The sequence below is a fragment of the Desulforhopalus glucosivorans genome (genome assembly GCF_054397165.1).
Window position 1 is genome coordinate 4927672 of the sequence record NZ_AP044854.1, and the last position, 57671, is coordinate 4985342.

Genomic DNA, 57671 nt, shown 5'->3' on the forward strand with positions numbered 1-57671 from the left:
ACTCATTTTCTTGACGCAGTTTGTCTATTTCGGCTAACGCATTCTGATACTTCTTTCTCAGGTTTTCTATGTCATCAGTCATTCAAGCACACCCTATCAATTGCGGAATTGTGCTATTACTCGGGGGGGAAGCTTTGACGGTTATGATTGTGAAATAAAGTTAATTTCAAGTTTATAACCGACAGCCCGTGCATACTCCTCAATAGTAGAGAGTTTCGGAGAAATTTTAGAGTTTACATTCTCAAGCCTTGAGATGTTGCTCTTTTTCGTATTCAAGAGATCAGCAAGTTCTTCCTGGGTGAACCCGGCATCTTTACGGATTTTAATAAGCTGTTTTCTGAGTTCGTAAGCTGAAGACAAACGGTCATATTCACTTTTGACTTCTGGGCTCTGTAATGCTTTCTTTTTGAAATCTTTTAATGATGTTCTCATGATTTCACCTCTTTTAGCCGTTTCCTGGCTTTTGCTAATTCTTTTTTTGGTGTTTTTTGAGATTTTTTGATGAATGAGTGGAGGATAATTATCTCCTTGCCCTTGACTGTGCAGAAGAAAGATCTGCCAATCCCTTCTTTTCCTTTAGCCCTGATCTCAAACAGTCCTTCACCCATTGCTTTAGTATAAGGTAAGCCAAGTGCTGGACCGAACTCTTCTATCATCTCTGCGATGTGAAGGAAGTTTGCCAAAATCCCAGGAGGGAATGATAGAGTCGCTTGCTCGACCTTATCGCTGTAAAAAGTTATGTTCCAGTTCATGATTAAATGTTATCATAAATGATAACAAAGTCAATGGTTATCATACTGAGATTTGGGGAAGGTATTAGACGATTATTAGACGTTCTCGGAGTCCACGCTTACCTAACGAAATAGATCCATATTAGACAAAATAAGTGGGGGTAAAACGAAATCACTGTTAATGGTAGTTCGTTAATTTCCTTTAATAACGGGAGGTTGCTGGGTGGGCTAAAAACAGGGTCAGACGCCTTGGGAGCAGGAGGCCGTAGGTCCTAATCCTACCTCCCCGACCGCATAACGATAGGGGTTCAGCTTTTTAGCTGGAACCCTTTTTTCGTTTTGTTGGCGGGTAATGGTGGCGGTTTTCCTTTTTTAAGCTATTCTAAGACGGTTCTTACATTATTCTAGTATTCCATTCGAAAGCATTATCGCGCATCCCTACACCATAGAAATTGAGCAACATTTCAGCCGAGATTTACCTTAAGATGACAATGCGCTGGTTCCAAGGTACAGGAAAAAGGTCAACTTGAAGATTTTATCAAGTTGTTGAACTTGTTAATGGATATAACAAAATTGTATAAAGGATTATGGCTTTTTTGGTGTTGTGCGAAATGAAAATCATATAAATTCAATGAATTGTTAGAAAAAAACAACTGTTTAAAAAAGGAAAGAATGAAATTTAGTTTCAATTTGGAAGATGCAAGTCAGGTATTTGTAGGAGCATTTGCGCTCGCAGTGCCAATTTCCTTTTCTGAAGAAGCATGGCGATTAGGGGAAACATTGCCCTTTCCTAATTTGATTATGTTGTTTACCCTCTCTGTGTTATTGCGCTTAACCCCAATATTAGGACCACCCTCTTAGGTGGAATTTGCATTCCAAAATTGGTAATAAAAGAGGATGCAAATGAAAGGAAAAAGAAGAGCACATTCGGACAAGTTTAAAGCCAAGATCGCAATTGAAGCTTTAAAAGGAATCAAGACACTGGCTGAGTTAGCGACAGAACATAAAGTTCATCCCAACCAGATAACCACCTGGAAAAAGCAGCTGCTGATGAACGCAGAAGAACTCTTTTCACGTGGTAAGACAAGTAAGTCCAAGACAGAAGATGAAATCACAGCTCCACTTTATGAAGAGATTGGACGACTCAAGATGGATATTGAATGGCTTGAAAAAAAGCTATGAGCCTGCCACTATCAACCCGTAGAAATTGGGTGGAGGTGAGTCCTGAATATTCCATCAGACGACAATGTAGATTGGCAGGCGTATCAAGATCTTCTGTTTACTACAATCCTGCTGCTGAAACAGATGAAAATCTTAAGCTCATGCGGCTGATCGACGAACAGTATTTGCGGCATCCGGAGTTTGGTTATCCGCGAATGACTGATTGGTTGCGAGATAAGGGGTATCAGGTTAATCATAAACGGGTGGCTCGCTTAATGCGCCTTATGGGGCTTCAGGCCATAACGCCAGGGCCTCATACCAGCAAACCTGCACCAGGACATAAAATTTATCCATACCTTTTGCGTAATATGGATATTGAAGCGGTGGACCAGGTGTGGAGTATGGATATCACGTATATCCCAATGCGATACGGGTTCATGTACCTCGCGGCGGTGATTGATTGGTATAGTCGCTACGTTCTTGCTTGGGAGCTTTCCAATACCATGGAAAGCCTTTTCTGTGTAGCTGCCTTAGAGCAAGCATTGACCCAAGGTAAACCAACAATATTTAACACCGATCAGGGTTCACAGTTCACTTCTGAAGCTTTTACAGGGGTGTTGCTTGATAAAAACATTGCCATCAGTATGGATGGTCGCGGCCGTGCTCTAGACAATGTTTTTATTGAACGTTTATGGTGGACGATAAAATACGAAGACATTTACCCCAAAGCTTATTCGGATGGACATGCATTGCATCGAGGACTGAGTCGGTATTTCGATTATTACAACAAGGAAAGAGAACATTCCTCGTTGAACAAACAGACACCATTTGAGGTATTCTCAAAGCCGACTACGCATTGAAGAGAGGGGGGGGGACGGCCCCAAGGTGACAAACCCTTCCTGCTCGCTCCGCTTGCAGGAAGTAGGTTTAACGCATTAAGGACTCAAGAATGGAAAGGTACAAAGAAGAAAGGCTGAGTATGTTTCCATACACAGCCTCCCATTCTCAAGTCACTCACTACGGCGCTCGGGTCGCTCCTCAGCGTTGCCCTATCCTCCGAGTGAGCAGAACAACAGTAACACGGCTCTGTATTTGTATAAAGAAAATGGCATAAAAAAATGGCGAACTGACTTAACAGTCGCTGCAAGAAGGAACTGTGGATTCCACCTTAAATATATCTACCTGTGGTTTAAGAATAGGGGTAGCCGCATTATTTCTCGCCCTCTATACCTATCAAAGTGTGTTTCAGCAAAATGTTAAGTCCCGTTTAGTTGTATTTATTTTTCGTATAGTGGTAGCTTATTTAATGACAGCGCTAGTTGTTGGTTTGGTTTTACTGTGCTTAGATAAACTTCCCATGCTGGAGGATCCTATAACGTCCTTAAAGCGCATTATAGTTATCACTATGCCAGCATCTATGGGTGCAATAGTTGTGGATAGTTTTGATAAAGAGTGAGCCAAAACCATTTAACAAGCGATTACAAGCTGATTGCCCAAACGACCAGCGATAAAGAACACCTCCCCCCCCCAAAAAAAAAAAAAGCGGTGCAGTATTTTTGCTATCATAACAAGTAGATATTTCTTGTTTGTTTTTTTTGAAAAACTGGCACATTACAATTTGTTGCAGCAAAGCATTTTTCATACAAGGAGTTATGGTCCAGAACTCGTCATCCTGTCATAAAGCAACTCAAAAAATACGAAGGGCAGATAAGAGAAAGAAAACATGAGAAAATAGCTGAGTATGGTGAGTATGTGAAATGTGTAAACTCAATTTTTAACCAATCTCTACCTGTTCCAAATGAGATTGAGGAGAAAGTCACCTTGTTAATCTTTGGGTTCGATAACGATCAAAAAGAAGGCAGGTTAAAAAGACTAATCAACCAAAATAATTGGTACAAAGGCGTAATAACATACCAAAAAGGAGATGTGGGCAACGTAAAAACTCATGCACTCTGGAAAGGAAGAACGATTTAATCTCTACTCAAAACAGCCTTTTGAGCACTATATTCCTTTTCGTTTATCTCACCAGCAGCAAATCGATTTCTCAATATATCAAGTGCGCTATCACTTTGGTTTGAACGAGTGCTGGAAAATAGACTTTTGATAATACTAAATGTCAGATAGGCAATCAGAGCCCAGAAAAGGAGAGGAAATAACCACCCCATAAACCAGGGACCATGACCAAGAGATGGACCCCAGCCGCAAAAAGAGTTACCCCATTCAGATACGTTAGCTCCCCACATGATTGCTCCTTGTAAGAGTGTATTGATCTACAATAAAGTGCATACGTAATTAATTGATCACTGTAGCAAGTATACCACGATGTGTTGTGTTTGCATCTGTTTTTGGGGTCGCATACCTTGTGAGCAGGGCGGTTGCTAGAAAGTATCGTGCATACGGAAATCGCAAAGTACAGTAAGATATCAAAATGTTGGGCTCATGGGGACGGAAAACCAAACTAACGAGAACAAATTTACAGGTACTGATGGAATTGGTTATAGGGTGAAGTGGTTCTTATCTCAGAACCACTTCTGATCTCCTTCATGCTTTACTCTCACTTTTTCATATTCCTTAAGACAGTAACAAGTTTTAAATCGCTATCCTCCATTCCTTGATCATCTGTCACTGTCAGTTGAAAAACTAATTCTGGTGACTGCTTGCCTTTGAATGAAGGTGCAATAAATGAGACAACAGCAGGATCAGTTTCAGGGGTAAGGGTTACTGGAATCCCTGAGACCTGCTCCCACAAGTAACTTGTTATCATGCCATCGGGGTCATTAGATCTATTACCATCAAGAGTGACAACCGTTTTTTGTACTGCAAATTCATCTGGGCCTGCATTGGCGGAAGGGGGGGCATTGGATGTTACATGTTGGAGAACAACTAAGCCATTATTGTAGTCAGATATAACTACATCTGGCTCTAGGTCTCCATTGATATCTCCAGCAGTCAATGCATGAGGGTTATAATGACTTGCATACGGAATAGGGTAAAGATCTTCGGGGGCAAGGGAACCATCAGAGGTCTGTAAATAAACCCCCATTTTACTCCACCCACCATGCAAAACAACTAAATCATCTAAACCATCACTGTTGATATCTACCGATTGGATTGGTTCAGGGATATCAAGTGAAGGGTAGGAAACAGCAGGATTTAATTCTCCTACTTCATTTTGATAGAAAATTCCTATAAATGAGTTAGGTTTATTTCCTCCGTAGGTAACAGCTACATCATTTCGATCATCACCATTAAAATCTCCAACTGTAACTCCACCAGTAAGTTCATTACCTCCCAGATCGTAAAAAGAGACAGGATTAAAATCACCATTTTTATTCTGGATAAGAATTGCGAGGTTATCGTCAAACCCTTGTCCACTCATTACGATAATATCAAGTAGTCCGTCACTATTAACATCACCAAGTTCTAAATCATCATACCCACCATGAGGGGCGTAGTGAAATAATTCGGGATTTAATTCTCCTTGTTCATCTTGCAAGATGACCGCAGTATCGACTCCGCCCCATTCGATTCCGGCGATATCTTGCAATTGGTCGTTATTTAGGTCTCCCACTCTGATTTTCAGAGCGTGAGAAGTAGGATAAACCGTTGGATAATCTAGTTCACCATCAGGGGTCTGCAAAAATAATTGCAGGTTTTCGTAATTGCCGACTACAACGTCATGTAGCCCATCATTATTAATATCTCCAATATCTACAGAAACAGGTCTGTTACTGACGCCATTCAGCGAATGAATATAGGGCTCACTGAGGTTTCCATCCGCTCCCTGGTAAAACACAAACAGCTTGTTTGCATGTATATCCGAAGAATCACTACTGAACCAAGTTGTAACTACGACGTCATTTCTGCTATCATTGTTAACATCACCAATAGCTACCGCTTCAGCTCTTGCATTAAAATCAAATGGGACATATGGCTCAAGAAACAGGTTTTCCGCAGACACTGTCATGGGGACAAGTATAAGTCCAAATATAAGACTGGTCCTGATCACATTTATCATATCTCACTCTCCCTTCGTACTCTATCCAAATTGGATTTATCAAGAAATTCGTAATTTAGAGTAAACCTAACAAATTTAACGTAAGAGTAAATCCGTATAAATACCTATTTATTCATAATGTTTTTCAGGACTCAAGTAACCCCTTCAGACAGCGTCAGGTTTAAAGAAAAGCTACGGCTAGAGGCATCCCCCGCATATTCGCTGTTCATTCACCTTTCTCAGTTTCGTCGACATGGTGGGTTCACCACATCGATCGCAATTAATGGATGGCTCTATCCGTGCTTTATCCGGCAGGGCGACGGTCAGTTCGGTTACGGTGAAGATCTCTTCGGGCTTTTTCGCAAGAATTCGTTTGGACACGGCGTCATGCAGTGTGCGAAAACGTTTTCGTTCTTCTTTCGTTGCCGTGGCTTCACGAATTTTATCCATAAGTTGCATATGTTCGGGATCGAGCGCGGCGTCCGGGTCGGGCCTGCGGGCAATACGCACTCCTTTTCCGGTTTCACGGCTAAAAAAACTGAAGGCTGTTTTGCCATAGTCCCGGTAGATAAAATTGCCTTTTCCGAAGGTACAGCCGGTGATAACCTGAATGGCATCTACCCCGCAGGCATCGTTTTCCACAATGGCTACCACCTCTTCATCTTCAGCCCGCCTGGCTTCAAGCCATGACATCCCAGCCATTGAAGCCTGGTAGCCTAAAGAGAGGCCGGGACAGAGATGTCCGTGAAAATCGAGGCATTTCTGAAATAGATCACTCTGTAAAATCGTATCTGCAGACATAGTTAACACTCCTTTTATATAATGGTGTTTGATGGAAGTATACGAATAAACGGTCAATTTTTTAGCGACTGCAACAATTCGTTCGGAACATGAAGAGGTGTGTTATCCAACACTTCAAATGCGGCCCCTTTGTCTACAATTACACCATGATCCATAACATAAACACGATCAGCAATCTTTCTGGCGAGATGGATATTATGGGTGATAAACAGCATGGCAAAACCGTTCTGATGCTGGCGTCCTTTCAGCTCGCGGAGTATGACCGCCTGGGTCGATGGATCAAGCATTGCGGTAATCTCATCGGCCACCAGCAGCAGCGGCTCTGTTGTCAGAGACCGTGCAATGGCGACACGCTGTCGCTGGCCACCGCTCAGTGAATGACAGGGGCGGCTCAAAAAATCCTGAGAAGTGGGCAGATGCATTGCCGCAAGTGACTGGACAGCTTTTTCGTGGCGAGCGGCAGGGTCCCCCCAGGCAAGTATATCCAGCGGCTCGCGTACCGCATCCAGCACCGACAGCCGATGGCTCACCGCCTCGCCAGGATCCTGAAAAACGAGTTGAATTCCACCTGTAGTGGCGGTTGTCTCGCACTTTTGTACCGGGTTTCCACGAAATCGAATTTTACCGCCATCCGCTTGCAAAACACCTCCAAGAATATGGGCAAGTGTTGATTTGCCCGACCCCGACTTACCCACCAGGGCTACAACTTCGCCTCTTCTGACCATGAGGTCGACCCCGCGCAGTGCCTTTATTGTTTTCTCTCCAAGAGAGTAATTCTTTTGTATCGCTGTCGCTGTCAGTATAGTTTCAATACCGCCTTTATGGCAGGCGACACGGCGGGCGTTTTCAAGATCCTGAAGAGGTGGATTGCAGCTCTTGCACAGCTGTGCAGACTGACAGCAGCGGGGGGAAAAACTGCAGCCCCTTGTTTCACCGGGTTTTGGCGGAGTGCCATTAATGCCCCAGAGATCCTTGTACGGGAAAAAATCCGGGGCGGAATTGATCAGACCGCGGCTATAGGGATGCAGGGGATTGCAAAGGATGTCTTGGGTAGCGCCTTCTTCGATAATGCGGCCGCTGTACATGGTCAGCAGCCGGGAAGTGAGTTGGTGAATTGCCGACAGATTATGGGAGATGAGAATCATTGTAAACCCCAGCTGCTGCTGCAGCTCCTGCAGCAGATTAAGGACCGCATTACGGCTATCGGGGTCAAGGGAGGTTGTCGGCTCATCAACAATGAGAACATCCGGTGCGCAGCAGAGGGCCATGGCAATTAGGGCGCGCTGGCGCATCCCGCCGGAAAGCTGGTGCGGATATGCTTTCTGCCAGTCGGGGTCAAGGCCGGTCATTGTGAGCATGGCGCTCACCTTTTCTGCGGCCTCCTTTATAGAAAGACCAAGATGGGTGGTCAAAGGCTCTGCCAGCTGTTCACCAAGAGTTGTCACCGGATTGAGTATTTCAAGGCTGTTCTGGAAAACCATGGCGATGTTGCGCCATCTATAGCTACGGCGCTGTCCCTCATTCATGGCTGTAAGGTCCTGCCCGCGAAATCGTACCTTCCCCGAAACTGAACCCCCGCGTATTAGGCCCATGATACCAAGGGCAAGAGAGGTTTTTCCACAGCCCGACTCTCCAATAATACCAAGACATTCACCCGCGGCGGCAGAAAAATTAATATCCATGGCCGCAGGAATGACATGCTTGTCCCGGGTGTAAGCTACAGAGAGGTTTTCTACGCTCAGCATCATCATTGTCTTAATCTCGGGTCGGCTAATATTTCAAGGTCTTTTCCCAGAAGTGCAAGGGATGTGACCACCAGGGTCAAGGCAAGCCAGGGATAAAGCAGCCACCACTTCCAGAAATCTGTATAATATATTCCTGGGAAATTGAGTCCATTATGGATAATCAAGCCCCAGGAACGGGAGGTAGGATCACCAAGGCCGAGAAACGAGAGCCCCGCTTCAGCAACAATTGCCCGACCGGCCAGACGAATCATACCGACGGCGATTAGAGGAAAGAGCTCTGGCAGGAAATGGCGGTACATGAGATAGATGACACCACCGCCATAACTTTCCGCGGCTTTAATATATCGGCGCTCTTTGAGGCTGAGCATCCGGCTGCGGATAATGCGGGCGGACATCACCCAGGAAAAGGCTGAGAGAACCACGATGATGGTGACAACACTCGGACCGAAAAAAGCGGCCAGGACAATCATCACCGGCAGGTCAGGCAGGACCAGCAGCACATCGATTGTGCGCATGAGAAGAAGATCTGTAAGACCTCCTCTATAGCCTGCGGCGATTCCCGCGATAGCACCGCCTCCCCCCGCAATAAGTGCGGTGCCAAGGCCGACCACAAGACTTATTCTTGCTCCAAAGGCGACCTGGGCCCAGATGTCCACCCCCAGCTCATCAGTCCCCATCCAGTGGATGCTGTCAGGGGGGGCAAGTGCTGTCCCCGAAGGCAGCCTGGGGGAATGTTTGCAGATAAGCGGGGCGGCAATGGCGATAAAAACGACCATGAGCAGTATCAGTAGTCCAAGTCTGCCACCGCCTGAGAGACGACCTAAAAAGCCGATACTGTACCCGCTTGTTTGCAATGGGATCCGGGCGCTGTTCATGGCTGCCCCCCAACCCTTTGCATGATTCTTGGATCAAGACGCCCATAAATAGAATCGGCGAGGAAATTTGCAGACAAAACAGTGATGGTGACCAGAAGAAAAATCCCCTGGATCATAGGATAATCGTGAACCATGACCGACTCGCGCATGAGAAGACCAAGACCGGGATAGGCAAAGACGTTTTCCACCAGGATGGCACCCCCCACAAGGGTCCCGAGGCTTAGAAAAATGCGGGTAACAATAGGCAGCATGGCGTTACGTAAACAGTGGCGGAGGAGAATACGATAAGGTTTCAAACCCTTGGCCCTTGCGGTACGTATATAGTCTTTGGGTAGCACGGTTGCCATACTGTTTCGCGCTAGAAGATACATGGAGCCGCAACGAACGATGGTGAGCGTCATAATCGGCAGCACGGCGTGCAGACAGATATCACCCATCCTTTGCCACAGGGATTCATAGGTGGCAAAATGAGTCATACCACCCGACAGCGGGAAGAGTTGCAGCCCTGCGGCAAGGGTGAACAGCAGTACCAGCCCAAGCAGGAAGGCGGGAATCTCAGAGATCGCGATCATAAGCGGATAGAGCCAGCGATCAAGGCTCGAGCCGCGAAAGACCGCGCTGAGGCTGCCGAGTAAGCAGCCGATAGCGGTACTGCAGATGATGGCCGCGATGACGAGTACCAGAGTCCAGGGGAGCCGGTGCAGGAGAATAGTAGTGACCCCGTCATTATAGTAAATGGAGTAGCCGAGATCCCCCCGCAGAAGGGCCGTCAAATAACGTACATATTGTTTCACCAGAGGCTGATCCAGGCCGTACTGCTTACGGTAATATTCTTCCTGGCTCTCAGAAAATGAGGCGATCTCATCGCCTTCATCCGCCGACAGATAGAGAAAGGGGTCTCCGGGCATCACCCGTGGCAGAGCAAAATTCAGGCTGATTACGATAAAAACGGTGAGCATATACTCAAAAATTCGCCTGGGATACTGTACCATAATCTCTTCCTCAGGCTACAGCCGTTTGGCCGCAATCGCGTCTCGCCTGAGATACGACAGTTTGCCGTGTTGCAGGCTGTGGTGGTCGTACATATACATCCAGCCGTCGTACTTTGCAGGCTGGTACATACTGTAACCGGCGGTATAAAAAAGAGGGATCTCCGCTACGAGGTCAGCAGCCATCTTTTGTACTTTTGTAACCAGCGACTTTCGTTTTACAGGATCAATTTCAAGCGCCTGACGCTGCAAAAGAGCAACCAGTTCCGGAGCATCAAGCCCCGGTAAGCCAGAATGGGAGGGCGAACTGTTCTGGGAAAAAATATCGCCAAACAGGTGGGCCGCAATATAGTTGGGGTCGCTGCCCCAGCCGCCGTGACCAATGATGGCCAGTTGGTAATCACTCCGGCGCACTCTTGCATCCCGAGTCTTGCCGTCGACTGTGCGAATCTTCAGCGTGATGCCTATTTCGTCAAAATGCTGACGGATCAGCTCTGCCATGCGTACTTCCCGCCCGCTGCAGAGAAGCTCCAGCGTAAAAGGGGCGTCATCCGGCAAGAGTCGCACACCCTTTTGATTCATGCGCTCGTAGCCGGCCTTGTCCAACAGGGTGGAGGCCAACTCAAGATCAAACGGATATTGTCTGACTGCGTCTGCCGCCATCACATGATTGGGCGGAAGAATCCCAAGGCTCCCTGAAATGGCGGCGCCTCTTGCAATCTTATCGACCAGTTCCTGCCGGTCTATGGCAGAGGCGATTGCTCTACGCACCGACACGTCACGCAGGCAGGGGGCCTTGTCCATCCCCATCAGTAGACGATATCCCCAGAAAGCCGGGTTCTGGATAATGGCATTGGCCGAATCCTTTTTAAACCTCGGCATCACATCAGGGGTAACTCCGGTGAGGTCAAGCTCGCCCTTTTGATATGCCAGGAGCGGTTCACTCACCGGCACATACTCAATCGTCCGGACCCGCTGTTTTGGTCCCCAGAAACCGTTAAAGGCTTCAAAACGATAGGTGCCATGCTCTTTACTGTAGCTAGTGAGCCGGTAGGGGCCGGAGCCTATAAGTGCCTCGGGAGCAAGAAACTCTTTTGGCCGCTCCACCTTTTCCCAGATATGCCTGGGGATAATACGGGTTCGGCCGATTCCGTCGAGCATCGCCGCATTAGGCTGTTTGAGGCGGATGACCACGCTCCGGTTTGGACCTGCTTTAACCGAATCGACCGCACCAAAAACATATGACCAGATGGCCGGATGGCGCTGGAAATAACGAAATGAAAACAGTACATCCTCTACGGTGAGGGGGGTGCCATCCTGCCAGAAAACTCCCTCACGGATGGTGAAACGATAGGTAAGCCCGTCACTTTCCACCGTATAATCTTCAGCCAGCCAGGGGATAAGGCCCTTCTCATCACGCTCCAGCAGGCTGTCAAAGATGAGAGCCATTTTAAACCCTCCAGGCCCCCTGGGGTAGTGGGCAAAGGGCGATGGATAGCCCCAGTCCCCCCCCGCCAGGCGGATAACATCAACCGCATCGGATGATGATGAGGCTGTACCGCTTTTGTTGTCAGCCCCAGGCGTAACATTCCGCTGATCGCTGTCGCAGCCGGAAAACAGCAGGATGAATGTTGCCAGCAGTAGAGTCGCACACGAACATGCTTTAATTTTCATGATGAGAGGTGCAGTTGTTTGTTAATATCCCACACCATCATCCCCCTGCAGCCTTTACGCACCTGGGAGAAGATGTTGTTTTGGCAATGGCTGTCAACATAGTCTGCAACCGTCACCTTTATTTCCTCTGTCAGCTCTGTGTATTGCGCAAGATGAGTGCAAAAATCATCAATACCCTTCTGCCGGGGCCAGTTGGTTTCGCGCTCCCAGAATTCAAACTTCATCTCAGGTCGATACCCCATGGCGTAGAGCAGATTAAAGGGATTAATGATATCGTTGCCGTGGGCGTCCAGATTTTCGTTGAAAACGATCTTCCATAAATCCCCATACCAGTGTTGCCAGTGGCGGCCGGAGAAAGCGCTCAGGTAGCAAAACCCCTTGGAGGCCGCCATCAGCTTGGCTAGACTCTTCGGCCCGTCAATTCCAGGCGTCATGGAAGCAAATACCAGATCAAATGTTCCCATCCACCCCTCTGCTGCCAGATTAATCTCCTGCCATGTACGCCGGTCAATAACGACATTATCAACCCCTTCATCTTCCATGCGGCCTTGCAGGATGTCGGCCATCCCATCGGCCGGTTCCAGCGCAGTCACATGGCTGCCGGCCTTTGCCAAAAGAAGGGACCAGTTGCCTGGACCCGCCCCGATATCGAGCACTCTGGATTCACCGGTTAATGCTCCAAGCTCCTGAAGCCAGGCGAGGATCGTGAGCCGTTTATCCCGGTTTTCCTTGTCAGAGGTTCTTTGGGCAAAGTCGGCGGCCATCTTGTTCCACCGCTGGATGGAGTTGCCCTTCTTTTTACGGCGGTGCATCACAGAGCTGTCTATTGCCGCCTGCCAGCGCTCTTCCCAGACTCTCTGGTTTTCAGTTACACAGTTCATAATTTTTTCCTTAAAAACAGACACTCAGGGTTGCGCCAAAGGTGCGATCGGTTGCCGGAAAACCGACACTATCGTAATATTCTTCATCAAACAGGTTTTTTACATAGACACTTGCGACCGCGTTTCGTAAAAACCCTTTGGATTCGAACAATGTCTGAGAAATTGAGACATCGACGGTATGGTAGGCGTCATTTTCAACCTCACGAAAATCCCATACGTCTTCAGCGATTTCTTCCGATATTTCAATTGTCTCCTTGCTTTGGTAGCTGTAATCGAGCATCAGCGCGGTATAGGTAAAAAGATCGTAGCTCAGTCCTGCGCTTATGCGGTGGGCCGCTCTCTGATCCAGCTCAGTCTCCCCTGCCGGTTCGTCACCCTGATTTTCAAAATCCTGCCAGGAGTAAGAGAGGTAGAAAGAAAGCAAATCAAGCAGGTGGCCGCCGAACTCAACATCAATACCGTGACGGTACACCTCTTCCAGATTGATCCTGTAGTCGCTGTAGCGAAGTGCACCGGCGCTTTTGTCTGAATATTTAGCATAGGATTTGTTGTAGGCGATATAGTCTTCGATATCATAAAAGGAGTAGTTGAATTTGAGGCTGATATCCTTTATGAGCCGCCGGTTAAGCACCAGGTCGTAGCCCATGCCGTGTTCCGGCTCCAGCCAGGCACCGGCAGGTTTTCCCTGGGGGTTGTAGTCGCCGTGATAGTCAGGTGCACGCCAGATTTTACTGATTCCCGTGGAAAGCGATGTATCACGCAGCCAGCCCGCAAGGGAGTCGAGCTTCCAGGTGAAAAATGATTTGGGTATAAACTGGTCGTAATCCCGCTTGATTATAGCTTCCCTTCCAGCAATCATTGAGCCGTTTTCCACCCAGGTAATTACATCCTCGTAGCGTAATCCCAATCGGGCTGAAAAAGATGGAAGAATATCCCAGTCATGTTGTACGTAAGCACCTTTTTTCCGGATTCGTTCGCTCTTTTCGTCGTCAATTCCATTATCATAGAGGCGGGCGAGATCCGCGCCCAAAGTTGTTGTATGCTTGTCAGACCAGGAGTATTCATCCTGCAGCTTTGCTCCTTCCTGCCACCAGTAGGTATCCATCACTGCACGGGCCGTGGTGTCCGGCGTTTCATAATACGCGCGTTTGCGATTACTTTTTCCTATGTAACCGTCAAAATCGATGGTTCCAATGGGAGAAGGCTGTTCGACATTGACACGGTAGTTGTACGATTTCCCGTCCCAGGTTGGTTCCATATACGGGTCAAACGCACCGCCTTCAGCGTAGGGATAATCACCGTCATAGTCACCATTTGCGCCCGGATTATTCACCGGAGCATCCCGCTCGTTCTCGGTCAGAGATGCACTCAAGCTGACAAAACCATCGGCCGGCAGGATATAACCAAGGCGACCGTAGAAGGTATCTGTGGCTGTTTCGCTGTTGCGCAGATATCCGTCCGTTCCATAGTAGCGATAGGCAAAATCGTAGGTAAATTTTTGCACTGCACCCTGGATTGTGGTGGTGCTGTTTACGGTGTTATATGAACTGTATCCTGCAGTTGCGGTAATATCCGGTTTGAGACTTTCTTTTAGCGTCGGCTTTTCCATAATCATATTGATGACACCACCAATACTCTTGCTGTCATAGAGCGCGGAATGAGGTCCTGGCAGGATTTCAATCTCTTTTATCAGAAAGGAGGGTAGTTGTGAGTAGTCAACAATATTGGAAGACTTCCTTCCACCGGTCTTCAGTATGGTAAGACCGTCAATTGCGGTAACAAATCGTTTCGATTCAAAGCCGCGGAGAAAGATGGAATCAACTCCGGGATCAAAATCGTTACTGCCGCGAAAATCAACAACAGCCTGGGTTTTCAGGACATCCACGATACTTGTCTGGGGCCCGATGGTTGTAAAATCGGCGATGTCGATCACAGTCCCAGTCGGGGTTTTCTTCAGTCCCGGGGCCCCCGTGTCCTCTTTAACCTCCATTTCCTCAAGCTGCTGGATCTGACCCGCCTCTGGAGCCTCCTCCTGTACGTCACTTTCGGTTGCGGCATGGCAATATCCATCTGTTATCGCCATTGCTGCAACCGTCATTAAAACAATTTCCCTGCACCTCATCCTCTCTATCTCCTCACCATTATCCATTTTGAGTTAGTGCTCGCCATGGGACTGATATTTTCCGGCGGGCATCAAGGTATTGACACCAGAGATATTTCGGAGGTAAAATAACAACCGAAGCTCTCGTAACCGGGACTTCAACCTAACCCGAATTTCTCATGAACATTTTGTTGGAAATTCAAAATATTCACCAAAGGTCAGCCCTTTCGGCATCATCTTTTTCAGTGTTTTGGTTGTACATATAGACAACTATGATGTACTACCAAAAACTGTAAATCTGATGCCGCTTGAACTGAGGAAAAATACGGGTTAAAGGCAGCCGCGACATCCTGGCCGGGATGCGGCTGCCTTTTTTTTTTGCTTTTCTTGTTTTTCAAGATCAAAAATTAAAATGTAACCTCATGTTTTGCTCTATTGTTGTTATCCATATAGCTCGCTTGCAGCATGGCATATTCAGCCATCTGCAGGGCGCGGTCTTTCTGCCTGCCTTCCTTTTTCGCTGTTCGGGTATAGAGTTCAGCCGCTTGTTGATATTTGCCAAGCTCATACAGCAGGTCCGCCTTCTGCATCAGCAGTGACGGTGTCATAGTAGTGGCAGCAAATTTGTCCAGTACAGCCAGGGCCCGCTCTGTCTCACCTAGTTGACGAAGGGCCAGAACCAGCCTTTCAACCAGTCGGGGGCTGTTGTTCGCGTGCAGGATATCCTGGTATCGGGCTGCTGCCTTTCCGGGGATGCCCAGCTGTAGATAGAGGTCTGCGACCAGCTTGGACTCCTCTGCGGATAATGGTTCAAGATAACTGTCGATGACCAGCGCGGTCAGAGCCGGCTTATAGTTTTCCTTTTGTAGATAGAGAGATGCCAGCGCCTTCCACCATTTGGGCTGGGTAGGCGCCTGTTCAGTAAGCGTGTGCGCATAGGCGAGGGCCTCTTTGCCCATATCAAGCAGCACATATTGCTGCAGCAAAATCTCCTGCCAGCGTATTTTCTTTTCACCCTCGTACCCTGCGATCAACAATTTGATATGGACCAGGGCCAGGCGCGCCCTGTCAGCACTAAGCAGGGCGTGCACCAGATTTTCCCGCCAGTAAGGCTCCATTTTATTCGGATGATTTGCGATAATCTTTTCAAAGACGGCAATACTTTGTTTGTGCTGCTCTGCTAGAAGATGGGCGACAGCACCATAGTAGAGCAGTTCCGGATTTTTCTTAGGGTCGAGAGTATAGGCTTTTGTGAAACATTCTGCTGCTCTCGGATAATCGTGAAGCTCATAGCACGCCTTTGCCAGGTTCAACCAACCGGACAGATGTTGTGCATCCCGTTCTACCGTGTGCTCAAGGGCCCGTCTTGCCTCTTCGTATCTGTTTTGCATCAGGTAGCAAAACCCAAGATAGTACGACACCTGCGGATGGTGAGAAACCTCCTCATCTCGACAGTTTGCCGGGGCTTTTTCCTGAAAGGTGGTAAGCAGGCTGATTGCTTTATCAAAATCCTTGTTCTCCACCATCTTGCCCGCCTTGGCCAGAACAAGCCTGACAGTCGTTGGGAGAGTGGAACTGTTCTCTTTGGCAAGAATCTGACAGGGGGTACAGAGAAAACCGTAACAAAACCAGATAATACAACTCAGGACGAGCAGCCTTTTCGGTGTCCTGTTCATGGTGCACTCCTCTTTTTAATTTAATTACATTTCTTTTGTTTCAATCAGTCCAAAGTGAAGCGTACCGTTGTCTCGGCCCAGGTTTTCACAGCAATACCATCCACAGTTCCCGCCTTGAAACGCCAATTGGAAACAGAGCGGATAACAGATACATCAAACACATCTTTTGGTTCACTTTCCTGCACTGTGATATTTTCTACATTGCCCTCTTCATTGACAATAAAGCGAACCTTCACCCTTCCTTCTATCCCCTTTTGTTTGGCGCGCAGGGGATAGACGGCGGGAATACGAAGTAAAACCGTCAGGGGCGAATCGAGTTCCCCCATTGAAAAAATATCACTCAGCTCGGAGATATCTATTGGGCTCACAGGCAGATCCGGCACTGCAAGGGTGCCGGGTCCCGTGGGAATATTGGGATTGATGGAAAAGGGCAGTGTCAATTTTGTGGGTGTGGGCCTGGTAGAAGGTGGCCTGGGCGGTCTTTTTTCTTTAGGCGGCTCGGGTGGTTTTTCTGTTATCTTTTTGATCGGGGGTTCTGGCTTTTTAAGCCGAATCACATTGATCTGCGACACAGCCCGTTCCATGGACGGCTCACTATCTGAACCATGAAGCAGGTAGGGCATAAGGTTAAACAGACCAAGATTAATGCAAAATGCGACCACCAGAGTGAGCAGTCCGGCAAGCCATTTTTGGTACAGGGATGTGTTAACCCGATAAGTCGGAAACTTAGTTAGTATCACTGGATACGTACCTTGGAAATAGTTTAATATGAGCTGGTTTTCCCACATTCAATTTTTTGTTTTTTGTGACTGCTTTTCCTGGCTAAGGTACAAAAATGCGGCGATACGATAGGCGACCTGTTCACGATGGCCTCTAGTTGCTCTGCGGCCGATTCGCCGCAAGTGAAACGTTGGAGGCTCCCGCCATGCGGCAACCATCCATGACCTGAATGGCGGTTCCGGTGCTGCTGGCCTTGTCGGCTACGATAACCACAGTTCCTTCAGGATTTTCGGCGAGACTCCGCTCAACATTGGCGCGCACCGCCCGAACGTCCACCTCACGATGATCGATAAAGATGTGATTTTCTGGGTCGATGCCGATAAGAATCGTTGCCTTTTCCTTGGATACTGCGGTGGAGGCTGTGGGACGGTTGACATCAATACCGGTCTCCTTGACAAAGCTGGTGGTAACCAGGAAAAATATGAGCAGGATAAAGACCATATCGATCAGTGGGGCCATATTCAATTCAACTGTGGAACGACTATTGCGCCGGGCTGCGGTGATACTCTGCTGCATGATTTTCCTCTTTTTTTTCTATTTGAACGTTTTCACTACATCCAAATTGGGAGGCAGTTGGAATCTTCAATGTCTATTCGGGCTGAGCCAATTTGGTCCAGCCGTGCCGGTTTATAGTTGCTGACGAAAATAGAGTCCGGCGACTGCGATTTTTTTACCGAGCTTACCCGCCTTTCGATCCAGAAAACCTTTCATAAAGAGACCTGGGATAGCAATGAGTAAACCGGTCTGGGTGGTAATGAGCGCCTCCGAGATGCCCCCCGCCATAGCCTTTGCGTTGCCCGTTCCAAATATTGCCAGCACGTCAAAGGTGGTTATCATGCCGATGACGGTGCCAAGTAGTCCAAGAAGCGGGGCGATGGCCGCCAGCACGCCGATAAGTGTCAGACGATCAGTGAAGCTGCGTTGGAGACGTATGACAGTTTGATCGAGGATGTATTTGTCCACTTGGCGACTGCCGCTCTGAGCCGTAATAAACAGTGCTACCAATTCCGGGATTGCACCCCTGTATTCTTTTGGATCCGGCAATCTGCCTTCCTGGATATGTTGCCAACCATTTGTACAATCCATGCCTTTTCGATTCAGCCGCCAGACAAACAACAGTCGATCCACAATCAATATCCACATAACCAGACTTAAGAGAAGCAGCGGCCACATAACGATACCGCCGGTCTGCATATGTTCGTGAAACTGAAACCAGTTGTTTAACAGCAGTTCAATCAATTGCATGGTTATGTTTGTCCACAATGCTCAGTACCGCCGCGGCCTTTTCTTCCATTTGAGCGATCCGGTTATCCACCGTCCGGCTGATCAGGGTGTGGGCCAACATGATGGGGATTGCCACACCAAGACCAAGCATAGTGGTCACCAGGGCCACCGAAATGCCGCCCGACATCATTCGAGCGTCACCTGTGCCGTGCCGGGTTATAACCTGAAATGTATCAATCATTCCGGTAACCGTTCCCAATAGACCAAGCAGTGGGGCAATTGTTGCCAGCATTCCAAGGGTCGAGAGAAAACGTTCCATAGGCGGGACCTCCCGCAAAATCGCCTCCTGCAGAGCATTCTCCGTAACTTCTCGCTGTTGCTGATAGGCAGCAAGACCTGCGGCAGCCACCCTTGCAAGTGGTTTACCGACACGATTGCGGCACTCCTCTTTACACGCCTGCCAGTTTTGTTCGGCTGCCAGTGTTTCCAGACGCCTGGTTAAATCATCACCATCAATACGGGCCGACAGGAGAAATAGTATGCGCTCAACAACGATTATAAATCCAAGCGCAAGAATCATGAGAATGGGCCAGACCAGCGGTCCCCCCTTTTCTATCTGTTGCCAGAGGCTTACACTGTGGCTGAGTTGGCTGAGCGCACCACCACGGGAGACATCAATGGGGACCGCGTCACTCTGCCCCTGCATATACTCCCGCAGATGTTTTTGCAGGTAACCTGACGGGAGACGGGACAATGCAAAGAGCTTGTTGCCGGCAGATGAGTAGTTCAAAAAACCAACCTCTTCTTCCAGGCGATAGGCGGCGGTAAAATTACCGAGCGCCAGGATGTCGGCCTCAATCGTATTTCCATTGCGGTCAATAATTGGGCCCCGGGTCATACGCACGCTGCTGCCATCATGAAGATGCTGCCATAGCGCTGCATTCATAGTGTTAATATCATCTATCCCCGGAAACTTTTCCTGCTCACCTATGGCTTGTAAAAAATCGATATTGCGCTTGGTTAAGGCGGACTGCAGGTTGCCTGCGATATAGGTTTTAATATCTTTTGCATTAATTCGAATGACTCCAACCAGTTCACGTATCATACTGTCTGTTTCGGCAAGCTTTGCGGTAAGTTGTTTCTCATCTTCCTGGAGCTGTTTCTCTTTGGATTGAAGATTTTGCACCGATTTGTCAAGTTGTCCCACTTCTGTTTCAAGTGTCTTGAGCGCCTGAAGAAGGGTCGTACGATCTTTACTTATTCGCTTCCTGCTGAGTGCACTGTCCTCGCGGGCCATCTTTTCTTCGGTTGCGGCTTTTTCCTGCAGATCGTGGAGAGCATCCCGCGCCTTAATCTGCAGCGCCCTCATATCTTCTGCTCCTACGGCGGGTGTCGCCAGTAGAAGCAGTGGGACCAATATCTGTAGAAATCGTAAGTAAATACTTTTTTTTATTCGAAAATTGGACACAGCTTTGAACACACTATTGCTGCAGTAGGGGTTTTCATAACAGCGCAGCGGTATCGATGGTTGTGGCAGAGCCTGTCGGGGCCTGCCGTGCTGGTTTATCATAACTGCATCCTTCCAAGGGGCAAGGTTAACAATTCCACAGGTCGTTGTTTGGCACCTATTTCCATGGCGCTTCGGATCGTAGGCTTGTAAGAGCTTGGCAGTTCCTGCCAGGAGGATGTGGCCACATTGTAAAAACCGCATTGTTTCTGACCCAGGCTTTGAAAAAACAGACCAACCCGACCGAGACGAAAGATATCTACCAGCGCCTCACGCCCCCCGGTTGAAATGGTCTGCTGATACACTTCAATACTGTTGCCGTACTCCGCCTCGACAAGTAAGGCCTCCATCACCTTGCGAAATTTTTCACTCACGGAGACCTCAGGATCATCCCGAAATTCTGCAATACGCTGCAAGCGTGCTTTGCGTTCCTCAGTCAAAAAGGGGAGATCGTTTGCGACAAAGAGTTCAAGTCTTTGATTGAGTGTATCAATCAAGGGAGAGATATCGGTGCGAATCTGTTCGATGTCTGCGAGTTGTTCCTGTTTGCCTGCGATGCGTTTTTGGGTAGTATCCAACTGCTCGACAAGAGAATTCTCCCGTTCAGTTAATCGCTTTTTTTCATCCTCAAGCCGGTCATAACGGGCCAGAAGTTTCTGTTGCTCTTCCCTCCAGTTCATCTCATGTTCCTGGGTGGACTGACGGATGCGTATGGACTCTGCAACCGGTTTTATGATCTGTTTGCTTTGATCACTTTCGTGCCCCTGACATGGATTCGTCACTATCAGACAGAGGAGGAACAAAAAACAAATTCTTCTTTGCAGATACACTTGATGCGCTCCTTACTTAAACTGCGAAACAACGTTGTAAAGTCGGAAATAACCAAAGTGGATAACACGTATTTAAAATTTGTGTTATTGTTCCCGCTTAATGTGCAAATGTCAAGAAAAAATGTTATGCATGTTTTGTATTTATGTTTGCAATTACAAACAGTAAAGATTGCACACATCGCGCACGTATGAATTAATAAAAAATAATCAAAGAAAGGAGCAACAAAATGAAGGGAGAGCACGAACACGAACATGAACATGAGCACGAACATCAGCACGACCATTCCCATGAGCACAGTCATGGCGACACCACTCATGAGCATGACCATACTCACAAACATGCCCATGGCCACAAGCATGAGCACAAACACGAACATGACCATAGCGGATCTCAGCATGAACATGACCACGATCATACGGGTGAACACGGAGCTCATGACCATGTTCATCCCGACCATGAGAAAGAAGAACATTCTCACTCTCATTGAAAAGTGAGGAGGAACCTTCGTCACAAGGAAAATGCTGTTGATCCAAGCTTCAGATGTTTTCTGAAGCTTGGTCCGAACAGAGTTTATGCGATACCCGTTTTTGCCTTGATCGACCTTGACGCTGTTTTTGGAATCTCGTTAATTCTCATTTAATAACAAGTAATTACGGGATATGCGGGGAAGAGAGTTGCACGTCTTTGGAGCAGGAGGTCTGTCGAAAAAAACAGAATAAATAAGCTTTTACGGGTCAGTGGATTTTATTCTTTCTGGTGTAGAGGCTTGTTCGTATTAATTTTGCCAAATGTGATCGAGGTACCGGCTTATAGGCAAAACCATCTATACCTCTGGCTCTTGCAACATCTTCATCCACTGTTTCACTGAAACCTGTGTAGAGGATGATGGGAATATCTGGACGAATCTCGAGTAATTGATCAGCGAGTTCAAGGCCAGTGAGTTTTGGCATGTAATAATCTGTAAGAACGAGATCATATTCCTCAGCGGTATGCCTGAATAATTCAACGGCGTCGACACTACTGTTTTGAGATGTTACCGAGTAACCTAGTTGTTCGAGTGTTAATCGGGTAATTTTTGACAACATAACATCGTCATCCACAAGCAGGATATGTTCTTGGCCTCTTTCAATAGTGTCGTTTTTTTCATGCTCAACAACATCTGTATCCTTGCATAAAGGTAAATAGACGTGGACGTTGGTTCCCACTCCGACGCTGCTTTCCACAGAAACAGCTCCACCCATATCCTGAATAATTCCGTACACCACAGCTAACCCCATTCCTGTTCCTTTATTCTGCTCTTTTGTTGTAAAGAACGGGTCAAATATTTTAGCAAGGAGTTTCGGGGACATTCCATGTCCTGTATCTTGGACTGAAAGCACAAGGTATTTGCCCGATGGACTGGGTATCTCTTTTTCTACAGATTTAGGAAGCGATTCGATGCATTGAAGAGAGAGGGTTAGCACACCTCCCGTTTTCTCCATTGCATGATAGGCGTTTGTTGAGAGATTCATTAAAACTTGATGAATCTGAGAAGGGTCTGCCTCAACGATACCGGATTTATCATCTATGTTGAGACGTATCTCGATTGTCACCGGTATTGACGAACGCAATAGTTGTGAAACCTCCTTGAGTATTGGTACAATTTTGATTTTGTGGATTTCCTGTTGTGACTGTCGGCTAAAAGCAAGAATCTGTTTTACAAGGTCCCGTGCTCTGTACCCCGCTTTTTGAATTTGTTGCAGATGTTTTTTGGTGTCGTTATCTTCCTGATTATTGATAATTAATAGATCTGTATAACCGAGTATTGCACCAAGTATATTGTTGAAGTCATGCGCTATACCTCCTGCAAGAGTGCCAATTGCCTCCATTTTCTGGGATTGCTGGCGTAACTGTTCACTTTCTCTGAGCGCTTTTTCAGAACGAATCAATGCGTCGAAACGCGAACGTAATTGAGATAGCATACTTTCCAGGGCATATTGCACATTTTGTATTTCAATGGAAAATTCGCTACTGTCGACCGGGATCTCTGCCATCTCATTCTTTCCTATCTCACTGGCATACTGCTCGACTTGTTTTAATGGCAGGATGACTCGTTTGCGAAGTACGATGAACATGGCAAAGGAGAGCGTGATGGTAAGTAAAAACAAGGTCGCAATATTGGAAATTATCGCTCTGGTCAGAGTCTGTTGTATAAATTTATCAGTATACACCATATCCAACAAGCCAACTTCATGTTGCTGAAAAATGATAGAGTATGTGTCTGCAAATATAGAGGAACTCAAGCTTTTGCTCGTTGTGCGCATGATAGGTTCCCAGTTATCACCTCTTTCTGCAGCAACTAGAATTGTATGAGGGGGGTAAATGTCCCGAACAATAATTTTCTCGATGACTTTATTGTTCATAAATCCATCAATAACTTGGCGGATTTGGAAGGTATCGAGATTATACATTGGGATCGACAGACTGTTTTGAGCCTGTGCCCCCAAAGTTTTTCGAGCATTATCCAGTGACTCGTAATAGGAATTTCTAAGGGTCAGGTAGTTATGCAGAAAAAAAGGGATCAGACACACAACAGTCGTGCAAATAAGTGCAATGGTAATCTGCCTCGTTAGGGACCGCTGTTTCATTGAACGTGGTAGTTATTAAGAGTTTTTAATCATTAAAGAAGATTGAATACTATGCTACAATACTGACATTAGAGTGAGTCGTCAAACATGTCAAACCATATTTGGAAGAGGTGGAAAATGAGAGCTTGTATCTTGGCGCTGTTAATGTTGTCGTTTACTCTTGTATATAACGTACCACAGGCGAAAGAGAGTGAGCTGCCCGTCATAGAGTGGAAGGTTTTCTATATACAGGCCATATATAATAAGCCGGGGACGGGGGAAGGATTTGCTGATGAACTCTTTCGGTTCTATCGGCAACATTTGCCGGAATATACTCATCAAGCCGAAGGTATGCCAATAAAGCGGATTTTCCACGATATGGCAAACACTCATGCTGGAATTTACTGTTGTCCGGGAAAAACCCCAGTTTCTCCTGAGTTGAAGGGAAAAGTCATTCCTTCAAACAGTTCGCTGGAGCTTGCGCCCCCTGGCATTGTTGTCCGAAAAGGCGATGTTGCTACTCTGTTCTCAGGGGGAAAGAACATTTCTGTGGCTGATCTGGTAGAAAACAAAGGTTTGCGGACAAGCTGGGTTCGTGGAGCTACGTATCACCCGGAAATTCGAAAGGTCATAGAGCGTAACGAAGAGCGTCAAAATGTGACCATGCAAGCAACTGTTATCGGCGAATTTCAGGAGATGCTGTTGCGTGGGAATATAGATTTTTATGTTTCTCATGCACTTGATTTCACTTGGCATTCGAATAATAATCCCAAAGTTCAACAAGAACTGACTTTTTTACAGGTGGCCGAAGCAACTGGTACCGTAAGCACATTGGCATTTTGCAATAATACGCCGGAGGGGCATGAGGTAATCTCAAAAATTAATGCTATGCTTCTTACTGACGAGTACAAGATATTCAGGAATGACCTGATCAAACGCTATTATCCTGCAAGCCTCATTGATCATTATCTTGAGCTACATACAGAACCCTTACCAGAGTATAAATGGCCTGAATCACAATAAAATTGAAACTACCCTTTTTAGGGAAAACAATACTTCCCAGACTGCCTGCTCGTCATTATTGCAATTTCAGATATTGACATGTGGTTTTTTGAAATCACACAATACCTTGTCTGGGATAGGTTGAAAAACGTTGGCATCATAGTTCAACAGCCTGTTGAAAGAGTGTCCTACGCTTATTAAGATATTTTTGGTAACGTTATTATTTTTTGCATCTCTGCAACAACTTAACAGTACTAATCCTCATTCGGTCTATGGCTTTTGCAAGGGTACCGATTTCATCGTTTGAACTGTGGGTAACATTTTGGTCCAAGTTTTTACCAAGACTAATCTCAGTGGTGCGGGTTTCAAGCATAGTTATTGGCTTAATCAAATAACTGTTGAAGAAGAACCAAATTATTGCCATGAGCACTGTAATTCCTCCTAACCCAAACAGAAAAAGTGTGATTGCTGACTTCTTGGCATCTTCCAAAGCGTTTTGAATAGGGACGTAAGTAATAAAAGAGGCTACGGTGGCATTTTCTTGCCAATGATAGCCGTTCTCTTTTCCATAAAGTTCGATCTGGTCTCGAGGGGCATCATCGGGGTTGCCATGACAGCGTAAACATTTTTTTCCCACCTTTATAGGTTTAGCAAAATAAAAAAACCGTTCACCGTCCTTCTCAAGTATCCCTTCTTTGCTTTTTAGGTTTTTATTGGCCTCGAACTCTGCAATAATCTTCAGCTCATCTGAACTTGCTTTGTTTGGAGGATAAAGTGGATCAATGGTAGCTTGCCTGAATTGATAGTCAGGCAACTCTTTCATGAACTCATCCCAAATTCCTCGAGTAAAGGCGAAACCGGACATCAGATTTGGATAAAAGCGGTCTTCTTCAACAATATCCATAACCAGTGGACGCTGTTCATTCTTGAAGAAATTTCGGGAAGCATCTATAAAAGTGAAAACAATATTACCCTTTCTTTTAGCTTCCACAAATGCACTGTTGACAGTAAATCGATAACTTAAAAACGCTAACAAAATAGAGGCTATAAGGCTGATTATGCCAATGATTACGACAAATCGGATTCTAATGCTCATAATGCCTTCCCTATGCTAAATTTTGTAATAAACTTTTGGTAACGCATTCGTCAAAATAGTTACCAGTCGACAATAGCAACCTGTTGAAATGTCATTAAATATGCTAAGTTAGTTGTTAGGTTGTGACTGCAATGTAACGAAGGATCGATGCTAGAGAGGATAGCATCGTGGAATAACTTTTCGTGAAAGTATCAATCATAGAAGATTTTGAATATGTCTTTTAAACTCTTCAAGAAGGACCTCATCGTCAAGTTCTTCATATAACAATTCTGCCAGCGCTTCTAACCTCGACCTTTCTGCAGGCCCCTCCTTCTGCCAGGCAGTTAGATGATCTTCCATTACCATACTCGCCACTGGGCCTATGGCCTCTGCTAATGCTTCTTCTATTTGGTCCAAACGTTCCTGTAAGTGGGAGTCGATCTGCTCGATCTGTTCCACTGTGGGAGTGGCGGGTTCTGACTCAGTACCATTGGCCTCTTCTTCTATTTTCTTCTTAATTTCGACATTGATATCAGCTGCCAGCATTGAAGCTGTAGCAGCAACCAATGAACAATTTGCCTGTAAGTCACAAAACGTGATGAGTGCAGAGTCTGACCCAAGGGATGTACTGACAACATTACAGTTATTGAAGCGATAATGGCATCCGGTTATCTCAATACCATTCATTTTTCCCATTTCATGCATACGCATCAGAGATGAACCAATTTTTATTAATCTTTCTTGATCAATGGTCGTATCAGTGCTACGACAAAGGCCCTTCTGGCTTTGGTTGAAAACACATGAACCGGTAACACCGGGAATAACTGATATTTCATCAAGGAGTTTTTTTATGGTCATGGTGTACTCATTAACCTGAGACTACTTTTTCTTAGAGGTCAAAATCTCACGTAGGTAAGTAAAAACTTCTCCAAGAGAGGTCCCCTGGTTTAAAATGAGACTAATAGTGTAATTTTTACGTGGAATAATGAGCAAAAGATTGTCATCAGGTAATCCTATTCTGATATTATGAAGTTCTTTCCCCTCAACAGCCTCCTGCACCTGTGCTCCACTTAATAAGCAATACGCGATAAAATTGCCAAAGTTCTGATTTTTGGTTGATTGTGCTATGATTCTTCCTTGGCTACTCAGTATAAAATAGTGTTTAACACCCGGAATTTCGATGAGCTTTGCAATGAGGCGTTCAACCAGAGAACTTGCTGTTGATTTTTTTTTCTTTTGAAAGGTGTGCTTTTTTTCTAAGGCCTTGTGCTCATCTCTTTGAGCAGAAACTGTTAATAAAACATGAGTTAATGATTTAGAAATCCTTACAATCCTTTCTTCTTCTTGATACAGTCGAAATTTGGATTTTTCCCATGACAATATGTTATAGGCAGCTTCTAGCCCAAATAAATCATAATATTCAGCATCAATCATAGCTCCATCTTTGAAATACAAGCGACCAGTTTTCTTATCTTGATGAACTACAACACTACAACTCTTCCGTTCCTGCTCAAGTAATTGTAGAAAGGAAGACAAGGAAATACCGTGGAGCACCTGATCACTTCCTTGAGCCTTTTCCTCAGTCATTAACATTCAGTCCTTTAAGAATATTATCAAATCTATGAAGAGATACTATCAGCCAAATATAACTCCTTTATTTTTTATATCTCTTTCAGACTACTAATGTCAAATGGGATATCTAACAGCTGAGCAGTGCAGCAGGATTTCATGAAGATGTAATATGTTTATTTTTCATACAGCAATTTTAAATTGTATCAGAAATGTGGAATAGGCTTGTCCCCTCAGTTGTGGCACGCATATAGCTATTGTACCCCGGATGGGTTGGTTCTCATGTACTTCTGCAATTCCTGCTGGGTGCCAGTCAGTTTTCACTATTGCGAATCCTCATTTCAGGTGTAGTCTAGGGCAAGCTTAAAGGCTAGAAAAGCTATTACAGAGACATTTGAAACGTGGAAAAATTGGATAAATAAGAGGAGAAAGATGGAGAGCTCAGAGAAAATGCCGTATCTGACAGAGAGTGGAGAACTTATAATCTCAAGTGACGCACCCTCAAAATACAAGTGGTGGGATGGTGGGCAGTCTGTGAAGGAAACCCTGGAAGAGTTACAAGCTTCAGAGGAAGTGGTGGAAAAATATGTCAGTCAGATGAAAGGGCTTAGAGCCTGAAATCCGCCATGCCTGTCAAGCCACCCCAGTGTTTTGAACCTTTTACCGAATAACAGTTATTTACATTACCTAACTTAGGGGTCGTTGGGGTTTTATAGCTACATTACTTCTATTTTCCATTGACGATGGGCCAAATTTCTGGGAAAACTGGTTTGGTCTATTTTCTAGACAGGATTCACAGAATGGAATTATTACTCCAACTAAAAAAATATACAATGAGAGGTTAAAATGTCTCAAATACGTAACCTGATGACAATGAAAAGCCTGCTGCTTCCAATTGTAGGTGCCATGCTTTTTTTATCAGGCTGTGCTGCGCCGACAAAATTCGGTGCAGCTAAAATTAACAGCAATCCCCAAGGTGCTGAAGTAATAAATCTAAGAGATAACAGTCTCTTGGGAACAACGCCAGTCAATGTAACCTTTGCAGGTGAAGCAGATTCTTCTGAGCTTGTGACGGTACAACTACGAAAAGTCGGATATCTTGACAAAATTACTTCTTTTTGGGTTAACAAAAGACATAAGACGGCCGTCGAAGGTGACGATAATGCGATTGATATAAGTGTTTCTTTGGAGAAAAGAGCAAACAATTAAATTTGGAGAGATGGTTTATGAAAACAGGCATTATTTCAAGATTTGGCTTGATGGCAGCAGTACTGGGGATGCTGAGTTTAGTGGGGTGTGCGTCTAACCAACAAATCAATCTCAACGTTCACACTGAACCCGAAGGTGCACATATAATATATCGTGTGGATAATAACCGTTGGGTGTATCTTGGCGTGACACCTCTCGATATTGTTGAAACCATTCATGAAGATGAACTTAAAGACAACCATACCTTTAGTATGAAAGCAATGCGTTGTGGTTATTTGGACCAGGGTAAGGAATGGAAGGGCGATGACCTGCTGGAAGAAAATGATGCAAAAGGTATGATCTTCTGGACTCCTCGACTCATTAAAAATACTGAATAACAGTGGAACAATAAATGACACAAGAAGCTTTTATAAAAATAGCCATCTGTTGTGTGTTAACGACGTTTCTTCTCTCTGGTTGTGGTAAAAAATCAGGCAATCCAGGTGAGGTTTCACAGAGCAGAAAGCCGGAAGGATATCAAATAGGAGATAGCAAGAGTCAATCGTTTGATGAAGAAGATGGAGACTTTTCTGAGGGTGCGCTGGAATCTCTTGATAGTAGCGAGGCCACACTTAGCTCAGATAGTATGAGCCAAGAGTACAAGCAGAAGTATGGGAGATCAACTGCCCCACTACTGCCGATCTATTTCGCTTTTGACAGCGCGTCAATTAACACTACCCAGTTAGATAATCTTAACAGTAGCGGGCGATATCTTTTGGATGAAAACTCTCCGAGCCTGATAATTGAGGGTAATTGTGATGAACGCGGAACTGCGGACTATAACCTCGCACTTGGCGAACTTCGAGCGATTAGTGTTAAAAAATATCTTGTAAATCTTGGTGTTGATCCAGGCCAGATGACGACAACAAGTTATGGCTCACAAAGGCCACTATTTCTTGGAAGTGATGAAGACTCAATGGGAGGTAATCGTAGAGTTGATTTGGTACTGCCGTAAGGTTTTAGGATATTTACCTTTATAAGCGTTTCCACATTGTTGCTGTGTGGAAACGCCAGTTGCTCTAGGGGGACTATTCTGCAGTAGTTGGGTCAATCGTAGTCAGAACTTCTGACACACTATTTGCTGGGAAACCACCCTGTTTTGCATGCTCAACCACCATTTCTTCATTTGGTGCAATATACACACAGTAGATTTTATCCTTGGTCACATAACTTTCAACCCATTGGATTGTTGGACCAAGTTCACGCAATACCCCACAAGATTTTGCTGATATTCCTTGCAAGTCGCTTGCTGTTAATTTCCCCGCCTCAGGAATCTCACGTTCAATTATATACTTTGGCATGATGTAAATTATCTCCTTGTATTTGTTGTGATTAATTTAACAGTGATCGTTGCGTTTCTTCAAATTACAATACCTTGTTATATGTTGCAATGCCAGCGGGTAAGATATCTGAAGTACGTGGCATTCTGAGTTTGGTTAACGTAACTGCTCATTTAATTGCTTACACAGTCTCTGAGGATGATGTCTCAGGTGTTCTGAAAATTAATAACAATTGAACATCATGGTCAATTCTAGGCGAACAACCAGAACTCAAGTATATGATTAGAATGGGTATGATCATGGTATCTGTGCAATCGAATTTGGCGATGATCCTGATTTGCTTCCCGATCAAGTTCAAGCCAGATTTCCAAAATCTGAGATTTAAAAGGCTGTTCGGGCGGTAGCTACTGCCTGTACATCAGATAAAATTGCAGTCATTATTACATGTCATAGAGTTATAGTAACGGATGGTAAAGTGAGTGGTTACCGATGGGGAACTGAGCGGAAAAAGATGTTGCTCGAAGCAGAAAAAGAAAAGAAGTAGTGCGATAGCTGAAAAACGAGGCAAATTAATTGAAATCATGTTCATTAGTCAAGGATATGAGAAACCGCATTGGCTGCGCTGTTAGTGTGAGTATTGGAATCAACAGAGGGATAAATGGTACAGATAGGCAAAATTAACAGGCTTGAAATAAAAAAAATAGAGGCGGGCGATGTACAACTCGATGGTGGTGATTTAGGAGATATCCACCTAAAAGGCAGATTTACCGCCCGAAAGTTGCAAGTGGGTGAGGAAATTGATGTCTTTGTTTATGTGGACGGAGCGCAGCGCCTGCTTGCTACTATCCAAAAGCCTTATGCCCTCGTTGGAGAATTTGCCAAATTAACGGTGGTGGCAACGACCCAGGCGGGGGCATTTTTAGGTTGGGGCCTTGAAGATGATCTGTTCGTACCTAAAAGTGAGCAGCAGGACAATATGCGGGAGGGTAAGGCATATGTTGTATTTGTTTTTCTGAGTAAAAAAAATAATCGTATTACAGCCTCGTCCAAACTGGATAAGTATCTCACGAAGAAACCTCCTGAATATTTAGTAGGCGAAGAGGTTGATCTTCTTATCTATGCTAAGTCAGATCTTGGATATAGTGCCGTTATCAACAGTTCCCACGTGGGTATGATTTACGACAACGAAGTTTTTCAAAAACTAAGTATTGGTCAGCAACAGAAGGGCTATATAAAGAAGATCCGTGAGGATTTTAAAATCGACTTACGGCTTCGGCGCACAGGCCATAACGGAGTTGATGATGTTTCCGAGACTATTTTAACTACTATCAAAGATTGTGGAGGTATGGTCGCCGTAACGGACAAGAGTCGGCCTGAAGATATCTACGAACTGTTTGGAGTAAGTAAGAAGGTCTTTAAGAAAGCGATTGGGGGGCTCTATAAGCAAAAGCTTATCACCCTGGCGATTGATGGGATCAGGCTTAACGAAAAGCAAAATAGATGACAGATGCATGTGGCAATAACATTCCCCTGATAAACCAAACCTTTTCACGCATCAGTGTTCGGTTGCCGACAGTCGCGGAGGTCAGGAAACATATTTATACGGACAGAAAATGGGCTGAGGCGGGGGAATACGATCGGCAAAAACAGTTGACCACAATAAGGGTGCGGGAGAACTACGTAGGACAATCCTTTGTCTTGCTAACGCATGAATTCTTAGGGGCGCTGCAAGGTCTTTGTCGTGATTTTACAAGTATTGTTGAACTTGGAGCAGGAATCGGTTGGCTTGGGTATTGGCTCAGCAAATACGGCATAAAACTTCAGGCCTCTGTCGATAATAAATCCTGGCCTGATTTTGCTCTGGACCATTATCTGACTACTGTTGAGAAGATGGATTCGCTGGAGTATGTACTGCTTCATCCTGAGGTTGAACTGTTTATTCTTGCATGGCCCCAGGAGGATGATTTGGCAGCCCGTATCTGGGACGCCTTGCAGCTAGGACAGCGTCTTTTATATATTGGTGAAGAGAGAGATGGCTGTACCGCGGATAATCAATTTTTTGATCTGATCCATGGACACGAAGTTAACACTAATGCAACCCTTGCAATGAAACAATCATTCCTCTCTTTTGATGATTTTCACGATCAGCCCTATTTGTATCAAAAGCTCTAGGGAGATTCTACTCCCCAATCTGTTAACAGAATTGTGATTAAAGTACCGGTATTGGAAGGGTTGTTTTGTATTTAACCTGTTTTAAGGCAATGCTTGAACTAATGTTGGGGACCGTCTCTCTATACCGGATTAATCAGTCGGTTTTGGCATTAACTATTCTGTTCCTACCTTGTGCCTTTGCCTGGTATAGACAGTCATCAATTCTTGACAAGAGAAGAGTTGAGGTTTCACTGCTGTCGTATTGACCTATTCCGAAGCTTGCCGTAACAACCCTCTGTACACCGAAATCATACCGTTCTATTCTTTTCTTAAGATTTTGAATCAGCTTTCCGGCATCACCCGCGGTTGTATTGGGTAAGATGATAAGAAATTCCTCTCCTCCCCATCGACCGAAATGGTCACTCTTTCGTATTGAGCTTTTTACAAGAAAGGCCATTTGTTGAAGCACTGAGTCCCCTGTGAGGTGGCCGAACGCGTCATTTACTGACTTGAAATGATCGATGTCAAAAATTACGACTGAGAGTGGATCGTTTGTGATTTTTGTCCTCTCTATCTCTGTTGCCAGATGCTTTTCAATCGATTTTCTGTTGCTGATTTTTGTGAGGTGGTCAACGGTTGAGGAATAGTGGAGCTTTTTGTTGAGTGTTTTAAGCTTTTGAGTGTACTTACTGAGGGTGAATTGGCGCCACAGCAGTAGCGCAAGTATACAGGAAAATCCTAAGGCAAGATTTATGATGAAAGAACGGTTGAAAAACTGATTAGCCACCTCAATATCGAACCACTTTTTGTATAAACCGATTTTTTCTTTTTCAGAAAGAGAGTTAAGGCCTTTGTTAAAGATGGTTAAAAGTAAGGTGTTACCCTTTCTTACTCCCAGTTTCATCTTGTTTTCTTGTGGGACTGAACCAACAATTTTGACATTTTCCAGTGCAAGCGCTTCGATTGTATTCACGATGGTGGGTAGACCATCTATGGTTGCAAAAACTTTTTGTTCGCTGACAAGCTTTAGGGCTTCTCTGGTGTTCTCAACTTCCACAATTTGGATTTGTGGATGATGTTCTCGGACATATTCGGTGATGAAAAAGTAAGATTGCAGGGCAACTTTTTTACCATATAATTGGGAGTAGTCTCCAATAAAAGAGGCCTCATTTCTGGTGGCTATGACAGTGGCAAATTTAAAATATGGCTGGGTGAAGTCGATGTAAGAACGTGACTCCTCGGTCTCGTTCATCAGGGGAATAATGTCACACTGTCCTGCTTTGATGAATTCTAAACTTTGCTCCCATGTTTTGGTCGGTATTAGATTAAGGGAAGTGCCGAGACGCCTTGAAATTGTATTGATCAAGTCAGATGATAATCCGCTGTGCTCACCCTGGTCATTAATGAAGTCCAGAGGCGGCCAGGAAGGATCAACACAGATGTCGATTGTTTTATTTTTAAAGAGATATTCTTTTTCCGGAACGGTAAGATTTACCATGCTCTGTTCATAGATCTCATGAACCTGTAAAAGCCATTTCTTTCTGATTTTGTTGAGTTCATCACCGGATATTGCGTTGAGTCCCTTTTGGATGATCGTATGTAAAATGTCATTGTCCTGACTCGTTGCAATAGTGAGATTGCTAATGAACGCTTCCTCGTTGACCTGGAACGCAAGTCGTACATCGGAAACCATCTGCTGGGATATTATGTAATCAACGACACCAATTTCCTCCATGAATGCATCGGCCTTACCAGAATGTACGGCTGCAATACATTCAAGAATATCTCGAACGGCCAGCACCTTGACTTCCGGGTGGTATTTAGGGAGGTTGATTTCAAGGTCAAAACCTGCAGGTACTGCAATGGTTTTGTTTCTCAGGTCGTTGAAGTCGAAGTAGTTTCTGCTATCTTGACTATTGGTGAAGACTCCCGTCAGACTTTTTGCATATGGAGTTGTGAATTGTAATTTTTCACGTCGTTCAGGCAGATCAATGATATTGAGCATGACATCAAGTTGGTCAGAACCCATCAATTGCATGAATGTATCCCAACTCGGGCCGGTGATGTATTCTATTTGAAGCCCTGTGATATCGGCAATCCGGTTCATAACATCGATGCTAATTCCCTGTGCCTGTCCTGCACTATTGAAATTAAAGGGGGGCCAGTCGGTTTCGTTGTGGACTTTGATTGTGTTGTGCTGGTCTATATAGGCCTGTTCTGCACTGGTTAACTCAATTGCATTAGCGTGTGAGATGGTGAAAAGGAGTATGAGAATAGTTTGAATACAGAGTGAAAAAAACGATTGAAGACTGGTGTAGTATTGCATGTATTATTACAGGGCCTTGAGCATTGTTTGAGTGTCAGGAGTTTTTATTCTGTATTGGAGGGTATTGTTTTCTGAAGCGTAAATCAAATTATAAAGGCGATTTGCATTAAAATGGTAGAGATTAGTTGTTGTGGATTTTACCTCCCATGCTGAGGCAGTTTGGATGGAGAATATCTTTTGAGTAGATCCCATATCTCTGAACGGCTTTCTTGCAATCTTCTGGTGAAACAGGACAACTGAACTCAGGGTTAAAATCATTTACACGAGACGCAACCTTCTCTTCTATTTTTGGATCCTTGTAGCTGACACAATTGTTGCTCTCATCCCAGGTACCATCCAGGTAGTCCATAAGATTAAATTTCTTTTTGATTGTCCAAGCGCGCATCATTTTTAGGGAATGAATGGATTCCATAAGTTGAACGCCACAGCCGATATATGATGAACTGAATAGGTTTGTAATCCCTCCCTTTAATGGATCATTGCCCCCTGTAAGGACTCTATTCCAGAATCTCCAGCCGTTAAAGTTCGCCACTAGATCGGCATAAGAAAAAATCCCGGTCGTGATATAACCAAATTTCCCCTCTTCCTGATCTTTGCCCCATTGCATCGCCTGGGCTAAGGTATTATTTTGTAGATGGATCATATCAAAATATTCCCACCCCTCTGCGAAAAAATGACCTATTTTGTCGAGTCCAATTAAGTGCCCATCGATACGAACAACATCGCTTAATTCTTTTAAGTTAAGGGCAAATCCTTCAATCAAGCTGATATCGCGGTACACCGATTCATCAAGGGGGAGCGAGTAACTTTTATCCGCAAGTAATTCTCGAAGCTGTTTGTCCAGGCCGTATCCCTTAAGTCCCCATGAGGCTGTTAGAGTGCCGAAAATTGATTTCCTCAGTTCTCTGTATAATATTTCTTCATCACAAGATCCTCTATAGGGTGATCCTTCAAATCCCGATTGCCATTTATTTGCATTGGCTACCCCCTCTGCTATGCGATCGTTAATTATTGTATTGATAGTTTTAAGACTGTCTTCAAGGGCTATACTGCGTGAGGTCACACTGTCAATCTCGGCGCACTGGGGAGAAGTTGAAAAAGACAATAAGAGCAAACAGGTGATGATAGGTAATAGAGGTGCCATTTTAAACAATCTTTAAGTTGTATGAACTGTTGTGATTACATCAGAGTATTGATGTAGTACAAATATTGAAAGATTGCGCCTTAATTGTAAGATTATCCTTTAACATCTGAATCAATTGCTGCGGTATATTCTGTCTTGATCCAGCCAGTCGTGTCGTCACTCAGACGAATAAGGACCCAGCCCTCACTTACAGCTTCCACCCGGATAATATCATGTTTTTTAAGCTGTCCAACTGTGCTGTAGTTGAGACCAGGGCCTAAGCGAATATTTAATAATTGAGCTGTAACCAATAGCTCCTGTCCGATTGCGACTTCAGGGCTGATGTGTTTAACCGGTTGTGAGACGACTATATAACCCTGGGGAACTTGTTTATAAAAAATCCCTGAGCAGCTGTAAAAAGGCTGTCCGTCAATGGTGACCATATATGCAGCGGGTGGAAGTGCTGTTATTACTGCCCCAACCGGCGCCGGGGCAACAATATAACCTTTTGGGCCCTGTCTGTAGAAAAGACCGTCCATGAAAAAATACGCCATGGCCCCAACGCTTACCATGGTATACAATCCGGGTCCTGGGCCGAACCCTAATCTAGGTCCTGGGCCTCGGCCGCCGGGATATCCGGGTGTTGCCATAACCGGGCTGACTAAACAGGTTATCGATAATACAAATGAGCTTACGGCTATGACTATAAATCGGCTGTATTTTTTATGTTGTACGGTGACCATTATAATGTTTCTCCTAAAGGCTGTGGTGGAAAGTTATCTGGGAGGCCCTGATTTCTTTGTTTGCTCAGGTAGCGCAACCATGTGCTCGTCAATCACCTGGCATGTAGCTTTGAGTTCTTTACCATCCGGTAGCTTTAAATAAACATATTCTCCAGCCTGCTTATCGACACAAGCTGTGAATGCTTCATCAGGAAGAGAACTGGTTGGGTCGTTGTCCTCATCTTGTCTATTGGGTGGCCCTTGTTGACCTCCTTTTCCGCCGCCCATTCCGCCACCACCTCCGCGCCCCATGCCTCCGCCTCCTCCCTGTTGTCCCATTCCCTGTACGCTCTGTTGGCTTTCAGAGGTGTAGCTGTCATCTGTGGCACAACCGAACAGAGGAAAGCAGCATAATAGTGCCAAAATACAACCAGTTTTCATTTGTTTCTTAACTTCCACAGTAGAGTCTCCTCAATTCTTTGTATGTATAATGTGTTGTATCAGACAACCGATACGGAAGGCGGAGAACGTGATGAGTAGGCTTATAGCAGAGAGAATTTCACAGCCCACCTTATCACTACTTAGTCATACGCTTCATTGGAGAAGCTACAAAAAAATTGAGGAGGAAATGTGAAAGAAATCCTTTATCCGCTGCTTCATGGGGAGATGTTGTAATACGAAATGATAGCAGTGCGTTTTGCAGAGGTGTAGAGCTTGTTTGGATGTAGGAATAATCCAGGCACGAAGGTAGGGTGTAGTTAAAAATTGACAATTTCCATTCTTCTTGGTTTCAATAAGAAGACTGTGTTGTAATGTCGACTACCTTGTTGATGCTTAATTTATATTTGTCCAGTTGGGGCAATGTTACCCATGGTTGTGTTCATTAAAACGGTCAGAAATCTATGCAAAAAGAGAGTGTCTCGTTTCAAATATTTCTCTATTGTCTCTGTGGATTTCTGGTTCTTTTTTTTGTAAACCTGTATGGTGTCTGGGCCCTTGCAGATAATCTCTTACCAGCATCTGTCATAAAACTGCTTCCTGTAACAGCTGTTCTACTCTTTGTTGTTACGGTTTTCCTGTATTACTCCAGAAGAAGAGTAACGACATGTAAGGTACATTGGCCCATGGTTTGGGCTGGTGGGTTTGGCTGTATCTTCGCTCTTACCCTGCCTGACGGTCAGTTTCCTGTTAAGAGGGTTCACGTCATAGAGTATATGATTCTGGTTTGCCTGGTACGCTATACTATGTCGTACCATCTCCAAGGTCGACTACTGCTGTTTTTCTCTGTTCTGGCAACGATAATGTTTGGGCTCCATGATGAGTTGCTCCAAGGCCTTCATCCCTCCCGGACCTATGGTCTTAGAGATATGATTGTGAATGCTTGTGCGGCGTTGGGAGGGGGACTTATCTGGCACGGTGGGTCGCTTTTTCTCCGGCCTGAAAAAAATGATCAGAAGACTGTTGAGCGTAATGATTTAACGATAGCCTCAGCCTATCTTGTCTGGCTGTGTTTCTCTGTTATTGCATTTGTCTTTCCTCTTATGGCGTATCGGCAAGAACTCATCCCATACTGGCTACTACTGCCTCTTTCTGGAAGTGTTGTACTTTGGGCTTTGTATTCATCAGAAATTAAGGGGCCACTGAAATATGGTTGCACTGTTGTGAACTGTATTGTTTTCCTTTTTCTTATCTACCCGGTAGTGATAAATGGTTCGTCGTATATTTTTCATTAGCGCAGCGCTGGTCCTTTTTTCTCTGCTTGTGCAAGAGGGAATGGAGCAGTATCGCAAAGTTAACCAGATAAGCGTTATCTTGTTGACTGTTGAGAGCCTGCGTCAGGATATGGTGGGGAGTGATACGACTCCGAACCTGCTGCAGGCTTTGGAAGACGGGTATCGTTCATTAAATCACAGGGCGGTAAGTGGTTGGACGGGTACAAATATGATCTCTTTATTGAGTGGTTTGTCGCCATTTGAGACAGGAGTTCATACCAGAGGGCAATCTGTAGATGAAAATCTCGAGCTACCACTTAAAATATTGAACCAAAGGGGCTACAGAGTTGCAGGGCTGCAAGGGTTTATGACTATGGATCTCTATGGAAATTTAGGCCTTGATACCAGCGATGTCGGTAGTGATCCTATTTTCTGGCTGACCGAGCGTGGCCTGGATGGAGAGCCATTTTTTTTATGGGAGCACTATATCCATACCCATCTGCCCTATAGGCCGGGGAGGGAGTACCACGTGGATATGAGCTCGATTATGGATAACAACGAAGCATTGGAGAGGGTGAATACCGCTATTCATAGGACTAATATTCCCGTGGGAAGTGTAACATTTCAACCAGAAGACCTAGAGGCTATCCATGCACTGCACGAGGCAAATGTGCGGGAATTTGATGACTGGTTTGCAGATTTTTGGGAGTTTTTCAGAAAGAGTGGTCTGAGTACGAGGACTGTTTTAATAGTTACTGCAGACCATGGGGATGAGCATGGCGAGCGAGGCAATGTTGGCCACGCCTCTACCAATGGAGGTGGACATCTGCACGAAGAGATTGTTCGAGTTCCTCTATTTTTCTGGTTGCCTGAAAAACTGCGAAAGCAACGTTATACTGCAACCTTTCAACAGAGCAATCATATGGATGTTATGGTGACTCTGTTTTCATTACTCGATATTTCTCTGCCGGAAATGTTACAGGGGCGTGATTTTTTCAATTCTTCTGTAAAACCAAGTTGGTATGGTATGACCTCTGGTGGCGGCTTCAGAGAAAAAGATCCAGACAATATTCAGTACTATGAGTATGGAATGCTTGATGATGGTTGGAAACTTCTGTGGCGCATTGAATCAAATGGCAAAGAAGAGAGGCGCTTATATAATCTAAAAGATGATCCTAGGGAACAGTATAATCTTGCTTTACAGCATCCTGAGACTATGTCTAGATTGCAAAATGCGCTTAAGCAAAAGATCGCTACGGCCCACCAGCGTCGTGTTGATCCACGTATTGTTCCTCGTAATGATGGTCTTGGGGCAACAGTTCGTGGTGGACCACAATGGGTGTTTCCTGAGAAAAGTGGTCAGTATGTCTATGAGGATTTTGAGGGTGGAATATACCTGCAGTGGCAGGGGGATGATGACGCTGATTATATCTTGCAATATAAGGTGGGAAAAGGAGAGTCGACCCTCGATGGCCAGCTTGAGATTCGTGGAATAAAGAAAGATTTTGGTCGCCTCAGTAAAAGATATTGGAACACCTGGATAGTTCCTGCAAGTCCTCTACAAGTTCGGGTGAGGCGGGATGGCCAAGGCGGTTGGAGCGACTGGTTGATATTGGAGCCTCAACCATGAAACGATTGAGGCTATTGTCGGCTATCTTGGTATGCAGTTTGAGTGCAGGGCTATGGTTGCTCAATATGTCCAAGTCCCCGGTTATTGACCATGACCTTCAGATGCAGCGGAAGTATCTTAATTCGGTGTATGATACACTTGCTCCTGACCTGCAGGAGCAGCGTATTTTAGCCATGGATTATTGGCTCAGGTACCCCGATGTGAGAAATGATTCGTTTTGGGGGGAGGATAGTCGGCTGGGGATACAGGGGCCTGCTGATCATTATAAACATCATGGTCGACGGGAGGGTCGAATATATGCACGTGTTATGAGACCTGATGATATGGTTCTGGAAAAGGAGTTAGCTGAGTTGTACTGGCGGCGGAATCCGGATGTTGCTGGATCTTCAATTTGGGGAAGGGAGGGCGCTCTGGGCTTATTGGGCCCTCGTGATCATTATCGTTTTTTTGGTAAACACCAGGGACGAAAATGGGGTAAGTAGGGCAAATCCCAAGGCTGTTCTGACCAAAGGCGATCGGCAAGTGTAGTCTTTTCTTCAATATCACTGTTATTTGCACAACTATATCCCCGGAATATCGGGTATATGTCTCTGGTAAAATTTACAAATGCCTTGATCTTTAACGAAATATCCAATTTTTCAATGTACCTTGAAGTTGCTATACTGTAATTACGGGTATACAATTATTTGAAGTAAGAATCTGTACTAGAGGACTCCACTGTGTCTATTGGGAGAGTAGAGCACTATGCGATATATACGCGAAGAGAACATTGCCACTACAAGTTTTATCTACGCGATTGTGATGGTTTTACTACTCACTTTTACAACCGGTGGGCTGCTTATCGCCAAAGAATTTTTTTCCCTTAAAAGTGATCTTGTAACTCTAGAACAAGAACTCACTCGTGAGCAGAGAGAACAGTTAGAAGAAGATGTGTCGCAGCAGGTAGCTCGGATCGATTCCCTACGCCATAGCATGGGAAAACGTCTTGAACATGAACTCAGTAATAAAGTTTCTGAAGTGCAGAGTATGGCAACGAATATGTACCACACTCTTGAGAGGAAACTGAGTAGGGAAGAAATTGCCGATACAATAAAAGAAGCGATACGTCCGGTCCGTTTTTATGAAAAGGCTGGGTATTTCTTTATCCTTTCAATGAAAGGTGATGCAATCTTATACCCTGCAATCATGGGGATTGAGGGAAAGAACTTTCTTTTAGATGACACTGGGACAAACCCTGATGTAGCACGTAATATTATTCGTCTGGCTAAAGAACAAAAGCACGGTTTTTATCATTATGACTGGGTAAAACCTGGAAATAAAGATAAAAAACTTTATCCTAAAGTTTCATACTTCTCCTATTTTCAACAATTGGATTGGGTTATTGCTACTGGGGAATACTATGGCAATCTCGATGAGATTGCCAGGAAGACCATCACTAAAGATCTTGAATCAAGTTTTGCTGTGACTAACGATTATTTCTTTCTCTACGAAATACACAATTTGGATGGTGGAGATAACTTTGCCACCATGGTTGTGAATAGTAATCGGCCTGAACTTGTGGGGAAAAAGATATCAGACAGTTATGCAGATATTAAGGGGAAACAGTTCAGAAAAGAGTTTCTCAAAGGAATCCGGGAAAAGGGAGAAGCTGAAAGCATCTACTGGTACAAAAAACCGGATGGTTCGGGAGTAGGTCGTAAAATGGCATATTTCAAATATTACCCGGATTGGAAGTGGGTCGTTGCGAGAGGGGTATATCTGGATCATTTGGACGCTGTAATTGTTGCCAAAAAAGAAGAGCTTCGGACAAAAGTAAAAGATGATATCGTCTTACTCTGCACCATCTTCTTAGTTGCAGTGGTTGTTGCACTTATTGTTGCGTATTATTACGCGCAGCAATTACAGGAGATTTTTACCAGTTATAAATGTACTCAGCAGGAACATCTTGCAAGCCTTGAGGAACTCAATAAGGCTCTAGAGATCAAAAGTAATACTGATGTGCTGACAAGAATCTATAATCGTGGATATTTTAATCAGCATTTTTCCATGGAAATAGCGCGTGCCAATCGTTACCAGAGTCCACTCTCATTGATTTTATTCGATATTGATCGCTTTAAACTGATAAACGATACCCATGGTCATCTTACAGGGGATATAGTCTTGCAGGAAATGGCTGGTCTGGTGCAAGAACAGATTCGCAAAAATGATTTGCTTGCCCGCTGGGGAGGCGAGGAATTTACGGTTCTTGTTCCAGGAGTGGAGAAGGAAGACGCCTTGCTGTTTGCCGAAAAACTAAGGAAAATTATTGCCGAGACACGTTTTGCCGGTACGTTGATGATAACCTGCAGTTTTGGGGTCAGCAGTTATGTACTGCCTGAAGATGGAGATGATTTACTGAACCGTGTAGATAAGGCGCTCTATAAGGCCAAAGAAAATGGACGGAATCAAAGTGTTATGGTCTGAGAGTGATCGGTGTATTCTAACCCCGATAAACGGGATAAGTACCTCGAAGGACTCACTGCGTTCACTTATCTGGAAGTAATTTTAAGTTCGCAATGTTAAAAAGGTCCTCCAGTTTTCTTATTTTTTATGACAGCTTTTCTGGAGTAAGGTACTAAAAATGAATTATTCACTGAATATGACCTGAAAAATATATAAGGACTTTGCAAAAGACCACGATGGGAAGCCGTCTCCAAGCAGCGAAATGATAGCAAAATGTTATGTTGGTTAGTCCACATTCCAGTCAGGATGATGTTTGCGTGCGTGTTCTTTATCCATCATTCCGGTTATCATTGAGGCAATCATGGGGCGATGGTTCTTAAGCATCAAGGCTGCAACGTGAGCTAGAAAAAGTATCATAAAAAACATACCCGCAATGGTGTGGGTAAAGGCGACTATCTGAAGCAACATCGGGTCTAGAACAATTGGGCCTAAGTTCTTAAATGATTTAATTAAACCTGTTATGACCAAGACAAGGCTGGTCGAACCAATGATGGCATAGATAACCCGCTGTTTGGCTTGAAATTTTCCGTGGAGAGGTTCTTCTCCAAGACCGAACATCGCAAGAAATCCACGAATAGCATTACCTAAATCTCCTGATTTCGGCATAATTGCAAATTCTTTTCGCCTGAGATGATAGGTGAGATGGAAGAATAGAGCTGCCGTAAATATTGCGGCCCCAATGTAGTGGATGAAAAGAGTGAGTTCAAAGTTTCCGGCCCATGACAGTCCTGGAATTTTGACTATGTTATATCTCTTGCCCATGGGGAGCTGCATAAAACCGGAGAAAAGTAGAACAATACCGGAAAATGCAATAATCCAGTGGCTCATTCTTACAGTAAGGGAGTGTCTGCGTACCTTTGTCATTATTTATCCTCTTCGCTGCTATTACCTGCAAGGCCCAGTGCTGCTATGATACCTACGATTGGAGCCACAAGACTGAGCAGTGCCCAGTTTCTTTGCTTTTCCAGTATGTTTTCAGATACGCTGAAGCGAAGCTTCTTTTTGCCTTTCTCTTGAGGCTGGGCCATCAATGCCTGTTCGATGTCATCAAAGGGTACAGGGGAAACATAGAGTGTCGATGTTCCGCCGTTTTCATCTTTGCCAAAAATGTGGCCATTATATTGTGATTTGAGTTCCTCGGCTTGGGCGAATATTTCATCCCGTCGTCCTATGATCATGGCCTGTTTCGGGCAGGCCTCAATACAGTGTGGTTTCTCGCCCCCGGCAAGTCGATCGCGGCAAAGATCACATTTATACATAACGCCCCCACCAACAGGTAAAAATCGTTGCCAAAGTGTATATATTCCTACGCCGGCTTGGCGTTGTGGGACGTGCCAAGGGCAGACTGTTCTGCATTTTGCACCACCAAAACAGAGATCGTGGTCAATGTATACAGGTCCTTCTGCCGTCTTATGTTTAACACCAAAAGGGCACAGCTTTGCGCAAGGTGGGTTATCACAATGCATGCAGCGCCTGGGAATTGAGATTTCCCTGTCACCAACGGTCACTTTTTGGAGAAAAATCCAGTTATATGGTGTGAACTGGTCTGAGATCTGCTTTTTGCCTGACCAGTCTTCATGCTTTTTCTGTGGCCAGTAGTCTCTGAGTTCTTCTTTTGCAGGATTTGGAAAGGAGGAACTTCTTTCCAGCCGGCAGGCTGCAACACAGCGTGGTGTATCAAAGGCGCTACAGCCATCACATTTTTCAAGATCTATTAGGGTGGCATAGGAGTCATCTGTAATTGCTGCCTGAACATTGCTTTTTGGCAGTATAGCAAGGGCTCCCGCAGCACCGGTTCCGGTAATAAATGTCCTTCGGTTTATCTTCACGGTTATGCTCCTCCTGTTATGTGAATAGAGCACTACTTTACAGCAAAAGATGAGAAAATCAAATTTAATTAAAAAATTAAATTGATGCGGTTGGCGCAGTTCAATATGTAAGGGTGTATGGTTGTAGTGACTCAAGGGCGTTATAGATTTAAAATAGAACAAAAAAACCAGTACTACAGTGAGATAGTAGCCCTTGACTCAAGCAATAGTTGCGGGAGCCTCTTTATTTCTTTTGAGCAATATCTATAGTATGTGTGAATCTGCTTGTCAGATTGAGAGAGTACTGCCAGATCAGTACGCGAGAATAACAATATGCAAAACCCATAATGGGAATAATATAGAATGATTACAATTTCAGATAAAGCACGCAAGATGCTAAAACAACAAGGGCTCAACGGTGATGCCTTTGTCAGAATTCTTGTTAAAATCGGCGGATGTGCAGGTATGACATATGAGGCGGAGATTGCAGAACTCATGTGGGAGGGTGAAACCATTGCCTATCAGGATGATGAGGTGAGGGTCGTTTCAGATAGTGAAAGTCTTCAGTATCTTGACGGACTAGAAATCGACTATTCATCGGATCTGATTTCGGTGGGGTATCGTTTTCGGAACGAGAGCAACGAGTCCTCCTGTGGTTGTGGTGCAAGTTTTACTCTGGCAGGATATCCAACCATTGAGCAAGGAGGGACGAGCTGTGATTGCTAATCCAATTCCACTACTCGGTGGCAAGTCGGTCTTTTGTATTAATGAAGAACAGATGCAGGAAGCCAATCGTTTACGTACTGATGATACTGAATCGTCAAAAAAAATAGAATATCACCTACAACAAATAGAGCAGGGGCTCAGTAGAAATGAACAGGCCGCTTTAGCGTTTACCTTGATAGAACGCTTAAAAAATAGTTCATGAATTTGCGGAAATATCTGTTTTTTATTTTTTTTAAGGCACCTGCAGCATTTGCCGTAGGTGCCTTGTTGCATGCAACGAAATAGTTTCTTCAAGCAGTGAGTGTCCTGTATGTTACAGATAAATCCTGGGTATTAACCAAAAATTGAATTTAATTCTTATAGTGACTTGTACAGGTAACATAAAATGAAACTGTAAGTTGTTGTGCACCTTTGACCTTGGGGGAATGTGTGGCTTGGAATTTCATACTCTATTTGTTGTATGGTCTGGCCTTCTTCACCCTAGGGGTTGCTATCTTGTCACGGGATATTCGTCAGAGTGAACTGGGCATTGCCAGAATACTCTGGTTGTTGGCTTTTTTTGGCATTACCCATGGATTTCATGAATGGTTTGAGCTGCTTGAACAAATTATACCTGGTATCGTTTCTCCAGTTTTTTCCATGTTCCGTTTGTTGTTGGTCGGTCTCTCTTTTCTTTTTCTGTTGTACTTTGGAATATTTCTCAATTTGATATCGTTTTATGGAGATCAGATTCTTGAGACGACGCCTACGGTGACTAAGTCTGTTATTGGTTGCCTGGTTCTCATTTTACTATCTGTAGCACTCTATTATGATGTTCGTGTTGGAACAGATTTTAATGTCCGGAGGATGGTTGCTTTCCCAGGTGGTCTTTTGGCTGGAGTTGGTCTTATTGCCTATTCCAGAACGGTTCTAGCTTTTTCTAAAAAAGTAGCTGTGAATTTTATTTTCGCTGGTGTTTTTATGGTTTTCTACGCCATATTTACAGGGCTACTTCCTTCAGGGTATGTCATCCCCGTAGTTGATATCACCATCATCATGGTCAGAGGAGGGAGTGCTTTTCTTATCATGTTTTTCACCATAAATGCTCTCTCTGTGTTTAGTCTTGAACAGAGAAAACTGGTTGATGAACAATTACAGCGCTTTGCACAATCTGAAAAACTGACTTCCATGGGAATATTGGCGGCAGGCATCGCGCACGAAATCAACAACCCTCTTTCCAATGTATTCCTCAATCTTGAAATGCTAAAAGATCTGGTCGGGGGAGAGGAAAAGATAGATCGAAAGCTGGACTCAATTGATCGCAATATTGTGAGGGCGTCCTCCATTGCCAAAGAGTTACTACATTTTTCAAGGGAGAGTGACGTCACCTTTGAGGCTGTAAATATTAATGAAATGATCAAGTCCAGTATTCTTCTTATAAAAAGTCAGAAACTTGGTTCTATAATCAAACTGCGTCTGGGACAAGTGCCAGATATCAGTGGTATTCCATATAAGCTTCAAGAGGTCTTTATTAACGTTTTGATGAATAGTCTTGATGCCTGTGAGGAGGAAGATCTGATCGACGTCGAAACCTCCAGACGAGCAAATGATATAGTGGTGGAGATTACAGATACAGGTCATGGCATACATCCGGCTCATATAAACCAGGTCTTTGACCCGTTTTTCACGACCAAGGAGGTTGGCAGGGGCACGGGGCTTGGGTTATCTGTGTGCTATAATATTATAAAGCAGCACAAGGGGGATATTACCCTTGTGAGCAGCGAACTCGGTGGTGCAGTTGTAACCATTACATTACCAGTGGTGGCAAATTATGAGTGAACATATTTGGGTAATCGATGATGACAGGGATCTAAGGGAGAGTATCAGTGAGATTCTTGAAGATAACGGTTTTATAGTGAGTGTTTTCGAAACTGCAGAGGCAGCGTTACAGGGGACTGATGAGCCAATCCCCTCCCTGGCTATCGTGGATAACATGATGCCTGGTATGGGTGGTATGGCCTTTATTCCGATTTTGAAAAAAGAACATCCACAGATTAAAATTGTTATGATCACAGCATTCTCCACTGTTGAAAATGCAGTAAATGCAATGAAAAGTGGTGCCGATGACTATTTAGAAAAACCCTTTAAAAGAGAGGATCTGCTCGTCATGGTCCGCCGAGGCCTTGAAGAATTAAAATTTGAACAGCAAATGGCTGGTCTTGATATGGATGATGCCTTGGCCTGTTTGTCCAATAAGATTAGAAGAAATATTTTAACCTTACTTTCCAGTAAGGGCGGGATGAAATTCATGGATATTACCCGCCATCTGCACATCGGTGATCACACAAAGATGAATTTTCATTTGAAAAATCTCAAAACGAATAGCCTGGTTTCCCATGATCGGGACAAATTGTACAATCTCACTCCTCAAGGAGAAAAAATGGTTGGTTGTCTGTCTGTTCTGTCAAAACAAATTCTATGACAGATCAAATGTATAGGTCTGGTTTGTGAAGTTTATTTCACAGAACTGCCCTGTCTGTGAGTAAGCTTTATCTAGAGATTTTTCGCCTGAGATCCTACAATGTAGCAATGGTTTAAGAACTTAAGAATCTTTATAAATCTTCAATTGGAGAGGCTCATGAAAAACTTAGGAATTCTTACATTGACAGGGTTGGTAGTGCTCACTGGTTCGGCAATGGCTGCAGATCAGACGCTCATTAGCACAAAAGCGGACAGTGCGATTGTTCTTGATGGTATGGCTGACAAGGCCTGGAGTGCAGCAAAAGGTATTACGGTTACGGTCGATGAACTGCCGTATGAACCAAATAACGGTTATACCGGTATGCAAAAGACTGATGTAACCATCAAGTCACTCTATGATGAGAACAGTATTTATTTTCTCATTACCTATAAGGATTCAAGTAAAAGTTTGGAACGTTTTCCATGGATTAAGCAGGAAGATGGTAGCTGGAAAAAGATGGCTAACAAAGATGATACGGGCCACGACAATACCTATTATGAAGATAAGTTCGCGATGTTTTGGGATATCAGTACCAAAGGATTTGACACAGACGGTTGTATGATTGCCTGCCACCTTGATGAGCCAGGCGATAGTTCAGCAGGTCGTAAATATACAGATTCTGCTGACCAAACCATTGATATGTGGCATGCGAAGTATGTACGCTCTCTGCCAATGGGCATGTGGGATGATCAGTATGTGGACAACAATACGGATCCCAAAAAGAATAAGGGCTGGGGAAGAAAGGGTGACACGGGAAAAGGTGGTTACAAAAATAATGATAACGCTGATAAGTCCGGCCCTGCATTCATGAACCTTAAGCCCACAGCAGATGAAATGTACTACGTGATTCCGTCCAAAAGGGTTCCCTTTGTAGATACCTATGAGGCTGGCGATGTCGTTCCCGGTATCACAATATCTCCAATGATGGGTGGCAGGGCAGATATTTTGTCACGCAATGAATACAAAGATGGTGTATGGACTCTGGAAGTCGTCCGGCATCTTATAACTGAAGGTGAAAACGTTGAAACTCAGGATGTCCAATTCACCGACAAGTCAAAGAGCTACCCCTTTGGTATAGCAGTGTTTGACAACTCACAAATCAACCATCTTTATCATACTGAGACACTTGAGTTGAAGTTTAAATAATTTCAATTAAACCTGAATTAAAGCAACATTAAGGCAGGTCTCTCCATAAAGGTGAGATCTGCCTTTTTTATTACGAGAGTTGTGAAACAGTATGTTGAACCTCTTCAAATTCGCTGTTCAGCAGAGATAAAAGCTCTTCTATTCGCTCTAGATTCTGATCTTTACATTGGTGCTGAATTTCTTTGGCCATGGCATGCATCCTGTTCATTGCGAGGTTGGCTAGACCACCGGCGAGTTTATGGGCACGTTTACCTGAGTTTTCATAATCACGTGCATTGATACTTTCAGAAAGCTGTTCCAGTTGCTCTGGTACTTCTGTGAAAGACAGTTTGAGGACGCCTCGTACCAGTTCTTCATCCCCAAGCATTCGATTTAAAAGTGCATTGTAGTCAAACTGGGTCAGGTCTTCAAAGTGCGTTGTACTCTGGGGTGTCATGCTTGCCTCGTTTGTTTCAGTGGTCTTACCGTTGGATGTTTGCAGCCAGATCTCCAGCTTATAGAGTAAGTCTTCTGGATTAACAGGTTTTGTCAGATAGTCGTTCATTCCGGCCTTCAGACATTTTTCTCTATCCCCGGCTATGGCGTGGGCGGTAAGGGCAATAATAGGAATCTGGTTCGAGTTAGCTGTGAAAGTGTCGTTTCTGATCTTCTCAGTTGCTGTGATTCCATTCATTTTTGGCATGGATATATCCATGAGAATGAGCTGGTAGGTCTTTTTTTCAAGGGCAGAGAGGACTTCAATGCCATTCTCAACGGTATCAACATTTGCAAGGCCAATTTTGTTGAGTAAACCCAGTAAAACCTCTGTGTTTATTGGATTATCCTCTGCAAGTAAGATGTTGTACTTATCCCAGGAAAGTTTTTTTGGGGAAGTTTGCGTAGGCGCTGGGACAGAAGAAGTTACTTCTGTATACAAAATCTTACGGTTAGAGCAGAGACTTTTCAATTCCCAATATCTGATTGGCTTATTGATTATAAAAATATGTTTGAAGTCAGTCTCTGAAACATTCTGAATAGGCTCGTTTTCCTCTTGAAGAAGAATTAACTGCTGTTTTTCTATGTTAATTAATTCCAGCAATTGCTCAAAAAAGTTTGCAGAAGATGCCTCAATGTATGTCTGGTCAATAATGAGCAGGATCGGTTTCTCTCTATCTGCAGTCTCTCTGAGGTTTTGTAGCAATATCTCAGGAGAAGATGCTCTTTGTACAGAGGCTCCCCAGTGGGTCAAATATGCCTCAATCATTTCCCCGCGGATATCATTTTCAGTTGCAACTAAGGTGGATTTCCCATGGAGAGGAGGTGATGAGATCTCGTCATCAATTTCCTGGAGATCTTTTTCAAATCGGGTAATGAACCAAAATTCAGAACCCTTCCCAATAGAGCTGTTAACGCCGATGCTGCCTCCCATTTGATGACATAACTGTTTTGAAATATTAAGGCCTAACCCGGTGCCGCAGTATTCTCGTGTAGTGGGAGTGTCAATTTGGCTGTAGCTGTGGAAGAGTTTGGATTGATCATCCTGGGCTATTCCGATACCAGTATCCTTCACGGAAAAACGTAGTGTTATGTGAGACTGGGTTTCATCATGCCTGCTTACCTTAACTGTAACATTGCCCTCAGGGGTAAATTTTAGAGCATTACTGGTAAGGTTGAGCAGGATCTGTTGCAGTCTGTCGACGTCCCCGGAAAGGCACGATGGGATGGTTGGCTCAGCCCAGACAACGAGTTCAACATTGTTTTTGTAAATTTTTCGGGTGACGATATCCACAAACCGGTCTAGCATTTCGCGCAGTTTAAAGGGGCGGATATTGAGTTCAAATTTACCCGCTTCAATTTTTGATACATCAAGAATGTCATTGATAATAGTGAGCAAAAATTCTCCGCTGTTGCGGAGAGTGTTGGCATAATGCTGTTGACTCTTATCCAGTTTGGTGTCGAGTAACATTGATGTCATGCCGATTACACCGTTAAGCGGGGTGCGTATCTCATGACTCATGTTGGCGATAAATTCACTTTTTGCCTGGTTGGCGGCTTGAACTTCAAGCATAAGCTGTTGGTGCTGTTTTTCAATTTTCTTTCGTTCTACAATTTCATCATTGAGTGCCTTGTTCTTGTCTTCCAGGCTTGTGCTGTAGTGGTAGCGAAGATGTTCCAGCCAAAATGCTATCCCGGTTACAGTGGCATAGGATGCAATCAGTCTGATTTTGAATTCACTATGGTAGGGGTAGATATTGATAATATGATCCGGATAATAGAGGAGCACAGAAAGGATAGTTATGGTGACAGCGCTCCAGATTGTACCTTCACCTTTACCGAAGAGAAAAAATGAGACAAGGGGGAATGTGTATATCCATAAAACTTTTGACCCTCCATGCCCACCGTATATCAGCAGATAGCACAGCATTAAAAGGTAAATTCCCGAATTTATTCGATAAACTATAACGCCTTTCCTGCTGTATTTAATAAATAACCAGCCGGAAGCGAGTGCAAAGGCAGAGAGTGTTGCCAGCACGGAGACCAGGTAACTCCTGCTTATTATATTAATGAGACTGAAAATAACCATCAAAGGGATACCAAACATCAAAAACAGAGAGTAGTACTGAAAGCGGATACTCTCGAGCTTGGAAAGCCTGTCTGAGCGGGTGGCGGAGATGAACGCAGTATGTATAGTTTGGATTAGTTTCATTTGATACTGGTCGAACAAATAGAATGAGATCGATTTGTAATATGTTGTTATGTCAAACGTCTTAGCTCAGTTTTAAAATTGACTAGAAGCTGAGAAACTCAGGTTTAAGTCGTTTGTACCAATATTATAGACCCTGATGCAGGTAATGGTTAAGGAAATAAATATTTACTGGTTTTTTTTTTGTTCAGTGCAATATGATCTTGAAAAGATAGCGGATGCGATTAATAAGGAATTTTTATGCCCTGTTGTCGGGCGCACAACGGTAGGAGAGATCGGGTCTCCCATGAACGCAATAATTGGGATGGCCTACCTGGCTCTTGGAACAAATCTCAATCCAGAATAGTATGACTATGTAAGTAATATTAATATGTTACAGAAAGATTCACTCAATATAATTAATGGTATTGAGGTATTAGTCGGGGGGTAGATTCTACTTGTGGAAGATAACGAAATAAACCAAAAAGTAGCACAAGGGATACTCAGGCAGGCAGGGTGTTTGATGACTGCTGCAAGTAATGGTCTAGAGGCATTCGAGATAATAAAGGAAAATGATTTTTTCTGTATACTTATGGATATCCAAATCCATGAGATGGACGGGTATACAGCAACAGCAAAAATTCGTGAAAATCCTCAATATAAAGATTTACCCATCTTGGCCATGACGGCAAATGCCATGAAAGAAGATAAGGTACGTTCCCTTAGAGCCGGTATGAATGGTCATATCTCAAAACCGATCGCCCCCGGTGATCTCTTTGTTGAGGTTATTCGTTGGGTGACAAAAAAGTGTGTGAGAACCGTCCTTCCAAACAGTGTAGCGTAACGTTTGAAATAATGAGTTAATCATATGATCTCCAGAACCCTTGGGGACAGATGTTTACCTCAATCAGGCAAGCTCTTCGTCTACTACATCTTCTTCTCTTACCCCGGCCCAGGCCAGATCAATCTCCTGGAAATTTGTATGTTCGTCAAATTTTAAGAGATCACTCAGGTCGTCGTTATGTTTTTGATATTTGGAGACATAGACAGACTCGTCCTCGTGGCGATGAATTTGGTAGAGATCAGGAAGGATCTCCTCATCCTTCTTTTTAAATAGGCGGGTTCGTTTATACGCCTCATATGGGTTTAAACCAAGTAATTCAAGCACGTCCTGGCCAAGGGCCAGAGCGCTGTCAAAGGTCTCCCTTCGTATTGTGGTAATGCCTTCGTCCATAAGGTCATATACAGATCCTCGATCAGTGGCACTTGCGGCGATCTTTAAATGGGGATAATGTTTTTTGGTGAGATCAATCAGTGTTGCTACTTTTTCAGCATCACCCACCGTCACAACGATAAGCTTAGCTTCTTCAGCTCCTGCAGCTTCCAGCAAATCCACGCGGGTCATATCTCCATAATACACCTCAAAGCCAAACCGTCGTAATACGTCAACATTAGCTGCATCATTATCAATGATTACCGGTTTGATGCCTGCGGATATAAGGAGTCTGCCAAGGTCAGTTCCAAGTCTGCCAAAGCCTGCTAAAATAACCTTATGTCCGGTGTGGTCGATCTGGTCGTCCGGCTTGGCCAGTTCATCGTTTGTCGCGAATTTTGCACTGATTGCGTCGTGGGCGATAAAGAGGATTGGCGTTAAAAACATGGATATTGCAACAGCTGATACCAGTGGATCAATGACTTCACTGGATAGTGTTCCATGGGTCTTGGCAACTTGAAACAGAACAAAGGCAAACTCTCCTCCCTGAGCCAGAGCTGTGGCAAATAGATATCTGGATCGTTTTTCAATTTTGAATATAAAACCGATTATAAGAAGGATCAGACCTTTGAGAACTATGAGTCCAAGAACAAGGGTGCCGATCAACAGGAGGTTATCACCAATGAGCATAAAATTTAGACTGGCTCCAATGGATATAAAAAATATACCGAGCAGTAAGCCTTTGAATGGTTCTATATCGCTTTCCAGTTCATGTCGATATTCGCTGTCCGCCAGAACAACACCTGCTAGAAAGGTTCCTAGAGCTGGGGATAACCCGACCATGGTCATAAGTAGTGATATTCCAACTACCATGGCTAAGGCTGCCGCAACAAATACCTCTCGAACCCTGGTTTTGGCAATGGTCCTAAATATAGGTCTGCTTGCATATTTACCGATAAAAAATACGAAAACGATGGCAGAAAAAGTGATAATAACCCGCAGGTAGCCGGGAAGGGTTGTGATATCGAACATTGCTGTGCTGTGCTGTTCCAGTCCATGACTCGTTTCCAGGGCCAGCAGGGGTAGAATGGCAAGGATTGGAATAACTGCAAGATCCTGAAAGAGCAGTACTGAAAAAACGGATTTGCCCGCCTCACTGTTCATCAACCCTTTTTCCCGCATGGTTTGTAGCACAATTGCGGTGGAAGAGAGTGCCAGGATCATTCCAACAGCCACTGCCTGCTGCCACGGTAGGTAGATTCCACCAATAAGAGACAAGAGGATGCTGGTCGAAATGACCTGGCCTCCCCCCATTCCAAGGATTGGTAATCGCATCTGCCAGAGCAGAGAGGGCCTGAGTTCAAGACCCACAAGAAACAGCATCATTACTACGCCAAACTCAGTGAAATGCATCACTTCTTTAACTTCGCCAATCAGTGACAAACCGTATGGGCCGATGACAATTCCTCCGACCAGATAACCCAGGACAGAACCGAGACCAAACTTCTTGGCAAGGGGGACTGCAATTGATGCGGCAGTTAAAAATATGAACAGTTGGAGAAGAAAGTGTTCCATCATATCTCCTTTGATTGGTCAAGGCTGAAAAAATCACAGAGGTTGTCGGCGTTTTCAAGGGCGGACAAGTTGGTATCGGTATCACCCAGGCTAATGATAGCTCTGCGATATGTTTCGGCGTAGCTTTGTATTTGATTTTCCGGCATGCCGCGCTGGACACCAAGCACTGCAAACGGAGGAAGCCATTTCATCTGGCATAACCTTGCCATAGCTTGAAATGGAGCAAGCAGTTCTGGAATGGTTGTTCGTTTTTCCCCGCTATGCTGGTATGCCTCATCCGTTGCCCCTGCAGTAAGGGCCTGGAGGAAGTACTTATCTTTAAGAAAATTACCTTTTGACCCATATGCCCAGTTATGCTGCAGCACAAGATCCTGCCATTCCTTCATAATAGAAGGAGTGGAATACCAATAAAACGGATGTTGAAAAACTATAACATCATGGTCGGTGCACAGGCGCTGCTCGTGTTCGACATCTATTAAGAAGTTAGGGTAACAACTATAGAGATCATGGAAGGTCACATGTTCAAGGGTGGCAACCGCCTTATGCATGGCTGCATTTATTTTAGACCTGACAAAGACAGGGTGGGCGAAAATGATGAGGATTTTTTTCATATCAGACCATTGGAGTCGTTTTATGGGTGGTTGTTTCTGCGTATAGATAGAAGATGTAATTGCTTAATAAACGAAATAATGCAAGTGAATTAAAGAGTGGCCCTTGGGAATCTATCCTCCTTTTAAGGGAAACTATTGTGTGCTTGCCAGTAGTGATTATTACATAGGATGAGCTATTGATAGTTCAGTACGCTATTCATTGCTGTTGATAAATTTACTGTATTTTCCAGTTAGCATTGCGAATGTATACAATATTAATAACATACAAATGGAGATGTCATGTACACAGTTTATACGATTCCAGGTTCCTGTTCCTCCGGCATTACTGTTCTTATGGAAAAGATGCAGCTTGATTATGTTGCGGTTAAGCGCGAAGATGTTGAGAATTATACGGAGATAGTACCAACAAATCAGGTGCCTGCACTGAAAACTCCAGATGGACAGATTATCACAGAAGGAGCAGCAATTGTTCTGTATCTTCTGGAGAAACACAATTCTCCAATGCTGCCAACAGATCTCTCCACGAAAGCAGAGTTTCTCAGGTGGCTGATGTTTGACTATGCAACGCTGCATCCTGCTTATGGAAAAATGTTTGCTATTTTGTTTCGGGTTCAACTTGATGATGCTGAGAAACAGGTGATATTAAAACAACTGGTTTCCGGTGTAACCGATTTATGGGCAATTCTTGATAAAGAATTAGAGACAAAGAAATATATTACCGGTGATGAGCCAACAATAGTGGACTATCTGGCGGCGGTTTATGTAAGTTGGGGTAAGGCGTTCAAAGGTATCGATATTCCCCTTGGTGATAATGTGGAGAGAATGGTTACAGAAGTCTCAAGCCTTCCTGAGTTTCAAGCGGGGTATGCAAAAGAAAATATTGAGTATCAGAGGAAGTAGTAAAATTACCAAGGTAGTTATACACCACTCGGGCAGCTCTTGGCTTGAGTGGGATGTGAGTGATGACAGTGACCATGCTGCATGCCCCCAGAAGCACGCCTACAGACCTCAGGTCGAACACTTTATGTAATCCCTGAACAAGACTCTGAATATTCTATCCGAAGGGGTACTAACAATAAATAAGGAGAAACTAAATGACTATGAGACGACCATTACCCTTTGTCTTTATTCTTACTATTTTCCTGGGACTTTCTGGGGGTGCAACTGCTCTGGCGGCAGAAGTACTACCTTCTTGGAACGAAGGTAAAGCTAAGCAGTCTGTTATGGAATTTGTCTCGAAGGTTACTGAAAAAGGCGGGCCTGGATTTGTTGCACCCGCTGAGCGTATCGCGGTGTTTGATAATGACGGAACACTCTGGGCTGAGCAGCCGATGTATTTTCAACTCTTTTTTGCCATAGACCGTGTCAAAGCGCTTTCGCCAGAGCATCCTGAATGGCAAACAAAAGAGCCGTTCGCCTCAATTTTAAAAGGGGATGTGAAAGCTGCTTTTGCTGGAGGGAAAGAGGCAATTATAGAACTTGTGATGACAACCCATACAGGTATGACCACCACCGAGTTTGAGCAACTGGTGAAAGAGTGGCTTACTCGTGCAAAGCATCCCACGACAAATCGACCATACACCGAGATGGTTTACCAACCGATGCTTGAGTTACTCAACTACCTGCGGGCCAACGATTTTAAAACCTACATTGTTTCAGGTGGAGGGATTGAGTTTATGCGTCCCTGGACTGAGGAGGTGTACGGTATCCCTCCCGAGCAGGTTGTGGGGAGCAGTGTCAAAACAAAATTTGAAATAAGAGACGGTAAGCCGGTGCTTGTACGGTTGCCTGAACTGGGTTTTATAGACGATAAAGAAGGTAAGCCCATAGGAATTAACGCACATATTGGCCGCCGTCCCATCGCTGCTTTTGGTAATTCTGACGGTGATCTACAGATGCTCCAATGGACAACTGGCGGAGAAGGTCCAAGTTTTGCTCTATATGTTCATCACACCGATGGGGAGCGTGAATGGGCCTACGACAAAGACTCTCACATTGGAGGTCTTGATAAAGGTCTTGATGAAGCAAAAGCTAAAGGTTGGACGGTTGTTGATATGAAAAAAGACTGGAAGGTTGTCTATCCTGGGGAGAAATAGTAAACAACTTTTTTTTACTTCATGACCGGTGCGGTCCGCTGGCCATGAAGCTAGATTCAATAGAGACAGGACGTCTTCTCCTGACATGTAACAAGAACGTCAGGAATATGTATCATTTGTTTGACTCCTCTTTGACTGTTCTCAGTTTTTTGGTCTCCTGCTTATAACAGTCAGGACAGTACCCATGGCTGAATTTTGCCTCGGAATGTTTCGTAATATACATTTCAACCTGATCCCAATAGCCTTTGTCATCTTTAACTTTTTTGCATGAAGAGCAGATTGGGATAAACCCCTGCAATGTTTGGACCTCCGATAATGCCTTCTTCAGGGATGTGTTAAGTTGAACTATTCGAATAAGAAAAGCGATGGCAACGAGTAGAATAAGAAAAGCTATAACATTTTCGAACAGGTACTTTTTGATTACATCAGTAAAGGTGAAGGATCGAAACTTTTTATACGGCCCGGTATTGAGTGTTGTAAACAGGTCATGAACCGATTGGTAATCTAGCGGTTCCACCCAACGCAAATACCTGCCTGCCTTGGCACTGGGGCTATCATCCTCGATAGTAAGCAGAGCGTCCGCCACCTTTTCTGCAAGTTCATCCTCAACATGGGATAGTTTTGAAAATGGCCATTCCGGATATAATTTGGTGGAGTGAATAAGGGGAAAACCACCGGTATATTTCTGGTTAAGTATCTTGAAATCTGAGAGTGATACCTCTCCTTCACTCTCCATATTTTCAAGAACACCGGTTCGAACTGTTCCCGCATCAGCCTCTCCCCTGAGAACCTTGAAAACGATGTTATCCTGGGGAAGCCCATTCTGGGTAAGGCTTGCAAGATCAGAGAAGGGATTAATGCCATGTATTAAAAACTGTTCCCAGGCTACGAGGAAGCCGCCAAGAGAACTCTTTTTGACTGCAAGAAACTCCTTACCTTTTAAATCTGTCAAACTGTTGATGTCATCACGATCTGCCCGGGTGAAAATGACTCCGCCAAATTCTTTAAGAGCAATCCCATCTTTGGATTTTACCAAAGTCACCATCCGCCTGATTCCTTCATTAGTCTCAAGTTCGATGTAATGACCGGTATTGGTAAGGATAAAATCAATTGTCTTCTCCTGAACCGCAGGGTTTATCTCTGTATAGTTCATGGGAAGCAACTGAAAATTATATCCGGGAATGGTTTTGCTGAGATGATCAATCGTGGTTTGCCACTTCTTTTTGGTGTTTTCATAGGAGCGAAAAGATAACACACCAACTTTTAACGTGACAGGATCAGTGGAGCTGGCGCATACAAAGGCTGGAGAAAACGTCATAATAATTATGAAGAATATAATAATTCGCATCATTGGGAAATAGTGTTGCCGTTTTTCGTTGTATTATCAGAGAGAAAGAGAATATCCGATCGGTTGA

At 44.4% G+C, this 57671-nt stretch carries 55 protein-coding genes and 3 pseudogenes (1 of these 58 running past the window's edge); 25 read left to right on the forward strand and 33 right to left on the reverse strand.

Annotated elements, in window-relative coordinates:
• The 3 genes in view from ACX6CI_RS21055 to ACX6CI_RS21065 are tightly spaced (at most 59 nt apart) and all read right to left on the reverse strand, a layout consistent with a single transcriptional unit that may run on beyond the window.
• A protein-coding gene (locus ACX6CI_RS21055; RefSeq protein WP_458775614.1) for a hypothetical protein crosses the window boundary here: on the reverse strand, window positions 1-82 show its 5' portion. It extends 68 nt beyond the left edge of the window; only the first 82 of its 150 coding nucleotides appear in the window; it begins with the start codon at window positions 80-82; its stop codon lies beyond the left edge, outside the window.
• A gap of 59 nt (window positions 83-141) precedes the next feature.
• On the reverse strand, window positions 142-432 hold the full coding sequence (locus tag ACX6CI_RS21060) for a helix-turn-helix domain-containing protein (RefSeq protein ID WP_458775615.1): 291 nt from the start codon (window positions 430-432) through the stop codon (window positions 142-144).
• Complete coding sequence (locus tag ACX6CI_RS21065) at window positions 429-752, reverse strand: type II toxin-antitoxin system RelE/ParE family toxin (RefSeq protein WP_458775616.1); 324 nt, start codon at window positions 750-752, stop codon at window positions 429-431. The genes ACX6CI_RS21060 and ACX6CI_RS21065 overlap by 4 nt, the downstream gene beginning before the upstream one ends.
• A gap of 651 nt (window positions 753-1403) precedes the next feature.
• Between ACX6CI_RS21065 and ACX6CI_RS21070 the strand changes: the two are divergent.
• The 3 genes and pseudogenes from ACX6CI_RS21070 to ACX6CI_RS21080 all read left to right on the forward strand — a co-directional run.
• Window positions 1404-1556 (forward strand): annotated as a pseudogene (locus tag ACX6CI_RS21070) (DUF2391 family protein); the annotation flags it as partial.
• 78 nt (window positions 1557-1634) lie between these two features.
• Window positions 1635-2752 (forward strand): IS3 family transposase gene (locus ACX6CI_RS21075; RefSeq protein ID WP_458775617.1). Its coding sequence is split into 2 segments (ribosomal slippage): window positions 1635-1910 and window positions 1913-2752, totalling 1116 coding nucleotides; the frame shifts between segments, so codons are not numbered across the junction.
• 347 nt (window positions 2753-3099) lie between these two features.
• A pseudogene (locus ACX6CI_RS21080) lies at window positions 3100-3348 on the forward strand (DUF2391 family protein); the annotation flags it as partial.
• 514 nt (window positions 3349-3862) lie between these two features.
• On the opposite strand, the gene ACX6CI_RS21085 reads toward ACX6CI_RS21080, so the two are convergent.
• From ACX6CI_RS21085 to ACX6CI_RS21155, 15 genes are all read right to left on the reverse strand, one after another.
• The gene (locus ACX6CI_RS21085; protein WP_458775618.1) at window positions 3863-4135 is read right to left on the reverse strand and encodes an SHOCT domain-containing protein; all 273 of its coding nucleotides are present in this window, start codon (window positions 4133-4135) and stop codon (window positions 3863-3865) included.
• Between the two features lie 311 nt (window positions 4136-4446).
• Entirely contained in the window at window positions 4447-5910 is a 1464-nt protein-coding gene (locus ACX6CI_RS21090; RefSeq protein WP_458775619.1) for an FG-GAP repeat domain-containing protein, read from the reverse strand.
• A gap of 177 nt (window positions 5911-6087) precedes the next feature.
• Window positions 6088-6690 (reverse strand): FmdE family protein, encoded by a 603-nt coding sequence (locus tag ACX6CI_RS21095; RefSeq protein WP_458775620.1) that lies wholly within the window; start codon window positions 6688-6690, stop codon window positions 6088-6090.
• 53 nt (window positions 6691-6743) lie between these two features.
• Window positions 6744-8441, reverse strand: coding sequence for an ABC transporter ATP-binding protein (locus ACX6CI_RS21100; protein ID WP_458775621.1), 1698 nt, complete (start codon window positions 8439-8441; stop codon window positions 6744-6746).
• Window positions 8438-9310 (reverse strand): ABC transporter permease, encoded by an 873-nt coding sequence (locus ACX6CI_RS21105; RefSeq protein ID WP_458775622.1) that lies wholly within the window; start codon window positions 9308-9310, stop codon window positions 8438-8440. Before ACX6CI_RS21105 ends, ACX6CI_RS21100 begins: the two co-directional genes overlap by 4 nt.
• A complete protein-coding gene (locus ACX6CI_RS21110) occupies window positions 9307-10302 on the reverse strand; it encodes an ABC transporter permease (protein ID WP_458775623.1) in 996 nt (331 codons plus the stop codon). The genes ACX6CI_RS21105 and ACX6CI_RS21110 overlap by 4 nt, the downstream gene beginning before the upstream one ends.
• Window positions 10303-10317: 15 nt before the next feature.
• Window positions 10318-11973: an ABC transporter substrate-binding protein gene (locus tag ACX6CI_RS21115; protein ID WP_458775624.1), complete on the reverse strand. Its 1656-nt coding sequence runs from the start codon at window positions 11971-11973 to the stop codon at window positions 10318-10320.
• Complete coding sequence (locus tag ACX6CI_RS21120; protein ID WP_458775625.1) at window positions 11970-12854, reverse strand: class I SAM-dependent methyltransferase; 885 nt, start codon at window positions 12852-12854, stop codon at window positions 11970-11972. The genes ACX6CI_RS21115 and ACX6CI_RS21120 overlap by 4 nt, the downstream gene beginning before the upstream one ends.
• 10 nt (window positions 12855-12864) lie before the next feature.
• Window positions 12865-14976: a TonB-dependent receptor gene (locus ACX6CI_RS21125; RefSeq protein ID WP_458775626.1), complete on the reverse strand. Its 2112-nt coding sequence runs from the start codon at window positions 14974-14976 to the stop codon at window positions 12865-12867.
• A gap of 386 nt (window positions 14977-15362) precedes the next feature.
• Window positions 15363-16631: a tetratricopeptide repeat protein gene (locus ACX6CI_RS21130; protein WP_458775627.1), complete on the reverse strand. Its 1269-nt coding sequence runs from the start codon at window positions 16629-16631 to the stop codon at window positions 15363-15365.
• 44 nt (window positions 16632-16675) lie between these two features.
• The gene (locus tag ACX6CI_RS21135) at window positions 16676-17371 is read right to left on the reverse strand and encodes an energy transducer TonB (RefSeq protein ID WP_458775628.1); all 696 of its coding nucleotides are present in this window, start codon (window positions 17369-17371) and stop codon (window positions 16676-16678) included.
• Window positions 17372-17504: 133 nt separating this feature from the next.
• The gene (locus tag ACX6CI_RS21140) at window positions 17505-17927 is read right to left on the reverse strand and encodes an ExbD/TolR family protein (protein WP_458775629.1); all 423 of its coding nucleotides are present in this window, start codon (window positions 17925-17927) and stop codon (window positions 17505-17507) included.
• Between the two features lie 111 nt (window positions 17928-18038).
• Window positions 18039-18674, reverse strand: a complete 636-nt coding sequence (locus ACX6CI_RS21145) for a MotA/TolQ/ExbB proton channel family protein (RefSeq protein WP_458775630.1) — start codon at window positions 18672-18674, stop codon at window positions 18039-18041.
• Window positions 18643-20205, reverse strand: a complete 1563-nt coding sequence (locus ACX6CI_RS21150; RefSeq protein WP_458775631.1) for a MotA/TolQ/ExbB proton channel family protein — start codon at window positions 20203-20205, stop codon at window positions 18643-18645. The genes ACX6CI_RS21145 and ACX6CI_RS21150 overlap by 32 nt, the downstream gene beginning before the upstream one ends.
• Window positions 20202-20972, reverse strand: a complete 771-nt coding sequence (locus ACX6CI_RS21155; protein ID WP_458775632.1) for a DUF3450 domain-containing protein — start codon at window positions 20970-20972, stop codon at window positions 20202-20204. The genes ACX6CI_RS21150 and ACX6CI_RS21155 overlap by 4 nt, the downstream gene beginning before the upstream one ends.
• Before the next feature lie 300 nt (window positions 20973-21272).
• Here ACX6CI_RS21155 and ACX6CI_RS21160 point away from each other — a divergent pair, with 300 nt between their 5' ends.
• Entirely contained in the window at window positions 21273-21467 is a 195-nt protein-coding gene (locus ACX6CI_RS21160; RefSeq protein WP_458775633.1) for a hypothetical protein, read from the forward strand.
• 240 nt (window positions 21468-21707) lie between these two features.
• Here the strand turns inward: ACX6CI_RS21160 and ACX6CI_RS21165 are convergent, their stop codons facing one another.
• Window positions 21708-23375 carry a hybrid sensor histidine kinase/response regulator gene (locus tag ACX6CI_RS21165; protein ID WP_458775634.1) on the reverse strand — a complete coding sequence of 556 codons (1668 nt, stop codon included), beginning with the start codon at window positions 23373-23375 and terminating at the stop codon, window positions 21708-21710.
• A gap of 342 nt (window positions 23376-23717) precedes the next feature.
• Between ACX6CI_RS21165 and ACX6CI_RS21170 the strand changes: the two genes are divergently transcribed.
• Window positions 23718-24602 carry a hypothetical protein gene (locus ACX6CI_RS21170; protein WP_458775635.1) on the forward strand — a complete coding sequence of 295 codons (885 nt, stop codon included), beginning with the start codon at window positions 23718-23720 and terminating at the stop codon, window positions 24600-24602.
• Window positions 24603-24801: 199 nt separating this feature from the next.
• On the opposite strand, the gene ACX6CI_RS21175 is transcribed toward ACX6CI_RS21170, so the two are convergent.
• From ACX6CI_RS21175 to ACX6CI_RS21185, 3 genes are all read right to left on the reverse strand, one after another.
• Entirely contained in the window at window positions 24802-25572 is a 771-nt protein-coding gene (locus tag ACX6CI_RS21175) for a c-type heme family protein (RefSeq protein WP_458775636.1), read from the reverse strand.
• 300 nt (window positions 25573-25872) lie between these two features.
• Window positions 25873-26514, reverse strand: a complete 642-nt coding sequence (locus tag ACX6CI_RS21180) for a hypothetical protein (protein ID WP_458775637.1) — start codon at window positions 26512-26514, stop codon at window positions 25873-25875.
• 21 nt (window positions 26515-26535) lie between these two features.
• Window positions 26536-27243 carry a DUF4388 domain-containing protein gene (locus tag ACX6CI_RS21185; protein ID WP_458775638.1) on the reverse strand — a complete coding sequence of 236 codons (708 nt, stop codon included), beginning with the start codon at window positions 27241-27243 and terminating at the stop codon, window positions 26536-26538.
• Window positions 27244-27657: 414 nt separating this feature from the next.
• Between ACX6CI_RS21185 and ACX6CI_RS21190 the strand changes: the two genes are divergently transcribed.
• The 4 genes from ACX6CI_RS21190 to ACX6CI_RS21205 all read left to right on the forward strand — a co-directional run bounded on the left by ACX6CI_RS21190 (window position 27658) and on the right by ACX6CI_RS21205 (window position 29428).
• Window positions 27658-27843: a hypothetical protein gene (locus tag ACX6CI_RS21190; protein ID WP_458775639.1), complete on the forward strand. Its 186-nt coding sequence runs from the start codon at window positions 27658-27660 to the stop codon at window positions 27841-27843.
• 228 nt (window positions 27844-28071) lie between these two features.
• Window positions 28072-28434 (forward strand): hypothetical protein, encoded by a 363-nt coding sequence (locus ACX6CI_RS21195; RefSeq protein ID WP_458775640.1) that lies wholly within the window; start codon window positions 28072-28074, stop codon window positions 28432-28434.
• A gap of 17 nt (window positions 28435-28451) precedes the next feature.
• Window positions 28452-28811, forward strand: a complete 360-nt coding sequence (locus tag ACX6CI_RS21200) for a hypothetical protein (RefSeq protein ID WP_458775641.1) — start codon at window positions 28452-28454, stop codon at window positions 28809-28811.
• Window positions 28812-28825: 14 nt separating this feature from the next.
• Window positions 28826-29428 carry an OmpA family protein gene (locus ACX6CI_RS21205; RefSeq protein WP_458775642.1) on the forward strand — a complete coding sequence of 201 codons (603 nt, stop codon included), beginning with the start codon at window positions 28826-28828 and terminating at the stop codon, window positions 29426-29428.
• Between the two features lie 73 nt (window positions 29429-29501).
• Here the strand turns inward: ACX6CI_RS21205 and ACX6CI_RS21210 are convergent, their stop codons facing one another.
• The gene (locus ACX6CI_RS21210) at window positions 29502-29774 is read right to left on the reverse strand and encodes a DUF4242 domain-containing protein (RefSeq protein WP_458775643.1); all 273 of its coding nucleotides are present in this window, start codon (window positions 29772-29774) and stop codon (window positions 29502-29504) included.
• Between the two features lie 364 nt (window positions 29775-30138).
• Between ACX6CI_RS21210 and ACX6CI_RS21215 the strand changes: the two are divergent.
• From ACX6CI_RS21215 to ACX6CI_RS21225, 3 genes and pseudogenes are all read left to right on the forward strand, one after another.
• Window positions 30139-30297 (forward strand): annotated as a pseudogene (locus ACX6CI_RS21215) (methylated-DNA--[protein]-cysteine S-methyltransferase); the annotation flags it as partial.
• Window positions 30298-30411: 114 nt separating this feature from the next.
• Window positions 30412-31257, forward strand: coding sequence for a CvfB family protein (locus tag ACX6CI_RS21220; protein ID WP_458775644.1), 846 nt, complete (start codon window positions 30412-30414; stop codon window positions 31255-31257).
• The gene (locus ACX6CI_RS21225) at window positions 31254-31925 is read left to right on the forward strand and encodes a hypothetical protein (protein ID WP_458775645.1); all 672 of its coding nucleotides are present in this window, start codon (window positions 31254-31256) and stop codon (window positions 31923-31925) included. The genes ACX6CI_RS21220 and ACX6CI_RS21225 overlap by 4 nt, the downstream gene beginning before the upstream one ends.
• Window positions 31926-32058: 133 nt before the next feature.
• Here the strand turns inward: ACX6CI_RS21225 and ACX6CI_RS21230 are convergent, their stop codons facing one another.
• The 4 genes from ACX6CI_RS21230 to ACX6CI_RS21245 all read right to left on the reverse strand — a co-directional run bounded on the left by ACX6CI_RS21230 (window position 32059) and on the right by ACX6CI_RS21245 (window position 36534).
• The gene (locus ACX6CI_RS21230) at window positions 32059-34230 is read right to left on the reverse strand and encodes a transporter substrate-binding domain-containing diguanylate cyclase (RefSeq protein ID WP_458775646.1); all 2172 of its coding nucleotides are present in this window, start codon (window positions 34228-34230) and stop codon (window positions 32059-32061) included.
• A gap of 121 nt (window positions 34231-34351) precedes the next feature.
• The gene (locus ACX6CI_RS21235; RefSeq protein WP_458775647.1) at window positions 34352-35374 is read right to left on the reverse strand and encodes a hypothetical protein; all 1023 of its coding nucleotides are present in this window, start codon (window positions 35372-35374) and stop codon (window positions 34352-34354) included.
• A gap of 92 nt (window positions 35375-35466) precedes the next feature.
• Window positions 35467-36096, reverse strand: a complete 630-nt coding sequence (locus ACX6CI_RS21240; protein WP_458775648.1) for a DUF6515 family protein — start codon at window positions 36094-36096, stop codon at window positions 35467-35469.
• A gap of 33 nt (window positions 36097-36129) precedes the next feature.
• Window positions 36130-36534 (reverse strand): hypothetical protein, encoded by a 405-nt coding sequence (locus ACX6CI_RS21245; protein ID WP_458775649.1) that lies wholly within the window; start codon window positions 36532-36534, stop codon window positions 36130-36132.
• A 443-nt stretch (window positions 36535-36977) separates the two neighbouring features.
• Between ACX6CI_RS21245 and ACX6CI_RS21250 the strand changes: the two genes are divergently transcribed.
• From ACX6CI_RS21250 to ACX6CI_RS21265, 4 genes are all read left to right on the forward strand, one after another.
• Window positions 36978-37808: a VanZ family protein gene (locus tag ACX6CI_RS21250; RefSeq protein ID WP_458775650.1), complete on the forward strand. Its 831-nt coding sequence runs from the start codon at window positions 36978-36980 to the stop codon at window positions 37806-37808.
• Window positions 37783-39417 carry a sulfatase family protein gene (locus ACX6CI_RS21255; protein WP_458775651.1) on the forward strand — a complete coding sequence of 545 codons (1635 nt, stop codon included), beginning with the start codon at window positions 37783-37785 and terminating at the stop codon, window positions 39415-39417. Before ACX6CI_RS21250 ends, ACX6CI_RS21255 begins: the two co-directional genes overlap by 26 nt.
• Window positions 39418-39482: 65 nt before the next feature.
• Entirely contained in the window at window positions 39483-39899 is a 417-nt protein-coding gene (locus tag ACX6CI_RS21260; protein ID WP_458775652.1) for a hypothetical protein, read from the forward strand.
• Window positions 39900-40161: 262 nt separating this feature from the next.
• On the forward strand, window positions 40162-41880 hold the full coding sequence (locus ACX6CI_RS21265) for a sensor domain-containing diguanylate cyclase (protein WP_458775653.1): 1719 nt from the start codon (window positions 40162-40164) through the stop codon (window positions 41878-41880).
• Between the two features lie 264 nt (window positions 41881-42144).
• Here ACX6CI_RS21265 and ACX6CI_RS21270 read toward each other — a convergent pair whose 3' ends face one another.
• Both ACX6CI_RS21270 and ACX6CI_RS21275 read right to left on the reverse strand, forming a co-directional pair.
• Window positions 42145-42783, reverse strand: coding sequence for a cytochrome b/b6 domain-containing protein (locus ACX6CI_RS21270; protein WP_458775654.1), 639 nt, complete (start codon window positions 42781-42783; stop codon window positions 42145-42147).
• On the reverse strand, window positions 42783-43748 hold the full coding sequence (locus ACX6CI_RS21275; protein WP_458775655.1) for a 4Fe-4S dicluster domain-containing protein: 966 nt from the start codon (window positions 43746-43748) through the stop codon (window positions 42783-42785). The genes ACX6CI_RS21270 and ACX6CI_RS21275 overlap by 1 nt, the downstream gene beginning before the upstream one ends.
• Before the next feature lie 342 nt (window positions 43749-44090).
• Between ACX6CI_RS21275 and ACX6CI_RS21280 the strand changes: the two genes are divergently transcribed.
• The 5 genes from ACX6CI_RS21280 to ACX6CI_RS21300 all read left to right on the forward strand — a co-directional run bounded on the left by ACX6CI_RS21280 (window position 44091) and on the right by ACX6CI_RS21300 (window position 48099).
• Window positions 44091-44453 (forward strand): HesB/IscA family protein, encoded by a 363-nt coding sequence (locus ACX6CI_RS21280; protein ID WP_458775656.1) that lies wholly within the window; start codon window positions 44091-44093, stop codon window positions 44451-44453.
• Entirely contained in the window at window positions 44443-44655 is a 213-nt protein-coding gene (locus ACX6CI_RS21285; RefSeq protein ID WP_458775657.1) for a hypothetical protein, read from the forward strand. Before ACX6CI_RS21280 ends, ACX6CI_RS21285 begins: the two co-directional genes overlap by 11 nt.
• Before the next feature lie 227 nt (window positions 44656-44882).
• A complete protein-coding gene (locus ACX6CI_RS21290) occupies window positions 44883-46271 on the forward strand; it encodes a sensor histidine kinase (RefSeq protein WP_458775658.1) in 1389 nt (462 codons plus the stop codon).
• Window positions 46264-46914 (forward strand): winged helix-turn-helix domain-containing protein, encoded by a 651-nt coding sequence (locus ACX6CI_RS21295; protein WP_458775659.1) that lies wholly within the window; start codon window positions 46264-46266, stop codon window positions 46912-46914. The genes ACX6CI_RS21290 and ACX6CI_RS21295 overlap by 8 nt, the downstream gene beginning before the upstream one ends.
• 156 nt (window positions 46915-47070) lie before the next feature.
• Window positions 47071-48099, forward strand: coding sequence for an ethylbenzene dehydrogenase-related protein (locus ACX6CI_RS21300; protein WP_458775660.1), 1029 nt, complete (start codon window positions 47071-47073; stop codon window positions 48097-48099).
• A 70-nt stretch (window positions 48100-48169) separates the two neighbouring features.
• Here ACX6CI_RS21300 and ACX6CI_RS21305 read toward each other — a convergent pair whose 3' ends face one another.
• Window positions 48170-50785: a response regulator gene (locus tag ACX6CI_RS21305; RefSeq protein ID WP_458775661.1), complete on the reverse strand. Its 2616-nt coding sequence runs from the start codon at window positions 50783-50785 to the stop codon at window positions 48170-48172.
• 145 nt (window positions 50786-50930) lie between these two features.
• Between ACX6CI_RS21305 and ACX6CI_RS21310 the strand changes: the two genes are divergently transcribed.
• Both ACX6CI_RS21310 and ACX6CI_RS21315 read left to right on the forward strand, forming a co-directional pair.
• Window positions 50931-51128 carry an FIST N-terminal domain-containing protein gene (locus ACX6CI_RS21310; protein WP_458775662.1) on the forward strand — a complete coding sequence of 66 codons (198 nt, stop codon included), beginning with the start codon at window positions 50931-50933 and terminating at the stop codon, window positions 51126-51128.
• Window positions 51129-51221: 93 nt separating this feature from the next.
• Window positions 51222-51605: a response regulator gene (locus ACX6CI_RS21315; RefSeq protein ID WP_458775663.1), complete on the forward strand. Its 384-nt coding sequence runs from the start codon at window positions 51222-51224 to the stop codon at window positions 51603-51605.
• Window positions 51606-51668: 63 nt separating this feature from the next.
• On the opposite strand, the gene ACX6CI_RS21320 is transcribed toward ACX6CI_RS21315, so the two are convergent.
• Window positions 51669-53552: a monovalent cation:proton antiporter-2 (CPA2) family protein gene (locus ACX6CI_RS21320; RefSeq protein WP_458775664.1), complete on the reverse strand. Its 1884-nt coding sequence runs from the start codon at window positions 53550-53552 to the stop codon at window positions 51669-51671.
• On the reverse strand, window positions 53549-54160 hold the full coding sequence (locus tag ACX6CI_RS21325) for an NAD(P)H-dependent oxidoreductase (protein WP_458775665.1): 612 nt from the start codon (window positions 54158-54160) through the stop codon (window positions 53549-53551). Before ACX6CI_RS21325 ends, ACX6CI_RS21320 begins: the two co-directional genes overlap by 4 nt.
• A 279-nt stretch (window positions 54161-54439) precedes the next feature.
• Here ACX6CI_RS21325 and ACX6CI_RS21330 point away from each other — a divergent pair, with 279 nt between their 5' ends.
• A complete protein-coding gene (locus tag ACX6CI_RS21330; protein WP_458775666.1) occupies window positions 54440-55060 on the forward strand; it encodes a glutathione S-transferase family protein in 621 nt (206 codons plus the stop codon).
• A 194-nt stretch (window positions 55061-55254) separates the two neighbouring features.
• The gene (locus ACX6CI_RS21335) at window positions 55255-56256 is read left to right on the forward strand and encodes an HAD family hydrolase (RefSeq protein WP_458775667.1); all 1002 of its coding nucleotides are present in this window, start codon (window positions 55255-55257) and stop codon (window positions 56254-56256) included.
• A gap of 112 nt (window positions 56257-56368) precedes the next feature.
• On the opposite strand, the gene ACX6CI_RS21340 is transcribed toward ACX6CI_RS21335, so the two are convergent.
• Window positions 56369-57607: a phosphate/phosphite/phosphonate ABC transporter substrate-binding protein gene (locus tag ACX6CI_RS21340; RefSeq protein ID WP_458775668.1), complete on the reverse strand. Its 1239-nt coding sequence runs from the start codon at window positions 57605-57607 to the stop codon at window positions 56369-56371.
• Window positions 57608-57671: the final 64 nt, after the last annotated feature.

Coding starts and splice junctions, on each gene's coding strand:
- ACX6CI_RS21140 (WP_458775629.1), bottom strand. CDS start 17,927: ATGCAGCAGAGTATCACCGCAGCCCGGCGCAATAGTCGTTCCACAGTT.
- ACX6CI_RS21195 (WP_458775640.1), top strand. CDS start 28,072: ATGTCTCAAATACGTAACCTGATGACAATGAAAAGCCTGCTGCTTCCA.
- ACX6CI_RS21130 (WP_458775627.1), bottom strand. CDS start 16,631: ATGAACAGGACACCGAAAAGGCTGCTCGTCCTGAGTTGTATTATCTGG.
- ACX6CI_RS21100 (WP_458775621.1), bottom strand. CDS start 8,441: ATGATGATGCTGAGCGTAGAAAACCTCTCTGTAGCTTACACCCGGGAC.
- ACX6CI_RS21230 (WP_458775646.1), bottom strand. CDS start 34,230: ATGCAATACTACACCAGTCTTCAATCGTTTTTTTCACTCTGTATTCAA.
- ACX6CI_RS21310 (WP_458775662.1), top strand. CDS start 50,931: ATGGTTAAGGAAATAAATATTTACTGGTTTTTTTTTTGTTCAGTGCAA.
- ACX6CI_RS21125 (WP_458775626.1), bottom strand. CDS start 14,976: ATGAGGTGCAGGGAAATTGTTTTAATGACGGTTGCAGCAATGGCGATA.
- ACX6CI_RS21220 (WP_458775644.1), top strand. CDS start 30,412: ATGGTACAGATAGGCAAAATTAACAGGCTTGAAATAAAAAAAATAGAG.
- ACX6CI_RS21085 (WP_458775618.1), bottom strand. CDS start 4,135: ATGTGGGGAGCTAACGTATCTGAATGGGGTAACTCTTTTTGCGGCTGG.
- ACX6CI_RS21300 (WP_458775660.1), top strand. CDS start 47,071: ATGAAAAACTTAGGAATTCTTACATTGACAGGGTTGGTAGTGCTCACT.
- ACX6CI_RS21225 (WP_458775645.1), top strand. CDS start 31,254: ATGACAGATGCATGTGGCAATAACATTCCCCTGATAAACCAAACCTTT.
- ACX6CI_RS21090 (WP_458775619.1), bottom strand. CDS start 5,910: ATGATAAATGTGATCAGGACCAGTCTTATATTTGGACTTATACTTGTC.
- ACX6CI_RS21330 (WP_458775666.1), top strand. CDS start 54,440: ATGTACACAGTTTATACGATTCCAGGTTCCTGTTCCTCCGGCATTACT.
- ACX6CI_RS21205 (WP_458775642.1), top strand. CDS start 28,826: ATGACACAAGAAGCTTTTATAAAAATAGCCATCTGTTGTGTGTTAACG.
- ACX6CI_RS21065 (WP_458775616.1), bottom strand. CDS start 752: ATGAACTGGAACATAACTTTTTACAGCGATAAGGTCGAGCAAGCGACT.
- ACX6CI_RS21305 (WP_458775661.1), bottom strand. CDS start 50,785: ATGAAACTAATCCAAACTATACATACTGCGTTCATCTCCGCCACCCGC.
- ACX6CI_RS21095 (WP_458775620.1), bottom strand. CDS start 6,690: ATGTCTGCAGATACGATTTTACAGAGTGATCTATTTCAGAAATGCCTC.
- ACX6CI_RS21180 (WP_458775637.1), bottom strand. CDS start 26,514: ATGACCATAAAAAAACTCCTTGATGAAATATCAGTTATTCCCGGTGTT.
- ACX6CI_RS21270 (WP_458775654.1), bottom strand. CDS start 42,783: ATGACAAAGGTACGCAGACACTCCCTTACTGTAAGAATGAGCCACTGG.
- ACX6CI_RS21120 (WP_458775625.1), bottom strand. CDS start 12,854: ATGAACTGTGTAACTGAAAACCAGAGAGTCTGGGAAGAGCGCTGGCAG.
- ACX6CI_RS21280 (WP_458775656.1), top strand. CDS start 44,091: ATGATTACAATTTCAGATAAAGCACGCAAGATGCTAAAACAACAAGGG.
- ACX6CI_RS21325 (WP_458775665.1), bottom strand. CDS start 54,160: ATGAAAAAAATCCTCATCATTTTCGCCCACCCTGTCTTTGTCAGGTCT.
- ACX6CI_RS21150 (WP_458775631.1), bottom strand. CDS start 20,205: ATGATAAACCAGCACGGCAGGCCCCGACAGGCTCTGCCACAACCATCG.
- ACX6CI_RS21170 (WP_458775635.1), top strand. CDS start 23,718: ATGAGAGCTTGTATCTTGGCGCTGTTAATGTTGTCGTTTACTCTTGTA.
- ACX6CI_RS21255 (WP_458775651.1), top strand. CDS start 37,783: ATGGTTCGTCGTATATTTTTCATTAGCGCAGCGCTGGTCCTTTTTTCT.
- ACX6CI_RS21165 (WP_458775634.1), bottom strand. CDS start 23,375: ATGAACAATAAAGTCATCGAGAAAATTATTGTTCGGGACATTTACCCC.
- ACX6CI_RS21240 (WP_458775648.1), bottom strand. CDS start 36,096: ATGGTCACCGTACAACATAAAAAATACAGCCGATTTATAGTCATAGCC.
- ACX6CI_RS21265 (WP_458775653.1), top strand. CDS start 40,162: ATGCGATATATACGCGAAGAGAACATTGCCACTACAAGTTTTATCTAC.
- ACX6CI_RS21295 (WP_458775659.1), top strand. CDS start 46,264: ATGAGTGAACATATTTGGGTAATCGATGATGACAGGGATCTAAGGGAG.
- ACX6CI_RS21210 (WP_458775643.1), bottom strand. CDS start 29,774: ATGCCAAAGTATATAATTGAACGTGAGATTCCTGAGGCGGGGAAATTA.
- ACX6CI_RS21320 (WP_458775664.1), bottom strand. CDS start 53,552: ATGATGGAACACTTTCTTCTCCAACTGTTCATATTTTTAACTGCCGCA.
- ACX6CI_RS21185 (WP_458775638.1), bottom strand. CDS start 27,243: ATGACTGAGGAAAAGGCTCAAGGAAGTGATCAGGTGCTCCACGGTATT.
- ACX6CI_RS21190 (WP_458775639.1), top strand. CDS start 27,658: ATGGAGAGCTCAGAGAAAATGCCGTATCTGACAGAGAGTGGAGAACTT.
- ACX6CI_RS21235 (WP_458775647.1), bottom strand. CDS start 35,374: ATGGCACCTCTATTACCTATCATCACCTGTTTGCTCTTATTGTCTTTT.
- ACX6CI_RS21105 (WP_458775622.1), bottom strand. CDS start 9,310: ATGAACAGCGCCCGGATCCCATTGCAAACAAGCGGGTACAGTATCGGC.
- ACX6CI_RS21335 (WP_458775667.1), top strand. CDS start 55,255: ATGACTATGAGACGACCATTACCCTTTGTCTTTATTCTTACTATTTTC.
- ACX6CI_RS21340 (WP_458775668.1), bottom strand. CDS start 57,607: ATGATGCGAATTATTATATTCTTCATAATTATTATGACGTTTTCTCCA.
- ACX6CI_RS21260 (WP_458775652.1), top strand. CDS start 39,483: ATGTCCAAGTCCCCGGTTATTGACCATGACCTTCAGATGCAGCGGAAG.
- ACX6CI_RS21115 (WP_458775624.1), bottom strand. CDS start 11,973: ATGAAAATTAAAGCATGTTCGTGTGCGACTCTACTGCTGGCAACATTC.
- ACX6CI_RS21060 (WP_458775615.1), bottom strand. CDS start 432: ATGAGAACATCATTAAAAGATTTCAAAAAGAAAGCATTACAGAGCCCA.
- ACX6CI_RS21250 (WP_458775650.1), top strand. CDS start 36,978: ATGCAAAAAGAGAGTGTCTCGTTTCAAATATTTCTCTATTGTCTCTGT.
- ACX6CI_RS21200 (WP_458775641.1), top strand. CDS start 28,452: ATGAAAACAGGCATTATTTCAAGATTTGGCTTGATGGCAGCAGTACTG.
- ACX6CI_RS21160 (WP_458775633.1), top strand. CDS start 21,273: ATGGCGACACCACTCATGAGCATGACCATACTCACAAACATGCCCATG.
- ACX6CI_RS21110 (WP_458775623.1), bottom strand. CDS start 10,302: ATGGTACAGTATCCCAGGCGAATTTTTGAGTATATGCTCACCGTTTTT.